Origin of the sequence: Leucothrix mucor DSM 2157 (assembly GCF_000419525.1) — a bacterium.
Lineage (GTDB): Bacteria > Pseudomonadota > Gammaproteobacteria > Thiotrichales > Thiotrichaceae > Leucothrix > Leucothrix mucor.
In genome coordinates, this window is the sequence record NZ_ATTE01000001.1 from 1,898,800 (window position 1) to 1,956,470 (window position 57,671).

The window sequence follows — 57,671 nt, forward strand, 5'->3', positions numbered from 1 at the left end:
AAAAGACGATCCATATTCGCGACCATCAGGTTGAAATTCGCCTGAATGACACCGTCAGCGAGCAGTTTGAAGTTGCCGACCCTCTGGATTGGATTGAGACCCTGCAAGCCGAATTCAAAGTCCCTGAAGTACCTGAGCTGCCTCGCTTTACTGGCGGCTTAGTGGGTTACTTTGGCTATGAAACTATTGGCTATATCGAGCCTAAACTTGCAGATCTGAAAAAAGCCGACACAATTGACACACCCGATATCCTACTTATGGTATCTGAAGAAGTGGTGGTATTTGATAACCTTGGCGGCAAACTCTATCTGGTTGTACATGCGGATGCCGATGGCTATGACACTGCCCAAGCACGCCTACAAGCGCTGCATGAAAAATTACGTGAGCCACTAAGCTATCCACTGGATCATATTCCGGATGAAGTGGCGACCAAAGAGTCTGACTTTATTTCTTCATTCCCGGAAGAGGACTTTAAACAAGCAGTGAGCGATGCACGCGAATACATTTGCGAAGGCGATGTCATGCAGGTGGTCATTTCTCAACGCCTGACGATTCCGTTTACCGCATCACCACTCGACTTATATCGTACGCTACGTAGCCTGAATCCTTCCCCATACATGTACTTCCTGCAACTGGGCGATTTCCAGATTGTTGGCTCGTCACCGGAAATTCTGGTTCGACTGGAAGATGAAGAAGTCACCGTGCGTCCAATTGCCGGAACTCGCCGCCGTGGCGCTGATGAAGCACACGACAAGCGCCTTGAAGAAGAGCTACTAAGCGATCCAAAGGAGCTTGCCGAACACTTGATGCTCATTGACTTAGGCCGCAATGATGCTGGTCGCGTCAGTCAAATTGGTACGGTTGAGCTCACTGAAAACATGTGCGTAGAGCGTTACTCTCACGTTATGCACATCGTTTCCAATGTCTGCGGCAAACTGAACCCTGAAATGAGCGCGATGGATGTACTGCGTGCGACCTTCCCTGCCGGTACCGTAAGTGGTGCACCTAAAGTACGCGCGATGCAAATCATCAATGAGTTAGAGCCCATTAAGCGCGGCATCTATTCTGGTGCAGTTGGCTATCTCTCTTGGAATGGCAATATGGATACTGCGATCGCTATTCGCACCGCAGTAATCAAAGATAAGCAGCTACACATTCAGGCGGGTGCCGGTATCGTTTATGACTCCGTACCGCAGTCTGAATGGGATGAAACCATGAACAAAGCGCGAGCCATTATCAGCGCAGTCGCCGAGTTAAATAAAGGCTTGGACAAGGGAGTACATTAAAATGATTCTAATGCTAGATAACTATGATTCATTCACCTACAACCTGGTTCAGTACTTAGGCGAACTGGGCGCGGATGTTGTGGTACGCCGTAACGATCAAGTGACATTGCAGGAAATTCATGACATGCAGCCGGAGCGCATTATGCTATCACCCGGCCCTTGCACGCCATCTGAAGCCGGTATTCTGCTGGATACCATTGATGAGTTTGCTGGCAAGCTGCCGTTATTTGGCGTGTGCCTTGGTCATCAAGCCATTGGCCAAGCGTTCGGCGGCAAGGTGATTCGTGCGAAACAAATCATGCATGGTAAAGCTTCGCCTATTCACCATACCGGTGTGGGTGTATTTTCTGGCCTGAGCAACCCGTTCGTTGCTACCCGCTACCACTCACTGGTTGTTGAGCATGAAAGCTTTCCGGATTGCCTGGAAATCACCGCATGGACTGAAAACGAAGATGGCTCGATTGACGAGATCATGGGACTTCGTCATAAAACGCTGGATATCGAAGGCGTACAATTTCATCCGGAGTCCATCCTCAGCGAACACGGTCACGATATGTTACGCAACTTTTTAGAGGGCAAGCCACGCACATGAGTACTACAGGCTATTTGCCAGCGAGCTTTTTAAGACGCATCGGCGCGATTTTTTACGACTCCATGTTGGTGGTATCGTTTTTGTTTGTTGCTGGCATGCTCAGCATGAAAGGCATGATGTTAGCAATGGGCCTTGAAAATGTGCCCGCCGGCAGCATTGCCGCTAAAGTGTTTTTTGTTTATCTGGTGCTACTGGCTTATCTATTCTTTGCTTGGTTTTGGATTCATGGCGGCCAAACATTGGGTATGCGTGCTTGGAAAGTCAAACTGATTCGCCAAGATGGTATGACTATTTCTTGGGGACAGGCTTTTTTACGTTTCTGCTACTCGATCGTCAGCTGGGTGCCACTCGGCGCAGGATACCTGTGGTCATTAATCGACAAAGACAAGCAGGCTTGGCATGACAAAGCCTCTCACTCTTACCTGATTGATATAAGATAATGGAACCGCAAACTTCTCCAAAGACGATTGGTGTGGCACAGACGCTATGGCTATCATTTTTGGTCGTGCTGGTCTTGGGCTTTATACAGTACTCCGTACTGGTTAACTTTGCTGAAGCACAAATGCTCAAGCAGCCGGATGCTGACCGTACCGAGCTCCTAATTGGCTTGCAGTATGATGCCATGGTGGTCAGTCTATCTGAGATTTTTGGTGGACTGATTGCTGGCGCGATGCTGGTTTTGCTTGTCTTTCTGCGAGGGATTCCAGTTAAGCCCTATTTTGGGCTGGAGCCATTTTTAAAGCGCGATCTATTCAACTGGTTTTTAGTCGTCGTGGCAATTACGCTGGCCTTTACCTTGATGACTTGGTTGATTTCGCACGAGCAATCAGACTTTATGCTACAAGTCTGGCAGTCCTGCGATAATGTGCTTTTACTGGTTTTTGCAATTGCAGTAGTCGCGCCCATTTTTGAAGAGCTACTATTTCGTGGGTTTATCTTTACCGGCCTGCGTAACAGCACATTGGGAACCGGTGGCGCTATAGTCATGAGCTCGGCACTGTGGGCTATTATCCACCAGCAATATGGCTCGTTTGAACTGATCTTTGTGTTCTTACTCGGCACTGTGCTCGCTATCTCCCGCGTCGCCAGCAAGTCGCTCTATGTCCCTATTATTTTACATATGCTCAATAATCTATTCGCCATCGTACAAATAGCAATGACGGCGGAAAGCGTGGCAAAATAACGCCCACGCACAACAACACAACAGGAAGCCCAATGAACAACTCTTTTAAAAGCAACCTTCCCGTCAATCAGGCTGAGGGAGACTGCTTACTATTAGCCGTATATGCCGACAACACGCTTTCTGCAGCCGCAGAAGTGGCGAATAAAGCAAGCAACGGCGCAATCAAAGCCTTTCTGGAATATGGTGACTTCACGGGTAAAACTGATGAATCACTGATGCTGTATGACGTGGCAGGCCTTCAGTGCAAGCGCACTTTACTGGTCGGCTGTGGCGATAAAGCTGAGTTTGATGTGTTTAAACTGGGTGATGCAGTTAAAGCGGCCATGAGCAAACTGGCTAACAAAAACATTGAAGTCATTGTGTCGTACTTAGGCGATGAGTTTGCTGATCAGGCGGATGCCGTTGTCATGCAAAGCATTCTGAGTGCGGCAGATGCACGCTACCAGTTCACTGTACACAAAACTGAAAATAATGAAGCACCATTAAAGCAAGGCTTGGTTATTGCATTCACGGCCGCGGTTGCAGATGCTAGCGGGACTCTGGTACAAGCCGAAGGGATTGCAGCAGGTAGTGCATTCGCTCGTGACCTATCGAATCAGCCAGGCAACATTTGCCACCCAACCTACTTGGCAGAAGCGGCCAAAGATCTGGGAACTCAATTTGAAAACTTAAGCGTTGAGATCTTAGAAGAAGCCGATATGGAAACGCTGGGCATGGGCTCTTTATTGTCCGTTAGCCTAGGTAGCGACCAGCCAGCTAAACTAATCGTCTTGAAGTACAATGGCGCAGCAGATGATCAAGCACCTATCGCTCTAGTGGGTAAAGGCGTGACCTTTGATACGGGCGGTATTTCATTAAAGCCTGGCTTGAACATGGACGAGATGAAGTTCGACATGGGCGGCGCGGCGAGTGTGTTTGGCTCAGTAAAAGCTTGTGCTGAAATGAAGCTGGCAATCAACGTCGTCGGTGTCATCGGTGCAGTTGAGAATATGCCAAGCGCTCGTGCTACTCGCCCTGGCGACATCGTTAAATCTATGTCTGGCACCACCATCGAAGTCTTAAATACTGATGCGGAAGGTCGCTTGGTGTTGTGTGATGCACTGACTTATGTTGGCAAATACAAGCCGAAGCTCGTGATTGATATCGCGACACTGACCGGCGCTTGCATCGTAGCACTAGGCCGTGACATCTGCGCCCTGCTTGCCAATGATCAGGAACTGGCAGACGATATCCTTAAATCCGGCAGAACGATTGGTGATACGGCATGGCAGTTACCGCTACACGCGTCTTATAAGAAGCTACTGAAAAGTGCACATGCTGATCTTGGTAATATCGGTGGTCCGGCAGCAGGTACTATTACTGCGGCCTGTTTCCTGAGTCACTTCACTAAAGACTATCGCTGGGCGCACTTGGATGTTGCCGGTACCGCTTGGACTGGCAAAGATGCAACGGGCCGTCCGGTTCCATTGCTGACACAATTTCTGATTGATCAGGCTTAATGACAGAAATTAGTTTTTACGTCAGTAAGCAAGAAGGATTGCGCGACAGGCTGTTGGTAGCCTGTCGACTGATCCAAAAAGCTCACGACAAGGGTCTGCATGTGCACGTGCATACAGACTCTTTAGCTACGTCACGCCAGCTGGATGATCTACTCTGGACCTGGCACCCTTCCAGCTTTATTCCTCACGCATTGATCGAAAATGTGAAGCAGGAGAAGGTCACGATCGCCCACGATTATGAACCTTTAGAGCACTGCGACTACTTAATAAATATCTCTAATGACCAGCCCGGATTTTTTTCGAGATTTGCGAAAATGGGCGAAATTATTGATCAGTCCCCCGAGATATTGACCGATGGTCGCAAAAGATATGCCTATTATCGAGATCGGGGGTATACTCTCAAGTACTACCAACTGTAAGGAAGTTGTTAAGATGTCGAATCCCCCGTCGAAAGCATCTGCTCATATTCCTGTGATTTCTGATCTGGTTGTGCCCGGAAACCCCCGACTCCGGCAACAAGCCAATGATCGTGCAAATTCACAAGCTAATAATTATGTAGATGCGCTCAATTTGCGTATTGATGAACTAGAATCTGCCATTGGACAAGATACCATGGGCTCGCAAAGTCGTGCCTATGCCATTCGTGCCGAAGCCAATCGTGGTAAAACACCCCAGGCGCAGCGCATTAAAGGCAGCCCCAGAAAACCACCGACTGACGATAAAGGCTTGTCATAATCGCTGGTAACCAGGCAATCAATCTAATCTCTAAAAACAAAGCCATTCAATAAAATTGTCATCCTCAATTTGAAGTGAGAATAAGCACTGACGTCTGGCCTTGATTCGGGCTATAATTTCTCCCTTTCAAGACCAGACTACATAATATTCGCATGGATAAAACGTATAACCCGCAAGCAATTGAGCAACGTTGGTATAAGCACTGGGAAGCACAGGGCTATTTCAAACCAACGGGTGACGGTAACCCCTACTGCATTATGATTCCGCCACCGAATGTGACCGGAACTTTGCACATGGGTCACGCATTCCAAGATACCATTATGGATTCGCTGATTCGTTATCACCGCATGAAAGGTGATCAAACGCTTTGGCAGCCAGGTACCGACCATGCGGGTATCGCCACTCAAATGGTAGTCGAGCGTCAACTAAATGCCGCAGGCCAAACACGCCATGACTTGGGTCGTGAAGCCTTTGTTGAGAAGGTGTGGGAGTGGAAAGAAGAATCTGGTGGCACGATTACCAATCAGCTACGTCGCTTAGGTGCCTCACCTGACTGGTCGCGTGAGCGCTTCACCATGGATGAAGGGCTTTCAGAAGCCGTTGGTGATGTATTCGAGCGCCTGTACGATGAAGGCTTAATCTATCGCGGTAAGCGTTTGGTTAACTGGGATACCGTATTACACACAGCCCTCTCTGACCTTGAAGTGCTAAATGAAGAAGAAGCTGGCCACATGTGGCACTTCCGCTATCCTTTAGCTGATGATCAAGGCAATGCTACTGAAGAATACCTAATTGTTGCCACGACACGTCCGGAGACGATGCTCGGCGATACGGCCGTAGCTGTCCACCCAGAGGATCCTCGTTATCAGCACCTGATTGGCAAGCATGTAAAACTGCCATTAGTGGGTCGATTGATTCCGATTGTAGGCGATGATTATGCCGACCCTGAAAAAGGTACAGGTTGCGTAAAGATCACCCCTGCTCACGACTTCAATGACTATGAAGTGGGTAAACGTCACTCACTGGAAATGATCAATATTTTCAATGACAGTGCACAGATTAATGAAAAGGCACCTGAAGCCTATCAAGGTTTAGATCGCTTTGATGCACGTAAAGTCATTGTTGCTGATTTAGATAAGCTGGGCTTACTGGAAGAAATCAAAGATCATACGTTGATGGTTCCGCGTGGTGATCGTTCCGGCACAGTTGTTGAGCCTTATATGACTGATCAGTGGTATGTGAAAATTGCACCACTGGCTAAGCCTGCGATTGAAGCAGTTGAGTCCGGCCGCATTCGCTTTGTACCCGACAGCTACAAGAATATGTACTACAGCTGGATGAATGACATTCAGGACTGGTGTATTTCTCGTCAACTGTGGTGGGGACACCGCATCCCGGCGTGGTATGCCGATGATGGCAAAGTTTATGTCGGTAAAACTGCTGAGATCGTTCGCAGCAAATACAATCTGGCCGCTGACATTGCGTTACGTCAGGATGATGACGTACTGGACACGTGGTTCTCCTCTGCCCTATGGCCATTCTCTACTTTAGGCTGGCCGTCACAAACTGAAGCGCTGAAAACTTGGTACCCAACCAATGTATTGGTGACTGGCTTTGACATCATTTTCTTCTGGGTTGCCCGGATGATTATGTTTGGTCTGAAGTTTATGGATGGCGAAGTGCCCTTCCATGAAGTGTATATCCACGGATTGGTACGTGATGCCGAAGGACAGAAAATGTCCAAATCCAAAGGTAATGTAATCGATCCATTGGATGTTATCGATGGCATCTCGCTACCTGATCTACTGGAAAAGCGCACCAGCAACCTGATGCAGGATCACAAAAAGCAAAGCATCGCCAAAGCCACTGAACGCCAATTCCCTGATGGAATTCCAGCGTTCGGAACGGATGCTCTGCGCTTTTCGTTTGCCGCACTGGCGACGACGGGCCGCGATGTTCGTTTTGATTTACAGCGCATCGAAGGTTACCGCAACTTCTGTAACAAGCTGTGGAATGCCGCTCGCTATGTGCAAATGCAAACTGATGAAAAAGATATCGGACTGCATAATCCTGCACGCGAACTTTCTCAGGCTGATCGCTGGATTGTTTCTCGTTTACAGCACACTGCGACCGAAGTTGCCGGGCACTTTGATACCTACCGCTTCGATTTAGCAGCCAAAGCACTTTACGAGTTCACCTGGCATGAGTATTGCGATTGGTATCTGGAGCTTTCAAAGCCAGTGCTGTTTGCGGATGATGTAGGTGAAGCGGCTAAGCATGGCACACGTCATACCTTAGTTAGCGTGTTTGAATCCTTACTGCGCCTGCTGCACCCAATCATGCCGTATATTACGGAAGAGATTTGGCAGTCTATTAAACCACTACTGGAAATCGATAAAGACACTATCATGCTACAGGGCTACCCTGTTGCTGATCCGGCGCTAATCGACTTGCAAGCACAGCACGATCTGGAATGGGCTCAAGAATTCATTGTCGGCATTCGCAAGATTCGCTCTGAAATGGATATTAAGCCGGGCAAAGCGCTACCCGTATTGATTAGCAACTGGACCGAGCAGGACCAGAAGCAATACACACAATGCGAGCGTGAAATTCTGTCTCTGGCAAAAGTAGAGTCAGTGCAATGGTTAGCCACTGATGAAGCAGCACCAGAATCTGCAACGGCCCTTGTTGGTGAAATGCAAATTCTGATTCCATTGGCAGGCTTGATCGATAAAGCGGCTGAAACAGCTCGCCTGACCCGTGAAATCGAGAAGATCAATAAAGCACTGCAAGGTGTTTTAGGCCGTCTGAATAATCCTGCCTTTACGGATAAGGCTCCGGAAAATGTGGTTGCTCAGGTTCGCCAGCAAGCAGAAACCCAGCAAGCAGCACTGGACCAACTTCAGCAGCAGCTGGTTAAGATCGAAACGATGTAACAAGTATCTGCAAGGTATTTGAAGCAATAAAAAAGCCCGGCCTGATCACTCAGAAACCGGGCTTTTTTATACTTGTGATTTAGCTAAATTAAGTATCAGCAATTGGTACTATTAAGCTCCCCGCCACGTTAGCAGTTAGCTAATCTTTCAATAGTTTAACTCAAATACCAAATTTAGCAGTCCAGGATCTAATTAATTGGAGCGTACACCGCCACGGGAAAGAATAAATCTTTCTAAACTAGGATGTCTGGCAGCAATAGCCATATCCAGAGGCGTACTACCATCAGCCGCTTTTGCATTCACTTGAGCGCCTTGGGCCACTAATAGTTTAGCCATGTTTAGGTATCCACTTCGAGCAGCAATGTGTAACACAGTCCAACGGTTGCTTTGCGTAATATCAGGGCTTACACCAACTGACATACAGTTTTTCACATACGCTAAATTACCCACAGCTGCTTCTCGATGCATTTTCCCACCAATCACACAGTCATCGGTAATGGCTTTTATGCGAGCCAACTCCCGAGCCTTGATGGCACGGATTCGCTCGCGCTCGGTTTGTGGTGAACTTTGAGCTGATGCATTCGTGTTTGATGTAGATTGTGCCGTAGTGACAGCCTGATTGGAAACCGACGACTGTGCGGTATTTCTTGAACGAGACTGCGACTGAGTGGTCGCCCCTACTGGCGATGGAGTCACAGCAGGAGCCACTGGTGTTGTGCTTTGGGTATTTTGAGGCGATGTATTAGCACCATTACTCTCTGCACTGCCAGTAACTGCCGGAGCACTTACCTCATTAATTAAAGCCTGCGCTGCTGCAATTTCGGAAGCTAATAACTGCTCTTCCCACTCAGGCCTTGCTGCATTAACACGGGTATCGACCACCGTTGGCTCTTGCGAAGCTTCATTATCAACCGCCTGATCATTCTCTGCGGTAACCACTTCATTAGCCTCCGAGCCTGAAGCAACCTGAGCCTCTAGGCCTGAGCTATCAGGGCTAGAATCCGCCACTTGATCAGGGTCAGCTGATTCTGATAAAAAGGCTTCGGTGCTGCTTTGAGTTGACCCACTCTCTTGACTAGCTTCTGACTCAAGTGAATTAACGGAAAGTTGCTCCGGATCAGCAACGGGATCTTCGGATTGCAGTACAGCATTACTATTTAAATCTGATGTTTCTGTGGCTTCACTGGTATCCGAAGCAGTACCCACTGACGCAGACGCTGAATCAATAGCTTGATCTGCAGACTCCTCGCTAGCATCTACTACAGAATCAGCAACAACATCACCCGGCGCTGAGTCAACTGAAGCAGAATCAGAGCTAGATGAAGTAGCACCTACCTCAGTAACTTCTGCAATAGAGCCAGTTGAAACACTCTGTTCCGCAACACCTACTGACCCAACTTCTCCTGACTGAGATTCCACAGCAGCAGGTTCGGCATTACGCGTACTATTAGCAGTAATCTGATCCGCATCATGTGAATTAAGCATTGTATACGCCGTACCAGCAACACCAACTAACACAACCAGCCACCATAAGAGATGCTTCTTGCCCGTCTTCTCTGCAGGCTCTTGATAAGCTCGCTCAGCAATAATGGCTTCATCACTCAACGCTGCTGCTTTCGATGGATTCGCTTTGGGCCTTTCAGATACCGTCTCAATAGCCACCGCCTTCATACCAACTAACGGTGACTTAGCTTGTTTTGGCTGAGCAGGCTGTTCAGAAGCAACAGCTTTCTGGCCGACAGGTTCTGGTTCTACCGATGGCTCAGCTTGCAAAGCAGTCTGCAAACTATTCACAAACTCACGGCAATGGGCAAAGCGCTTTGTTGGGTTTCTTTCCAATGCCTGATCTAAAACATCAACAAACAATTGCGAATAAGCCTGAGTGACCGGCAACGACGGAACACGCGTGGTTGCCACCCGCATCCGGTAATCTTCACCCAAATCTGAAGCAAAAGGTGCTTTACCGGATAAAGCCCAATAAATAAGCGTCGCCAAAAGATATTGGTCATAACTACCCGAGTAATTACTTTTAATAAATTCAGGCGATAAATAATCCGAGGCATTAAGCGTTGTTAATGCGTCCTTAAACTTTCCTAAACGCTGCAAAGCAAATTCAGTAATAAAATCACCGATAATAATTTGCTGCTGAGAGCCTATTTGTACTGAGTCAGGACGTATATGGCTATGCACATAATCCGCTTGATGCAATTCATCAAGGATAACCGCCAACGGCGTTGCCCAATTCAAAACGGTTTCCGGGGGCTGCTCACCACCCGCTTCTTTAACTAATTGCAGCAGTGTTGGGTGATTAGTGTGTTGTAATATTGCATACGGATGTGACTCATATATACCACCCCCAATTATTTTAACCATTCCATTTAAACGAGCGCGGGATAAATGCTCCCAAGCATCTTTAAATGCGGCATTAAATCCGGGAATAATCAACAATTCAGTTTTAGGAAACGATAAAACTACCGAGCGATCGTCCTGCGTGGTATCTAATGCAAGATAGCAATAATTACAAAGATTATCGGCCAGCTGCTTTTGTATGTTAAACCGTTTGTCTATAAAAATGCCGTTAGCTAATGGTTGTTGCATGAGTCGTCCTTGATATGCACATTATTTTGTGGGCGAGATTAACATATATTAATCAAATTTTTACGTACCGTAACGGAAAAAACCATTAATTATTGGTAGCATCAACTCGCTATTAACAGAGACGTTTAATAAATATCACCAAACAAAAGGTATGTATCTGTTTCTTAAGGCAACATACAAACCTTAATCTAAGTTTAATGGCCAATAATTATCAATGGTTTTTGGTCGTCATAGATTTGTTTGATCAGCACTTGTTAAATAGTGAATTAGTAACGCAACGCAAATTTATCTATATTCCACGTGAACCAAATGAAAATGTTATTGTCACAACCTGCAATAACTAAAATAATGCGAGTATTAGTATAATGGGGAAGCTAGGACCTATCAGAGCCCGCCACCTGGTCTCAAGAACCGGTATTGGCGCAGAATGGGACATGATTCAGCGGTATAAAAATTTAAGCTTACAAGAAGCTGTTATTCATGTTTTAAGATACGTAAATTACAACTTACCACCAGCACCACGCACTACACCTTGGGCAAAAACGATTGCTAACCGCAACTCGATGAGTCGCCAGCGTAATATGCAGCGCATGTCCAAAAAAGAAGGTGCCGTGATTCAGACTTGGTGGGTTAATCACATGCTAACGACCAAAACACCATTCTTAGAGCGAATGACGCTGTTTTGGCACAATCACTTTCCATCATCTATCGACCAGACCAAACAACCAAGCGTGCTTTACGAGCAGAATGTCATGCTACGTCGCCACGCACTGGGTAACTACGGGCAAATGCTATTCGCGGTCGCTAAAGACCCCGCCATGCTGGTCTACTTAGATGGTTATAAGAACGTTAAAGAAGATCCAAACGAAAATTTTGCTCGTGAAGTACTGGAGTTATTCACCCTAGGTGGAACGCAGTACTACACCGAGCGCGATATCAAAGAAGCCGCCAGAGCCTTTACTGGCTGGGGCATCGATGATCGCACCGGAAAATTCATCAACCGCCCTGAGCGCCATGATAACGGTATTAAAACCTTTATGGGTAAGCGCGGCGCATTTACCGGCGATGATATCTTAAAGATTTTGTTACAACACCCACGCACAGCAGAAACCATTGCTGAAAAAATGTGGAGTGAGTTCATTAGTGTTACCCGCCCTAACCAAGGCTATACTCGCAAGTGGGCTCAAATATTTCGTCAGTCTAACTACGACATTAGCGCACTATTAATGGCCGTACTCAGTAGTGACCCGTTTTGGCACCCAAGTAATATGGGTGGCTTAATTAAATCACCCATTGAGCTAACTGTCGGCACGATGCGAACGCTACCTTATCGCCTGCAACGCAGCGATTTGTCGCACAACTTGGCACTAATGGGGCAATCGTTATTTGCACACCCTAGCGTTAAAGGCTGGAAAGGTGGAGAAAACTGGATCAGTACCCAGTCACTCATGCGCCGTAACGGTATTCTAACCAACCTGACTCGTGGCAACCTTCGCCAAAGTCATGATGGCCGCTTAATCGACAAAATGCCTGACTGTAGCGATGAAGAACTGGTGCAATGGCTGCTACCGGTTAACCCGCTCAACCCATTACCAACCCAACCCGGACGTCAGCGTCTGGTGCGTGCTTTGGTTCTGGATCCAGCATTTCAAGTAAACTAACGGCCGGGGTAAACACAATGGATCGTAGAGAGTTTTTACAATATTCCAGCTTAATTTCTGCAGCAGGCATCATGCCGGAAATGGCTTTTGCACAACGTCCTGCACGACAAAGAATCGTGGTATTCGTTGAGCTTAAAGGGGGTAACGATGGGTTTAATACCTTAGTACCGTATACCGACCCAGCATACCGGGAGCAACGTCCAACCATTCGCTTGGATGAGCGCAAGGTACTCAAGCTGGAAAAAGAGATGGGCTTACACCCTCACTTAAAAGATTTAATGCCATATTGGAATCGTGGTCAGATGGCGTGGATACAGGGTGTCGGTTACCCCTCTCCAGTCCTGTCACACTTCCGCTCAATGGATATCTGGGACACTGGCTCCAATGCCAATCAAATCCTGGAAGACGGCTGGTTATCACAAATACTACCACGTTATAAAGATGGACTGCACGGCATTTGCGTGAGCCCCGATGGCTCTAGCTTAGGCCCATTAGGCAGCAGCAAGCTCAACAGTGTGAGCATGCAAAGCCCGCGGATGTTTGTGAATCAGTCTAGTCAAATAGAAGATATAATCCCCGTAAATTCCACCGCAGCACTGGCGCATTTAACCAGAACACAGCACCAGCTGTATGACGTTGGTTATCAGTTACGCAGCAAGATGATGCGTAACTTGCGTCAAAAACCCAATCGCCGAGCTAAAGGTGTACTTGGACATAGCTTGGAGTCAGTTGCCCAGATGATTATCGCGGGCATCGACTCTCCGGTTTATAAAGTTACCCAAGATGGCTTTGATACACACTCCGGACAGGTTGGTCGTCATAACAATGTGATGCATCATGTCGGCAAAGGCTTAGCGGCGTTTGCTAACACCATGAAAGCCAAAGGCTTGTGGGATGATGTATTAGTCGTAACCTATTCCGAATTTGGCCGTCGTATCGGCGAGAATCGTGGTGGTGGTACCGATCACGGCACCGCCTCCTCTCAGCTAATTATGGGTGGACGCGTACGTGGCGGCTTATATGGCCGACACCCTGACCTTGGAAAGCTGGATGCCAATGGGAACGTTGCGCACACGACTGACTTCCGACAGGTTTACGCAACAATTTGTCAACGCTGGTGGCAGCAAAATCACCACCCTTGGCAGGGCCATAAAACGATCCCATTCGTTTAAACCCAACGCTCAACAAAGTGCCGCTGCTTGCGGCACTTTTTTTGGGTAAATCAGCAGACAGATACGGTATACTTTTCTTTTTATCAACTGCCTACTGCTATGAACTCAGATCTTCAACGGCTTCAGCCATACCCCTTTGAAAAAATCGCCCTACTCAAGCAGCAGGTTCAGCCGAATCCAGCGCTAACACCACTGTCTTTATCGATTGGTGAGCCTAAACACCCAACGCCAGAAATTATCTTGAACGGTGTTCGTGACCATGCGGATAAGCTAGCTGTTTACCCAAGTACTAAAGGTGTTCCTGAATTACGCCAGGCAATCGCTGACTGGCTCGTTAAGCGCTTTAAGCTGCCTACCAATGGAGTAAACCCAGAAACTCAGGTGCTACCGGTCAATGGCACCCGTGAGGCTTTATTTGCCTTCACCCAATGCATTGTTGAGCGCAAACCCAATGCTAAAGTGCTAATGCCTAACCCCTTCTATCAGATCTATGAAGGCGCGACCTTATTAGCCGGCGCAGAGCCTGTTTACCTGCCCTGCCTTGAGGAAAACAACTTTCTGCCAGATTTAGATGCGATTAGTGAACAGACTTGGCAAGACTGCCAGATCTTTTTCCTTTGCACCCCTGGCAACCCAACTGGCGCCCTAACTCCAGCTAGTGAAATCAAAAAGCTGCTAGAACTAGCTGAAAAATATGATTTTATCATTGCCTCAGACGAGTGCTACTCTGAAATTTATCTGGATGAAGCCAATCCACCAACTGGCTTATTAGAAGTTGCCGCCAGCGTGGGTAATACCGATTATAAGCGCTGCGTTGTCTTCCACAGCTTATCAAAGCGTTCCAATGCTCCCGGCTTACGCTCAGGCTTTGTGGCTGGCGATGCAGAGATCCTAAAAGCATTTTTGCTGTACCGCACTTACCATGGCTGCGCGATGCCACTGACGGCTCAGCTAACGAGTGTGGTGGCTTGGCAAGATGAAAGTCATGTATTGGAAAATCGTAATTTGTACCGCGATAAATTTGATGCCGTACTCAAGATTTTATCGCCGGTAATGGATATTCCGACGCCGCAAGCCAGTTTTTACCTGTGGGCGAAAACACCGATTGATGACGTCACTTTTACCCGTGATATTTATGAGCAGCAGCATTTGAATGTGGTTCCCGGCAGCTACCTATCACGAGAAGTGAATGGCGTTAACCCAGGCCAAAACCGCATTCGACTGGCATTGGTTGCTACGCCTGCGGAATGTATTGAGGCAGCTCAACGTATTAGGCAATTTATTGAAGCACTCTGATTATTACTAGTGTTGCGCGGCGCACAAGCCAGCGACCTCTGCCACACCACCTTATGAAATTTAATATTTCCTAAAGTAAAGTAAGTCTCTAAACGGCCGCAAAGCACTTAAGACAATAACCAACAAGCAAAAAAAAAGGGATAATTCAGCACTATGAATTATCCCTTTTTGGTTTCTAGCGTTGCCAAACCAGCAAATTATTTATTATTCTTTGCCTTAGCGAAAGCGTCCGCAAACGCATTATTAATCGGCGCAGATTCCTTCACTATTTTCGGCTTAGCAGGCTGACGGCTTTTGCCACGATTATCAGGCTTTTGCCCACCACGATTGGCAGCAGGTTTACCGCCTTCCGGCTTTTCCATCGGATCATCAAGGCGCATGGTTAACGCAATTCGCTTACGTGCCTCATCCACTTCCATGACTTTAACCTTAACGATTTGCCCAGCATTAACCACCTGATGCGGATCTTTAACAAAAGTATCGGACAACGCTGAAATATGCACCAAACCATCCTGATGCACGCCAATATCCACGAAAGCACCAAAGTGCGTTACGTTGCTTACCGTGCCTTCCAGAACCATTCCCAGCTTAAGGTCTGATAACTTCTCAACACCCTCTTTAAAGGTCGCCGCCTTAAACTCAGGGCGCGGATCACGACCCGGTTTATCCAGCTCGGCAATAATGTCATTCACCGTCGGTAAACCAAAACGCTCATCAATATAACGCTCAGGTTGAATGGATTTCAGTTGTGCGGTGTTGCCAATCAACTGACGAATATCCGTATTAGTATCTTTCAGCATGCGCTCAACCACACTATAAGACTCCGGATGCACTGCCGAGGAATCCAACGGGTTATCAGAGTTGCGAATGCGGATAAAACCAGCGGCCTGCTCAAAGGATTTCTCACCCAAGCGTGGTACTTTCATGAGCTGTTTACGATTCGTGAATACGCCATGCTCATCACGGTAATTCACAATATTCTGCGCAATGGTCTGATTCAAACCAGCAACCCGACTTAACAACGCCGCTGATGCGGTATTCGCCTCGACACCAACAAGGTTTACACAATCCTCAACCACTGAGTCCAGATTGCGAGCCAATTGCGCCTGATTAACATCATGCTGATACTGACCCACACCGATCGACTTAGGATCGATTTTAACTAACTCTGCCAGTGGGTCCTGTAAACGACGAGCAATGGAGATTGCTCCCCGAATCGTCACATCCAGCTCAGGGAATTCTTTGGAAGCCAACTCAGACGCCGAATAAACCGATGCACCCGCCTCACTAACAATAATCTTTTGCAAACCGAGCTCAGGATGCTTCTTCATCAGATCAGCACACAAGCGATCTGTTTCTCTGGACGCGGTACCATTTCCAATCGCCACTAAATGCACATCATGCTTAGCCGCCATTTTCGCTAGCTCTGCAATCGATGCATCCCACTGATTACGCGGCTGGTGCGGAAAAATTGCGGTAGAGTCCAGATACTTTCCAGTATGATCGACCACAGCCACTTTCACACCGGTACGCAAACCAGGATCTAATCCCATAGTTGCTTTCTGGCCAGCCGGAGCCGCCAATAACAAGTCTTTCAAGTTCTTCCCGAATACTTGAATGGCTTCTTCTTCGGCTTTTTGACGAAGCTCAGTCAGTAGCTCAGTTTCAAGCTTCATTTGTAGTTTAATTTTCCAAGTCCAACGCACGACTTCAGATAACCAGCTATCCGCCTTACGTCCTTGCTGACTAATATCAAAGCGCTTTGCAATGCGATATTCGCAAGGGTGCATATCTGAGCCATCTTCCGGTGCATCAACTTTTAACTGCAGAAAGCCTTCATTACGTCCGCGCAGCATGGCTAAAATACGGTGCGATGGTACTTTGCTTAAATTATCCGTGTTATCAAAATAATCCGTAAACTTGGCGGCTTCCTGCTCTTTACCCGTAACCACCACCGACTTTAGTTCGCCGCGTTGGCCCATGAAGTCACGTAACTCACCGACCAGATTTGGCTCTTCAGCAAAGCGTTCCATCAATACATATTTGGCACCTTCCAGCACGCCTTTTTCATCTTCAAAAGCCTGCTTATAGTCGGCACCGGTATTAAAGTATTTGGCTGCTTCCTGCACCGGGTCTAAGCTAGGGTTCGCCAGCAAGATATCCGCTAATGGCTCAATGCCCGCTTCAATGGCAATCTGCCCTTTGGTACGGCGCTTTTGCTTATACGGCAGGTATAAATCTTCCAGACGGGTTTTACTATCAGCCCCCATGATCTCTTGCTTTAGCGTAGGAGAAAGCTTGCCCTGCTCATCAATCAGCTTAAGAATGCTATCGCGACGGGAGTCCAGCTCTCTCAAGTAAGTCAGGCGTTCTTGTAATGCCCGCATCTGACTGTCATCCAAGCCACCGGTAACCTCTTTGCGGTAACGGGAAATAAAGGGTACGGTAGCGCCCTCATCCAGCAAAGTAACCGCCGCAGTAACCTGCTGGCTTCGGACATTCAGTTCATTAGCAATACGATCCGCTATAGCAATCATCGGCATTATCTGTGATTATTTTAAAGCATCGCATTATGATGAATTCTCCGCGACGATTAAAGGCCTTTTATGCAAGCTCTGGAAAACCTCCCCTTATCAGTATTAGATTGGGTCGCCTTAGTATGGTTTTTATTCTGCTGGCTAGGCTATAGCCGCTACGCCAACACCCACGAAAAATCACTGATGACCGTCATGGCCAGATGGCGGGACCGCTGGGCAATGGCAATGCTAAAACGCGATAACCGCATTATGGACTCACAAGTCATTATGGGATTATCTGCCGTGGTGACGTTCTTTTGCTCGACCTCTCTATTTATTACAGCCGGCTTGTTTGCAGCCATCGCGGCATCAGAAGAAATCGTCGCCCTGCTCAATCAGCTGTCGTTTGTTATCAAAACCGAAGTCAGTGTGGTCGAGCTGAAATTAGCTTTGATGATCGTAATCTTTATCTACGCGTTTTTTAAATTCGCTTGGTCGATGATGCAGCACTCCTACAGTGCCGTTATTCTGGCATCAGTCAGCAATGATGAGGCCGAGAAAAGTGAGCAGGATGAAGCCGTTGCCAAACTGATGAGCCGCCTAAGCACACTCGGCGCTCAGCACTTTAATGATGGAGTACGCTCTTATTACTATGCACTGTCAGTGATTAGCTGGTTTATTCATCCATTAGTTTTTATCTTGGTTATTAGCTGGGTGATTCTGGTGCTGTATCGGCGGGACTTTTACTCAAAGATGGTTAAGCACTTACGTAAAACAATTGGTGAATAACTACTGCTAGCTGCCAACCGTCATTGCTACGGGTATTTGGCAGCCAAGCTACTTAAATTGTGTTACCTGAATTAGTCGTTGCTAGATGACTTCCCTGCAGATTTCGGCTTTGGCTCTGGAGCACTATCGTCAGGCGCTTCATGGTCAGCTGACTCGCCAAAACGATACAAGCCGGTCATATCAGCATCTGGTGGGATTTCATCATTTCCAAGTTCCTGACCACCATTATGCTTCTTGGGATTCATTTCACGTTGCAGGCTTTTAGTCAGGTCTTTAATACCGGTACCAGTGAGGCCGATTTCGTTCAACAGCGACTCAACCATTGGCGCTTGAGCACGATAACGCAAAGCACTATCCACCACCTGATCAGCTAAACTACCACCGCCACCATTGCCACCACCAGACCCCGGTGGTAAAGCACCACCCGCACCGCCTCCACGACTGACAACATTCGAGAAGCCATCAACCTGCATAATCTTAATGCCTTCGATATTCTCCAGTGGTCGTACACTTTCGCGAATAATTTCAGGCAGCTGCGAAACAATCTTAGTTTTAACCTGCATCGCAATCTGCTTATCAGAGAGCTGATTGGCCGCCAAGTTAAGTGCTGTCTTACCCTGAGCTTCCACTTCAAAACGCACTTTCGCAGCACCGGCTTCACGCACTTCCGCATCCGCATGCGCAATGGCAAAGATGCGTTGACGGTCCGCTTCTTTCTCAGCACTAATCACTTCTACCAAGCGGTTCCGATCGGCCTGTGCTTTCTCTTGAGCTGTGGTGATTTCTTCTTTCTTAGTCGCAGCCTTGGCTTTAACTTCATCCGTTTCAATCCATGCCTCAGCGATGGAGCGCTCTGCCTCAGCTTTTGCCCGACTTTCCTTACGGCGCGCTTCCTGCAACTCAATAGAGGTTTGAATTCTGGCTTCTTCGATCTGCCGATCAACAATGATCTTCGCTTCTTCAATCGCTTTTTGCTGTTGTTGGTCCGCAAAAGCTTCCTGCTTTTCAATGTCAAGCTGCTTGTTATGCGCCTCTAAATCGCCTTGCTTAATGGCGATCAGCTTGTTGTTTTCAACTTCATTCTGACGCTTTAAGTTATCTGCAATTTGCTGCTTGATATACGTCAGACCCTGTACATCAAAGGCATTGTCCGTATTGAAGAATTTGAGATCAGTCTGATTTAACTGTGTCAGTGCCACCGACTCCAGCATCAAACCCATTTTAGCCAAATCCGTCTTAACACCTTCTTCGACGTTGCGACCAAACTCACTGCGCTTATCGTGCATGTCCTGCATATCCATCACGGATGCAGCGCGGCGCAAGGCATCAACGCAACGACCTTCAACCTGCTCTTTCAATTGATCGGGATACAAAGTTCGCTGACCCAAGGCCTGAGCCGCTCTGGCAATGGATTCGTGATTCGGTTCGACACGCAGAAAGAATTCAGAGTTAACATTAATTCGGGTACGGTCCTTGGTAATCAGGGACTGCTCATCACCCCGTGAAATGATGATTTTCAGGGTACTCATGTTCACATTGATCTTGTCATGCAGAACGGGGAATACGAAACCTCCATTATCGGAGAATACTTTTTCACCACCCAAGCCGGTACGAACAAAGGCCAATTCTTTAGTGGATCGCTTAAAAAACATGACAAACGCAACGGTAGCGACTGCCACCACAATAACCAGCAAAATCCCAATCGTTAATAGCATGCTCAAATTATTCCCTGCCCAAAATATCCTTCAGAATACTGCCAGCCATCGCTTGTCGCTCAATGATTAAGTCTTGACTATCAGTTATTTAAGCAGTTTAGCATAGTCATTAGATTAAACTAGCTGGATTTTTTGCGGGCAATCTTATCTTTTTCGCGAAGCGCTTTTAACTTGTCGCCGATCTTGATTTCAAGGCCACGGGCAACCGGCTGATAGTAGACGCGATCTTGCAAGGCATCGGGTAAATAGGTTTCACCCGCAGCATAGGCATCGTCTTCATTGTGCGCATAACGATAACCCTCATTAAAGCCCATTTGCTTCATCAAACGTGTGGGCGCATTACGTAAATGCATGGGGACTTCGAGGCTGCCAGATTTAGCCGCATCATCTTTCGCATGATTGTAAGCCATGTAAGCGGCATTACTTTTAGGTGCAACTGCAAGATAAAGTACCGCCTGAGCCAATGCCAACTCTCCTTCAGGACTCCCTAAGCGATCAAATGTCTGCCAGGCATCCAATGCCAGCGATAGAGCACGCGGATCGGCATTACCGACCTCTTCGCTCGCCATACGCACAATGCGGCGTGCAACATAATGAGGATCACAACCACCATCCAACATGCGGCAAAACCAATACAAAGCCCCATCAGGATTACTACCACGCACCGACTTGTGCAGAGCCGAGATCTGTTCGTAAAAGACATCACCCTTATTATCAAAGCGGTTATGCCGCTCAGTGGCTAATTCAGCAATGACGGATTCTGAAATAATAACGCCATCATCGTCGGGATTCGGCTCGGCTAAATCGACCGCAATTTCTAACCAGTTAAGCGCCCTTCTGGCATCACCATCTGCGGCAACTGAAATATTATCAACCACCTTTTCAGGCACTTGCAGGCCTAACTTACCAAAGCCAACCACTTCATCGTTAATGGCACGGCTTAAAACCTGACGGATATCGTCCGGCGTTAGCGCCCGCAGCACATAGGTACGCAAGCGTGATAACAAGGCATTATTTAATTCAAAAGACGGGTTTTCAGTGGTCGCACCAATGAAAATAAAGGTGCCATTCTCAATATGCGGCAAGAAAGCATCTTGCTGAGACTTATTAAAGCGATGGACTTCATCAACAAATAACACGGAAGCCCGCTGAGTATCCGCATAATGTTGTCGGGCTTTATCAACCGCCAAACGAATATCTTTAACGCCAGACAATACGGCAGAGAGTGTTTGAAAGGCCGCACCACTGTAGTTTGCAATCAGACGAGCCAGTGTTGTTTTGCCGGTGCCCGGTGGCCCCCAAAACAACATGGAGTGCAAATGATCCTGATCAATCGCCGCTCGCAAAGGTTTGCCAGCCGCTAATAAATGAGACTGGCCGGCATAGTCTTCTAGCCGTTCAGGCCGCATGCGATCGGCCAGAGGCTGGAACGCATTACTCATTCTTCTAAGCTAGGTACGTATTGACGCCATTTATTCATTACATGGCAAAATAAGTCGGCCGTTTTTTCAGCATCATACATGGCAGAATGCGCCTGTGTACCATCCCAATCAAAGCCTGCTTTTTTCACTGAACGCGCTAAAACCGTTTGCTCAAAAGCCATGGCTGCTAAAGTCACGGTATCAAAGGTGCTAAATGGGTGAAACGGGTTGCGCTTTTGCTTAAGACGTTCTACTGTTGCATTAAGAAAGTTCAGGTCAAATGCTGCATTATGTCCCACTAGTACCGCACGGTTACACTCATTTAACTTGATTTCTTCGCGGGTAGCTTTGAACATCTGATTAATAGCAATACTTTCATCAACGGCTATTTGTTGACGGAAGGGCTGAAACGGATCAATACCGTTTACCTCCAGAGATTTGGGGTCCATATTAGCCCCCTCAAACGGTTCTATGTGCCAGTTCAGCGTTTTCCAACGGTAAAGGTCGCCATTAGCGTCTCGACGGATAAATACCGCCGCCATTTCTAATAGCGCATCTGTTTTGTGGTTAAAACCTCCGGTTTCAAGGTCAATCACTACCGGCAAAAAGCCTCTGAAACGCCCTGCGAGAGGGTAAATTTGGGATTCTTCAGTCATACTATCAAGCTTACAGTAATGCTAAATAAAATAACACAGGATTCATTTTCTCTGGGTTAATTTAACAATTGTTAAAACGGCCTTGAATTTATTCTTCCCTCGTAAGTTACTGTTTTTAAAATTGATATTTTTTAAGATTTTTTTTCTAGGATAAATTAAAAATCACTGCTATGCTAGATTCGCAACCTAACATGAGGAGAGACCTTATTATGACGATCAATAACCCAGGAATGGATATTGACCCGCAGGAAACGGCTGACTGGACAGAATCGATCAATGCGATCATCGAAGCAGAAGGCGTTCAACGTGCTCATTTTATTATAGAAAAATTGATCGCTACCGCGCGAGTCAATGGTGCCAACCTCCCGTATTCTTCAAATACTGCTTATATCAATACGATTCCTACCCACCTTGAAGAGCCTATTCCGGGCGATCAGGCAATCGAAAGCCGTATTCGTACTTACATCCGCTGGAACGCTGCCGCGATGGTTGTTCGCGCAAACCGTAAGAGCTCAGAGCTCGGCGGACACATTGCGTCGTTTGCCTCATCCGCAACCCTGTATGATGTAGGATTTAACCACTTCTGGAATGCACCATCTCCAGAACACGGTGGTGACTTAGTATTCTACCAAGGCCATATCACGCCAGGTATCTACGCGCGTTCATTTATGGAAGGACGCTTAAGCGAAGAGCAGCTGGATAACTTCCGTCAAGAAACTGGCGGCAATGGTCTCTCCTCTTACCCTCACCCATGGCTGATGCCTGACTATTGGCAGTTCCCGACCGTATCAATGGGTCTGGGTCCAATCAAGTCTATCTACCAAGCGCGCTTCATGAAGTATCTGCAGCTGCGTCATCTGGCAGACACTAAAGACCGTCGCGTCTGGGGCTTCCTCGGTGATGGTGAAGTCGATGAGCCAGAATCACTAGGTGCTATTTCTCTAGCCGGTCGTGAGCAGCTGGACAACCTGACCTGGGTTATCAACTGTAACTTACAGCGTCTGGATGGTCCGGTTCGTGGTAATGGCAAGATCGTACAAGAGCTTGAAGCTATTTTCCGTGGCGCAGGCTGGAACGTGATTAAAGTCATGTGGGGTTCTTACTGGGATCCGCTATTGGCTAAAGACAAAGACGGCATTCTGCAAAAACGCATGCTGGAAGTAGTTGATGGAGAATTCCAGAACTACAAAGCTAAAGATGGCGCGTATGTACGTGAGAATTTCTTTGGTAAATACCCTGAGCTGAAAGCCATGGTATCTAAAATGTCGGATGATGATATCTGGCGTTTGAACCGTGGTGGTCACGATCCTCACAAGGTATATGCGGCATATCATGCGGCAGTTAACCACAAAGGTCAGCCTACCGTTATTTTGGCACACACTGTAAAAGGTTACGGTATGGGCGCTGCGGGTCAGGGTCAAAACCGCACACACAGCCAGAAGAAGCTAAACGAAGAAGAGATGATGGACTTCGCAAAGCGCTTCAACATCCCAATCAGTGATGAAGATGCAGCTGCAGCAAACTACTATCTGCCTCCGATTGACAGTGAAGAACGTCAGTACATGCTGGCTCGTCGTAAAGAATTGGGTGGTTCGATTCCGGTTCGTAACACGACTGCGGCACCACTGAGCATTCCTGAGCTGGATGTATTAGCACCAATCTTACAAGGTTCCGGCGATCGTGAAATGTCTACAACAATGGCATTTGTACGTATTCTGACGATCCTGACGCGTGATAAGAAACTGGGCAAACACATCGTTCCAATCGTCCCTGACGAAGCCCGCACCTTTGGTATGGAAGGTATGTTCCGTCAGTTAGGTATTCACTCTTCTGTAGGCCAGTTATACGAGCCACAGGATAAAGATCAGGTTATGTTCTATAAAGAGGACAAATCCGGTCAGATTCTGGAAGAAGGTATCAACGAAGCAGGCGCATTCTCCTCATGGATTGCGGCGGCAACGTCATACAGCGCGCACGGCGTAAATATGGTTCCATTCTATATTTACTACTCCATGTTTGGTTTCCAGCGTATTGGTGACTTGGCTTGGGCAGCAGGTGACTGTCGTTCACGTGGATTCTTGATTGGTGCAACCGCAGGTCGTACGACGCTGGCGGGTGAAGGCCTGCAACATCAGGATGGACACGGCATGGTTCAGGCTGCGCTGATTCCTAACTGTATTAGTTATGACCCAACCTTCTCTTATGAGATGGCGGTGATCATTCATGACGGTATGCGCCGCATGTATGTGAATCAGGAAGATATCTACTACTACATCACTGCAATGAACGAGAACTACCAGCAGCCTGCGCTGCCTGAAGGTGCCAACGAAGGCATTCTTAAAGGTATGTACTTGTTCCAAGGTGGCGGCAAGAAGAAGAAGAAGGTTCAGTTACTAGGTTCCGGTACGATTCTGCGCGAAGCCATTGCTGCAGCCGAGATTCTGAGCGAAGAATGGGGCGTGGACTCCGATATCTGGAGCTGCACAAGCTTCAATGAATTGGCTCGTGAAGCGAATGATGTTGAGCGTTGGAACCGTCTGCACCCACTGGAAAATCCAAAAGTGCCATACGTTTCTCAACTGCTGAAAGGCCATCGCGGCCCTGTGATTGCGGCAACGGATTATATCCGCCAATATCCAGAGCAAATTCGCCAATGGGTTCCAGCGCGTTACTCAGTACTGGGTACAGATGGTTACGGCCGCAGTGACACTCGTGTTGAATTGCGTCGTCACTTCGAAGTTAACGCAACCCACATCGTGGTTGCTGCACTGAAAGCCTTGGCAGACGAAGGCACATTGCCAGCCGCTAAGGTTGCTGAAGCGATTGAGAAGTACGGCATCGACGTTGATAAAACCAACCCACTACACGCCTGAGGAGATAATTATGTCGATTAAAAACATTGTTGTACCCGATATTGGTGATTTTGATGAAGTTGAAATCATCGAAGTGCTGGTGGCGGTCGGTGATCGCGTTGAAGTTGAGGACTCGCTGATTACGGTTGAGTCTGATAAAGCTTCGATGGAAATCCCAAGCTCAGATGCGGGAATCGTTAAAGAAGTAAAGGTGAGTGTCGGCGATAAAATCGCAGAAGGTAGCCTGGTTATTACTTTGGAAGTGGATGCAGCAGCTGACGCTGCGCCTGCGGAGGCTCCGGTGGAAACACCAGCCCCTGCGGCGGCACCTGCTCCGGCTCCAGCCGCCCCTGCACCAGCAGCTCCGGTTGCTGCGGCAGCGCCAGCTGGCCCGGTTGAAGTGTTAGTACCAGACATTGGTGATTTTGACTCAGTTGAAATCATTGAAGTACTGGTCGCTGTTGGCGATCGCGTTGAAGTTGAGGACTCGCTGATTACAGTTGAGTCTGATAAAGCTTCGATGGAAATCCCAAGTTCACACGCCGGTACCGTCAAAGAGCTAAAAGTTAGCGTTGGCGATAATGTAGCCAAAGGTAGCTTGGTATTGATTTTGGATGCTGACGCAGATGCTGCGGCACCTGCTCCAGCGGCGAGTGAACCTGCAGCGGCTCCGGCTCCTGCGGCAACACCAGCGCCAGCTCCGGCAGCAGCCCCTGCTCCAGTGGCAGAAGCACCAAAGCAATCACCCACCGCTAATATTGATGAGGTTAGTTTTAAGCGTGCTTACGCCAGCCCTTCTGTTCGCCGCTTAGCGCGTGAGCTGGGTGTTGACTTAGGCAAGGTAAACGGTAGCGGCCGCAAAAAACGCATTGTTAAGGATGATATCTTTAGCCATGTGAAAGCCGTCATGACAGCCCCTGCTCCAAAAGCGGCTCCGGCTGCGGGTGGTTCAGGATTTGGCATTGCGCCAATGCCAGCCATTGATTTCAGCAAATGGGGCGACATTGAAACGCAGCCTCTGAGCAAAATCAACAAGCTGACTGGTGAATACCTACATCGAAGCTGGGTGAGCATCCCTCACGTCACGCAATTTGACGAAGCGGATATCACCGAGATGGAAGCATTCCGCAAGCAAGTGGCTAAGGAAATGGAGAAAGAAGGCGTGAAAATTACGCCGCTGGCTTTCATTATCAAAGCCGTAGTTGCCAGCATGAAGGCCTTCCCTCGCTTTAACAGCTCGCTGGATTCAACCGGTGAAAATCTGGTGATGAAGCAATACTTCAACATTGGTATTGCGGTGAATACGCCAGATGGCTTGGTGGTTCCGGTTATCACGGATGCCGACAAGAAGACTTTGGTTGAATTGTCGAATGAAATTCGTGAGTTTGCTGGTAAAGCGCGCAACAAGAAACTGAAGCCTGCTGAAATGCAAGGCGGTTGTTTCACTATCTCTAGTCTGGGTGGTATTGGTGGAACGGCTTACACGCCAATCATCAATGGCGCTGAAGTGGCAATTCTGGGTGTTTCTAACACTCGTACTTCACCAGTCTGGGATGGCAGCAGCTTCCAGCCACGTCAAATCCTGCCATTGTCATTATCGTATGACCATCGCGTGATTGATGGTGTTGCTGGTGCGCAGTTCACGACTTACTTATGCCGCATGTTGAGCGACGTGCGCCGTTTACTGGTTTAGGAGAATCTCATGAGTCAGCAAATTGAAATTAAAGTCCCGAATATCGGCGATTTTGACGGCGTAGAAGTAATCGAAGTACTGGTTGGCGTCGGTGACGTGGTTGCAGCAGAAGATTCACTGATTACCGTGGAGTCTGATAAAGCCTCCATGGAAATCCCTTGCTCGGATAGCGGAACAATTACCGAAGTATTGGTAAACGTTGGCGATACCGTGGCAGAAGGCAGTGTGATTTTCAAACTGGAATCTGGCGCTGCAGCGGCTAGTGAGCCTGCTCCGGCAGCCGCTGCTGAGCCAGCACCTGCCCCAAAAGCTGAACCTGCTGCGGCGCCAGCGCCAACGGCAGCCACATTCTCAGGTGAATCAGATCAGCATGCACAGTTAGTCGTTCTGGGCTCCGGCCCGGGCGGCTACACCGCAGCATTCCGCGCGGCCGATTTGGGCCAGAATGTCATCATGATCGAGCGCTACGAGAGTATCGGTGGTGTGTGTCTGAATGTGGGTTGTATTCCATCCAAGGCCTTACTGCACACCGCTGAAATCATCAATGAAGCCGCAGAATTTGGGCATCAGGGTGTGACGTTCTCCGAACCAGAGATTGACTTGGACAAGCTGCGCGCGCACAAAGATGATGTGGTGGGTAAATTAACCGGTGGTTTGAAAGGTCTGGCTAAGCAACGCAAAGTCACGATCGTTAAAGGCTACGGTAAATTTACTTCAGCCAATACCATTAACGTGGTCGATGAAGATGGCGCTTCTCAAGTAATCAGCTTTGATAATTGCATTATCGCTGCGGGTTCTCGAGTCACTAAGTTGCCATTTATTCCTTGGGATGACCCACGCGTAATCGACTCCACTGGCGCGCTGGAATTGGCAGAAGTGCCTGAGCGTATGCTGGTGGTTGGTGGCGGTATCATTGGTCTGGAAATGGCCACGGTATACGATGCACTGGGCTCCAAGATCACCGTTGTTGAATTATCGCCGGGCTTAATTCCGGGACCGGATCGTGACTTGATTCGCCCACTGGAAAAGCGCATTAAGGCTAAATATGAAAATATTTACCTGAACACTAAAGTGACCGCCATTGAGCCAACAGAAGCAGGTTTAGTCTGTCATTTTGAAGGTGATAAAGCGCCAGCAACTGAAACCTTTGACCGGGTTCTAGTGGCAATTGGTCGTAGCCCGAATGGCTTGGCAATTGATGCAGACAAAGCCGGCGTACAGGTTGATGAGCGTGGCTTTATCAGCGTGGACAAGCAGATGCGTACCAATGTCGATCACATCTTTGCGATCGGTGACATTGTTGGTCAGCCTATGCTGGCACACAAAGCCACTCACGAAGGTAAGGTTGCGGCAGAAGTTATTGCAGGCCATAAGGCTTACTTTGATGCTCGCACTATTCCTTCTGTTGCTTATACCGATCCTGAAATTGCATGGATGGGTGAAAGTGAAGAGTCGTGCAAAGCCAACGGGATTGCCTATACTAAGGGTGTATTCCCTTGGGCAGCCAGCGGACGCTCATTGAGCCGTGGCCGTAACGAAGGTATGACCAAGGTATTGTTTGATAAGGAAACCGGTCACTTAATCGGCGCCGGTATCGTGGGCAACAATGCCGGCGAACTGATTGCTGAGGCAGTACTGGCGCTTGAGATGAATGCAGATGCTCACGATATCGGGCTAACCATTCACCCTCACCCAACCTTATCCGAGACCTTAAACTTCGCAGCGGAAGTTGCTGAAGGGACTTGTACGGATATTTACGCACCGAAGAAAAAAGGTTGATCCCATGCAGACGCCAGAGAGTATTCTGACATTTTGGTATAGCGAACCGATGAAATCTCATTGGTTCTCATCAACGCCCGAGATCGACGCGTTGATTACCCAAAATTATGAATCACTCTGGCGCGCTGCCGCTGATGGTCAGCTGGATACTTGGCAAGACAGCCCTGAGGGTTGTCTTGCTTTGTGTATCGTGCTGGATCAATTTCCACTCAATATGTTTCGTGGAGAGCCTGCCAGTTTCAGTACTGAGCAAGCCGCAGTTCAAGTGACCAAAGTCGCAATAGAAAAAGGCTTTGATCAGCAACTACCCAAAGAACAACTCAGTTTTTTATATATGCCGCTAATGCATAGCGAGCATATGCAAGATCAGGACCTATCTGTCGAGCGCTTCGAAGCGTCCGAATTAGAAGGCAATATTCGCTTTGCCAAACACCATCGTGAGATTGTAGAGCGCTATGGTCGCTTCCCACATCGTAACGCCATTCTTGGGCGTGACAGTAGCGATGCCGAAATCGAATACCTGAACTCCAAATCAGCCTTTACGGGATAAGTGATATCAAGCGGTTTTATGCTATTCTAAGCGACCTGATTCACAGAGCCTTACCAACAAGGCGCCCTTCAACTATGCCTGTACCTTTATTTAAATATTTTCCGGAAAATCATGCCGGCCGTGACTTTGTTATCGGTGACTTACATGGCATGTTTGAAACACTGGAACAATTAATGGCTCAGGTCGGTTTTAATACAGAGCAAGATCGCCTTTTCTCTGTGGGTGACTTAGTTGACCGTGGCCCGCAATCAGAGCGCGTGCTCGAGTTTTTAGGCCAACCTTGGTTTCATGCCCTGCAAGGGAATCACGAAAAGCTATTACTGCAATCGCAAGACTCAGAAGCTGTGTTTAAAGCATGGACTGAGCGCGCAGGTGGTGCTTGGTGGCTGATGGTTAAGGATGACAAACGTAAAGCCATTATTAGTGCGCTAAGCGAATTACCAATGGCTTTTGAAATCACGACCGCAACCGGTCAAATTGGTATTGTACACGCCGATATTCCAATCGGACTTGACTGGAAGGCGTTTGTGAAAGGCTTACAGGATGATGAGGAACTACAGCAGCATGCACAGTGGTCAAGGCTTCGTCATCACTATATCAGTGCTAAAGAAACGGTACCCAAGGTGCCGGGAATTGATTTGCTAGTGGTGGGGCACTCGATTGTCGATAAGCCATTGCTGGCTGCCAATCTTTACTACATAGATACCGGAGCGGCGTACATTGCTCACGGCATTGATTCAAGGCTTACGATGTTACAAATTCACCCTAAGCGGGAAGTTCATGACATCAAAACAGGCTCGGAGTGAGTCCACACGACTCCCTTGTCCGGCCTGCTTAGCAAACCCGCATCAACTTGCACGCGCAACCGGCTGGAACATCCGGTTGATGTGACTAGATGTGGTATTTTGTTGTACCGCTATGCGTCTTACTTCCGGGCGCTTAATAAAGTCAGCCAGCGTAATTCCGTTTAGGAATTCATACAGGCGATGACTTAAATCTTCCCACAACTTGTGCGTCATACAACGATCACCAGCATGGCAGTCTTCATTACCTTGGCATTGTGTACTGTCGATTGACTCATCGACGGCCAAAATAATATCCGCCACGCTAATCGCATTGGCAGGCTTACCTAAGCGGTATCCACCGCCTGGGCCACGCACACCTTCTACCAGCTTCGCTTTACGCAGCTTGGCAAACAGTTGCTCAAGGTATGACAACGAAATTCCCTGACAACTTGAAATATCTGCCAACGTAACCGGACCACTCCGATCATTAATGGCGAGATCCATCATCGCAGTTACCGCATACCGACCTTTTGTTGAAAGCTTCATCTTTACGAGTCTCCAATCAGCTAAAAATTAACAGTCTTCATTTTGGTATAGGTGCAGAGGAAAACAATTACCTAGTGAATTGGTAGGTATTATAAATAACCTAGTAGTCTAGTCAATCTTTATGACAGAGATTTAATCTATGAGTCGATTAGTGGGTATTAAAGTTGATGGCCTTGCCTAAGTAAGTACTTGACCCACTTGAATAAAAACCGATTAGTGCGCCAATGACATAATAATTGAGTATCTGACCGTAATTTACCGCTTGACACTTGTTCGCCTGAAAAATTGCAACGGCGGCTCAATACATTGGCTTGACGGGAGTCATGGTAAATCTGTATGTGCAGGTCAGGACGCGGGTCATCGCCATTTTCAAAGTCGTAGGTCAGCAGCAACATGGTTGTATGTCGGCATTGCTCCAACACCGTGATGCGAAGCGGTATCCCCGACTCAACAAAAGAAACCGTATCACCTTCTAATTTACGGATATCACCGCACAGTAGACGCAGCTGCATGTAATTAATTTCATACATTTCCATGAGCGCGGCGAATGAACGAGGGATCGGTGGAAAAATCGCCTTTTCGATATTGCTCATTATCATGAGCTCTGATTGGGACAGTGGTTGTTTGATCAGGCTTGTCGTCATAAGAAAAAGTCTACGGGAAAAGGAGGTACTGCATTGGAGTATGCGGGTTTTTAATGGAAACAACCCTGCTTTCATTCTATCATCAGAGTAAGCATAGCGTTAGATACTGCGAAACCCACCATAATATTCAAAAGGATCAGTATGAACTTTGACACGACAGCTTTTGCAGACCAGAAACCGGGAACCTCAGGACTACGTAAACAAGTCAGTCGTTTTCAAACCCCACACTATCTGCCTAACTTCATTCAATCAATTTTTAATTGCTTGCCGAGCATTGCAGGGTCGACCTTAGTAGTTGGGGGCGATGGACGATATTTCAACCGTGAAGCCATTCAGATCATCATTAGCATGGCGGCCGCGAACAAGGTTGGAAAGCTACTGATCGGACAATCCGGAATTCTATCAACACCAGCCGTTTCACATTTAATCCGCAAGCATAAAGCACTGGGCGGCATTATTTTATCCGCCAGTCATAACCCTGGTGGCCCGGATGGTGACTTCGGCATCAAGTTTAATGCAGCCAATGGCGGCCCTGCTCCGGAATCATTCACCGACCAGCTATTCGAAGTCACCAAAAATATCACGCAATACCAAAGAGCCGATAACGAGGCATTGGCTTTAGATGTACTTGGCGAGTTTAAAGTATTGGATATGCAAGTTGAGATCATTGACTCCGTTGCTGACTATGCTGACTTGATGGAAGAATTATTTGATTTTGATGCCATTCGCAGCCTGATTAAACAGGATGACTTCAAACTGTGCTTTGATGCAATGAGCGCGGTAACTGGCCCTTATGCCACGGAAATTCTACAGAATCGCCTAGGTGCGGCGGCAGATAATATTATTCGCGAAATCCCACTTGAAGATTTTGGTGGCGGCCACCCTGATCCAAACCTTGCCCATGCCGAAGCATTAGTTGAGCGCATGTTCTCCGAAGATGCACCGGCCTTTGGTGCGGCCTCCGATGGTGATGGCGACCGCAATATGATTCTGGGTGCTAATTGCTATGTCACACCGAGCGATAGCCTTGCCATTATGGCAGCCAATGCGGCGCTCATTCCGGCTTATAAAAAAGGACTGGCTGGTGTTGCGCGCTCTATGCCAACAAGCCAAGCGGTTGATCGTGTAGCTGAAGCTTTAGGCTTGGATTGCTTTGAAACGCCTACGGGCTGGAAATTCTTCGGTAATTTGCTGGATGACGGGCGCATTACCTTATGCGGTGAAGAAAGCTTCGGTACCGGCTCTGATCACGTTCGTGAAAAAGATGGCTTGTGGGCAGTACTCTACTGGCTAAACATTTTGGCCGTGAAGCAGCAGAGCGTTGCTGATTTGGTGATGGAGCACTGGCAGCAGTATGGCCGCAACTTCTATACCCGCCACGACTATGAAGCGGTTGAAACTGAGCGCGTCGATGCAGTATTTACACATCTGGAAGCGAGCTTAAGCGCATTGACGGGTAAGCAGTTTGGCTCACGAACAGTGAAACTCGCCGATAACTTCTCTTACACCGACCCAGTAGATGCTTCAGTTAGTGGTAATCAAGGTATTCGCGTTTTATTCGAAGATGGCGCGCGTATCATTTACCGCCGCTCGGGTACTGGCACCAGTGGTGCAACATTGCGTTTATATGTAGAGCACTTCGAAGCGAACGCTGAGCGATTTAATGAAGAAACCCAGTCGGTACTTAAAGAACTGCTGGACCTTGCTGATAACATCGCGAACTTGACCAAACTGACCGGTCGAAATGCAGCAGACGTTGTCACCTAAAACCACTACCTCCTAAAATATGACCCTTTACCAACCCGCAAACTGTCGCCAGAATGCGGGTTTTTACTTTACGGGTGATTTTTATACGGTAAAGAGCACCGCTCAGCCAGAATAATAATATCGATTCAGCCTAATCCCCTTATGATGGGCACAGATTACATAATACTCGCATCGAAATAGCACCCAGAATAAGGGGACTCCAATTACTATGAATACAACGATTAAACTCTCGGTATCAAGCGTACTACTCGCTGGATTAATGACCGGATGTGGTCAACAACAATTTAAAGCCGGTGGTCAAATCACTGGTGGTCAGCAGGTCGCCGGCGGACAACAAGTCTCTGGTGGCGCACAGGTAGCTGGAGGTCAACAGGTTGCTGGTGGACAGCAAGTCGCAGGAGGCCAACAGGTTTCTGGCGGTCAGCAGTATGCTGCAGATCATCAAATGCAGACTCGCGTTGTTACCGATACACACTCACATAATATGCTGGTTGAGGCTGCGCGCATTTATGTGCCACTGCCAGCTGAGCACGCTGCTAAGCCACCAGCAGTTGTTATGTACAAAAAGCCGGTTGCAGCAGCGCCTGCCCGAGTTGTACACCAGCCTAAACGCCATGTGCAAAAGCCGAAACCAGTTGTTCAGCATCGCGGTATTGGTATGCCACCTGCACAACCTGGCCAGTGTTTTGCTAAGGTTAAAACACCCGCCAAGTTCCAAAACCGTGTTAAACGCGTTCAGGTATCACCGGCTGTTAATAAGCGCGTACTAGTACGTGGCCCACAGTACACATGGATCAACCAGAAAGTTGTTGCTCGTGCTGCCACTCACCGCATGCAGTATGTCCCAGCGACATACCGCAATGTGACTAAGCGTATCTTAGTGAAGCCAGCCCATTACAAATGGCAGCGCGGTAAAACCGGCCCTATTACTCGTATTGATAACATGACGGGTGAGATTCTGTGTCGCGTTAAAGTAGAAGCTGTTTACAAAACCATTACTCAAAAAGTAGTGGCGACACCTGCTCGCAAAATTCGCAAGCATGTACCAGCTGTCTACCAGACAAAGAAGATCAAGAAACTGGTTTCACCAGCGCTTTACCGCACGATAAACACACCTGCTCGTTTCGTGAATAAAAACTACCGTACCAAGGTGAGTGAAGAACGCTATTCATGGAAGCCAATTGCTTGTAAAACTCCGGGTGCACAAGCTGCTCCACGCCATGCAGCTAAAGCAACACCTAGACACTCAACCAACCCTAAAGTGGTTGCAGAGCAGCGTCGCTTAGCGAAAGAGTTTGATCAGCAGCAAAAAGTATTACGCCAGGAATGGTTGGTACAGGAAGCACAGCGCCAACGTGTCGCACAGGCAAAACAACGTCAGGCTGCAGCACAAAGAAAACATGCCCAGCAAGTAAGACAGCATCAAGCGCAACAACGTCAAGCTGCGGCACAAAGAAAGCATGCCCAACAAGCAAGGCAGCAGCAGGCACAACAGCGCCAAGCTCAATTGCAGAGACAACGCGCAGCGCAGCATCAGGCAGATTTAGCTCAGCAACGTCGAGCGGCTCAGATTCTGTTGGCACAACAGCACAAGCAGCAAGCCTATGCTAAGCCAAAGCAGCCAACGACTTACGTGAAGCCAGTGGCACATGCTCCGAAGCCAACCATGGTGTCGCATAGCCGTACAGTACAGCCGGTTGCTCCAAAACCTGCCGTACAACGCGCAGCCCCAGTCGGAGATTCTGCAGTAACTCCGTTGACGCGTGCAAATGCTGTCTACCGGATTCAGAAATCCCTGCAGCAGCGTGGTTACAACCCAGGTGAGATAGATGGTCGCTTAGGACCCAGCACTGTAAAGGCACTAACAGCATTCCAGGAAAGTAAAGGCCTAAAAACCGGCACTTTGGATCGCGATACACTACGCGCACTTAACTTAGTTCAGTAATACCGGTTAATCGCTAGTTGATCATAAAAAGGCTTACCCTCGGGTAGGCCTTTTTTAATTGCTACTTTCCATTAGTCGGTATAAACCTTATGATTAATCTCAAATTTTAGGGCAGCGATAGCTGGCACTGTTTTCTTGAGAGGCATAAAAATAATGACAGTCAATAAGGGTATTTTGCTAGGTAAAGGCGATCATCAGGTATTTTTGGATCCCCGCTTTGCCAACCGACACGGTTTAATCGCAGGCGCAACCGGTACCGGCAAGACAATTTCACTACAAGTTTTGACCGAAGGCTTCTCCCGCATGGGCGTTCCGGTCTTTCTCTCAGATATTAAAGGCGACCTAAGCGGCATCACGCAAGCAGGTAAACCACACGCGAAAGTTGATGAACGTATTGAGAAAATCGGCATCACGGATTATCTGGCTGAAGATTTTCCCGTTGTATTCTGGGATCTATTTGGTAAAAAAGGCCACCCAGTACGTACGACCATCACCGACATGGGGCCACTGCTGCTAGCCAGACTACTAGGGCTTAATGACACTCAGGAAGGCATTCTCAATATTGCTTTTAAGTTTGCTGATGAAGAAGGCCTGCTCCTGTTAGACCTTAAAGACCTTCGTTCGGTACTTAATTATGTTGGTGAGAACCGTGCCAGCTTTCAAACACTGTATGGGAATATCAGTACCGCCTCGATTGGAGCCATCTTAAGAGACCTGCTAGTACTTGAGCAACAAGGCGCGGAAGACTTTTTTGGTGAGCCGGCTCTGGATATCTGGGACTTTATGCGCACCGGCAACAAGGGCTACGGCCAGATCAATATCTTGTCTGCCGATGAGCTAATGATGAAACCTCAGCTGTATGCCACCTTCTTGCTTTGGTTACTCTCTGAACTGTTTGAAACACTTCCCGAAGTCGGCGACTTAGATAAACCACGCTTGGTGTTCTTCTTTGATGAAGCCCATTTACTGTTTGATGATGCACCTGATGCCTTAGTGAATAAGGTAGAACAAGTGGTTAAGCTAATTCGCTCAAAAGGTGTCGGCATCTACTTTGTTACTCAAAACCCACTGGATATTCCGGATGGCGTACTGAGCCAATTGGGTAATCGCATACAACATGCACTGCGCGCATTCACACCAAAAGACCAAAAAGCAGTTCGCGCTGCGGCGCAGACTTTCCGAGCCAACCCAGACCTTGATACCGAAGAGACCATTACCCAACTTGGCGTTGGTGAGGCGCTGGTATCCGTATTACAGGAACAAGGCATTCCGGGCATTGTCCAAAAGACGTTAATCTGCCCTCCTCGCTCGCTGATTGGCCCTGCTCCGGATGGCGCAGTTGAACAAACTATTCGTTCAAGCCCACTCAATGGTCGATATGAAACGATGGTTGATCGTGAGTCGGCCTATGAAATTCTTAATGTGCGCGCAGTACAGGCAGAGCGAGACAGACAAGCAGCCGCATTACAGCAAGCGCAAGTCAAGGCAGCTAAACCCAACACTCGCAGCCGAAGCTCTAACCGACAAAGTGTTGGTGAAGCCTTCGCCAAAACCGTGGCGCGCTCAGTTGCTTCAAGATTAGGAACACAAATCGTACGCGGTTTACTCGGATCATTATTTCGTAAGTAAAAGATGGCCTTAAAAATCGGTTAGAAAGCTGGCTCATTTTTATATTACAGAGTAAAATCCCACAAAATTTCTCTAACGACAGCTAACTTCCGACAAAAAACGATTTTTGTAGATTTCCTAGAAATTAACAACCATGTCAAAGTCGACATTTTGACATGGATTTGTGGTCTATTTTTATTCTAAATAGACCTTGGTCATCGAAACGCTTAGCTGTACTCACTCAAATTACCAAAGGGGATGCCTAGATGGATGTTCGAAAAATTAAAACGCTGATTGAACTCATTAACAGCAGCGACATTGCTGAGATAGAAATCATTGAAGGCGAAGAGTCGGTTAGAATCTCTCGTTATAGCTCAGCAGCACCCGTACAAATGGCCGCACCTGCACCCGTTGCTGCAGCTCCTGCGATTGGCGCACCTGCTCAGGCACCTGCCGCAGCTCTTGCACCAGAAGCTGAAAAAGGCGAACTGATTGAATCACCAATGGTTGGTACTTTCTACCGCGCATCATCACCAACAGCCAAAGCCTTTGTTGAAGTTGGCCAGACTGTTTCTGTTGGCGATCCGCTATGCATTATCGAAGCAATGAAAATGCTGAACCAGATCGAATCAGAAAAATCAGGCGTCATCACCAAGGTGTTGGTTGAAAATGAACAACCAGTTGAGTTTGGACAGCCTTTGTTTGTGATTGAATAACCCCGGGATTTCGCATGATTAAGAAACTGCTAATAGCAAACCGGGGTGAAATTGCACTCCGTATCTTACGCGCCTGTCGGGAGATGGGAATCAAAACCGTCGCAGTTCACTCAACTGCTGACCGTGATTTAAAACATGTACGCCTAGCCGATGAGTCTGTCTGTATCGGACCAGCCTCCTCCACTGACAGCTATCTGAACATTCCAGCGATCATTAGTGCCGCTGAAGTGACTGATGCCGATGCGATCCACCCAGGTTACGGCTTTCTCTCTGAGAATGCAGACTTTGCCGAGCGTGTAGAGTCCAGCGGCTTTGTGTTTGTTGGACCACGTGCCAAGACTATTCGCCTGATGGGCGATAAAATTTCTGCTAAAGAAGCCATGCTGAAGACCAATGTACCTTGCGTACCTGGCTCTGAAGGCGCGATCCCAGAAGACCCAGCTGAAGCCTTGGCGATGGGTGACAGAATTGGCTACCCAGTTATCATCAAAGCTACCGGTGGCGGTGGTGGACGTGGTATGCGCGTGGTGCATAAGCGCGAAGCTCTGATTGACTCCATCATCCTGACTAAAAGTGAAGCACGCGGTGCCTTTGGTAATGACGTGGTTTACATGGAGAAATACCTGCAAGCTCCTCGTCATATCGAGTTTCAGGTATTGGCTGACTCCTTTGGTAATGCGATTCACCTATGTGAACGTGATTGCTCAATGCAGCGTCGTCACCAAAAAGTGGTTGAAGAAGCACCAGCGCCAGGCATTACTCCTGAGCAGCGCAACCGCATGGGCGCAATTTTGACTAAAGCCTGTAGCGAAATTGGCTACCGTGGCGCGGGAACCTTTGAATTCCTGTATGAAAACGGTGAGTTTTACTTCATTGAAATGAATACACGTCTGCAGGTTGAGCATCCGGTTACTGAGATGATCACAGGTGTTGACTTGGTGAAACAGCAACTGCTGATTGCCTCTGGCGAGAAGCTGATGATCAAGCAGGAAGATATTGTTCCTAAAGGTCATGCCATTGAGTGCCGTATTAATGCGGAAGACCCAAACACCTTTATGCCATCACCGGGTAAAATTGAGCGCTTCCACCAGCCAGGCGGCTTAGGCGTTCGAGTTGATTCTCATGTGTATGGTGGCTATACGGTTCCGCCCTATTACGACTCGATGATAGGCAAACTGATCGTTCACGGTGAAGACCGCGCGGGTGCAATTGCTCGCATGGAAGGTGCTTTGGAAGAAATGGTGATTGAAGGCATTAAAACCAATATTGACCTCCAGCGTCGCATTATCACCGACCCTGCCTTTATCAAAGGTGGTGCGGATATTCATTACCTTGAAAAGAAGCTAGGAATCCAAAGCTAATGTGGTTTCAATTGATTTGTCAGACCTCCCAAAAAGGCGAAGCGCTCATCAGTGAGGCGGCCGAGAACATGGGCGCAGCCTCCGTTACACTCAGTGATGCGGGCGATGTACCAGTACTTGAGCCACTGCCCAATGAGACACCACTGTGGGACGACATCATCGTCACGATCTTATTTCGTGAAGAAGATAAGCCCTTAGCGGATGCCTTAGAGCGGCAGCTTGAAGAAAACCGAGAGGCTTGGCAGATCAGTAAGCTACACCAGGAAGTTTTGGAAGAACAAGTTTGGGAACGCATGTGGATGAAGGATTTTCATCCCATGTGTTTTGGCGAGCGCTTATGGATTTATCCTAGCTGGTCAGAAACTCCGGATGATGATACCGTTAAAATCCTACTCGATCCCGGCTTGGCTTTTGGTACAGGGACTCACCCGACGACCTCTTTATGCTTGCAATGGTTAGATCAGAATCCTCCAGTTGGTGCCAGCGTAATCGACTATGGTTGTGGTAGCGGCATTCTAGCGATTGCGGCGATTAAGCTTGGAGCGACACACGTCCAAGCGACCGATATTGATCCTCAAGCGCTGACTGCAACTCACGACAACCAAGAAAAGAACGGCATTCAAGACGAGCAAATCAGCGCCTGTCTTCCTGAAGATATGCCTGAGATGCAAGCCGACTTAATGCTGGCAAATATATTGTGTGGACCACTGATCGAACTCTCTCAAACACTTTGCCAAATGACTAAACCCGGTGGAATGGTTGTGTTATCGGGCGTGCTTGCTGAGCAAGTTCCATTATTGCAGGAAGCTTATCAAGCCCATTGTGATGATATTCAGTTTGCTGAACAGGATGGCTGGGTTAGGATGACCGCTCAAGTTCGGTAACAACGAAAAACATTATGTATACCCGCTGTACGCACTGTAAGGCCGTTTTTAGGGTCACAATGAAAGAACTCACCGCCGCGCAAGGAAAGCTGCGCTGCGGTGAGTGTGCGTCCGTGTTTAACGCAATGGAAACGCTATCCACCAAATTACCGGGGCTAGATGATAACAATGAGCAAATGCCCTTTGATTCGCTGAATAAACAGTCCAAACGCGAGCAATACCAGCGCGACCCCAGCACGACCAAAACAAATACCGCCAAAACCAAGCAGACGACCAGTAACAACTTTTCATCGAAGCGCTGGCTTCCTCTCGCCCTAATCGTATTACTCAGCGGTATTCTTGCGACTCAAGCTTGGCTGACACAAGATTTATGGTTTGGCGGCGGAAGAGCCCCTGATAAAATCAAGACCATCAGCCGCAAAGTGTTTGCCCACCCTAGCGAGCCAGATGCATTAATTATAACGGCTTCAATTCGAAACGATGCCGACACAGCTCAACCCTTTCCATACCTTGAAACCCAATTACTGGATGCTAATAACAAGATCATAGCACTCAGGCGTTTTAAGCCTCAGGAGTACTATGAACAATACACTCAAGGTAGCCTGCTAAAAAGTAATGAGACCATTTCAATACGCCTGAAAATCCAAGATCCGCCTGGAAATCGTGCCAAACGATTCGAGTTCAATTACCTTTGATAAGCACCACTGCCTCATGTTAAAAATCGCTCACTTCAAACTTACAAGCCCCGTACTACAAGCGCCGATGGCTGGTGTTACTGACCGCCTTTATCGGGACTTAGTCCGCCAACACGGCGCGGGACTAGCCACTTCTGAGATGATCACCAGTGATTTGAGCTTACTAAATACCCGCAAGACCCAACTACGCCTACCTCAGATGGACGAGGATGGCCCCAGAAGCATCCAAATCGTTGGTACCGACCCTAAAGTCATGGCTGAAGCCGCGCGCTTCTACGCCTCTCAAGGGGCACAGATAATTGACATAAATTTCGGATGTCCGGTCAAAAAAGTAGCAGGCAGTAAGAAACTGGCAGGCTCCGCCCTACTCAAGGACGAACAGCAGGTGGAACAAATTATTCGTAGTGTTGTCAATGCTATAGACATACCGGTTACGATTAAATACCGAACAGGCTGGGATATGAAGTCGCGCAATGCCATTCGTATTGGACAGATTGCGGAAGATTGCGGCGTTTCTGCCTTGGCCCTACACGGAAGAACCAGAGAGGACAAATATCGTCCATTTGCCGAGTACGAAACTATTCGACAAGTAAAAAAACATGTTAATATTCCAGTGATAGCTAATGGGGACATCTCAAGCAGTGACAAAGCGGCTTACGTTTTTGACTACACTGGGGCTGATGGAATTATGATCGGGCGAGGTTCTTTTGGACGCCCTTGGATATTTGCAGAGATCAACCAAAAGCTATTTGGAATTAACTATAGCAGTGAGCTGACCGATGAGTACAAGTGCCAAACAGCAGTTGAACACGTTGAACGCTCGTATGATATAAATTGTTACAATCCCGAGAGTAAATTGCTGATTAATACCACTAATCAACCAGTGCGTACCGCCGATCATTCTCGAATTGCTAACAAAATAATCAACTGGTATTTATTAAGCATGTCGACCCAAACGGATGCGAGGTCTAAAATACTGAGCAGTAGAACCCCCGGCGAACAGTTGTCATTATTTAAGGAAGCGATATATGCCACACTGTAACCCGTCTACAACACGCTGAGTTTACCCGATATACATCTGATTGTGTCCTGACATAATCACACACAACCCCCATAAAATAATATACAGGTCACGTGAACAATGACAAATACACCACTTAACGCAGACTCGCTGTCTGAGGCAACTGACAAGGCCGTATCGGACTATCTCGAGCTGTTAGGAGATCACGAAGCAACGAATTTATACCGTCAGGTTGTGGATGAAGTTGAACGCCCTTTATTGGAAGTCATCATGAAGCACACCCGCGGCAATCAGTCAAAAGCAGCGACCTGCTTAGGCATGAACCGTGCGACACTGAGATCAAAGCTAAAGCGTCACGGCTTGCTTTAATCAGTAAAGATAGTGCCCTATTTATGAGGCATTCATTGCTTAAACCAAAGCTTGGAATGCCTCATTAAATTATTTTTGTTTTGAGCTAAACGCTAGCCTTAGCCAGCAACAATACAGCGCTAGCGGCAATTCCCTGCTTCTTCCCTACAAAGCCCAAACCTTCAGTCGTCGTTGCTTTAATGCCAATCTGATCGACATCAACCTTCAAATCTTCAGCCACCAATGCCCGCATCGTATCAATATGTGGCGCCATTTTCGGTGCTTGCGCCATGATCACACAGTCCATATTCATCAAGCTATAGCCTTTATCCAGCACTAGCTGATACACATGACGTAGCAATATCCGACTATCAATATTTTCAAAATCAGCCGAGGTATCCGGAAAGTGTTTTCCGATATCACCCAAGGCCAATGCACCCAGCAAGGCATCACAGATTGCATGCAGCAAGACGTCGCCATCCGAGTGAGCAACAAAACCCGCCTCATAAGGAATAGTGACGCCACCCAGCACAATATGATCACCAAGACCAAAGGCATGAACATCATAGCCATTTCCGATGCGCATATTCGTCATTCCGTGAAATCCTTAGTCGTCAGTAAGTAATTAATAAAGCCAAGGTCAGAAGGCTGTGTTAGTTTGATATTATCCGCCGAACCCTCAATCAATAGCACCGACTTGGCAACTGCTTCCATTGCGGAAGCTTCATCCGTAATCACAGCATTAGCAAGTTCAGCTTGATGCAGTGCGTCACGCAGTTCAGCTAAGCGAAACAATTGCGGAGTTTGCGCATGCCATAGATTTTCACGGCTTTCTGTGTGTTTGATTTGTTTGGTGTTAGCTTCCGCGCGTTTCATCGTGTCTCTAACGAGTGTCGCAAGAATTCCACCAACCACACTGTCATCACGAATCGCCAGCAGTGACTGGATATCACCCAATCGAACACAAGGCCGAGCGGCATCATGAACCATTACCCAGCTATCAGGTGGTATTTGTTGCTCTTGAATAAGGTAACGAAGCCCATTAGCCACGGTATCGGAGCGCTCTGCACCGCCAAAACAGCTAATGATTAAAATATTAGGAAAGGTAGATTTAAGCGTCGCTTGCAAGCCTGGCCAGTACTCATCAGCCTCGCTTACAACGATCAAAACGCCCTGCAGTTGCGGCAATTGCGTAAAGCGCGAGATGGTATGTTCCAGAATGGTTTTATCATGCAGCTTGAGATACTGCTTGGGACACTCAGCGGCCATCCGCTTACCCACGCCAGAGGCTGGAATCACTAGCCAAACCGACTCATCAACTGACGATAATGATGCACTCATTATTCTGTAAGCGTGACAGTATCAACGGGGGCTTCTGCTTCCAGCGTACCCACGGGTGTGGTCGGCTGTACATCAAGAATCACTTCAAAGAAGGTTTCCCGATTTCGAATCATGCCTAGCTCACTGCGGGCGCGCTCTTCCACCGCATCATTACCAGACTGAGCATCATCCAGCTCCGCCCGAATTTGCCGATTAAGCGCAGCCTGCTTTTCATTCTGCGCTTTCATATCAGCGATTTCTTTTTCCAAACGCCATTTAGCCGGATAACTGCCATGACCGACCCACAGGCTTGACACCAGCAGCAATAGCAAAATGGCCATAACAGTTATCAGGTATTTCATGAGTTAGAGATCCTTATTAACTCAGGTAACGAAACGCAGCAGCACCTGCGAAACTTGCATTGGCTCCCAACTCTTGCTCGATTCTCAGCAGCTGGTTGTACTTGGCCACTCTGTCTGAACGAGACAGTGAGCCAGTTTTGATTTGGCCTGCATTAGTTGCAACAGCCAAGTCAGCAATCGTTACATCTTCAGTCTCACCAGAGCGATGAGAAATAACCGCAGTGTAACCTGCAGCCTGAGCCATGCGAATCGCTTCCAGTGTCTCGCTCAAAGTACCAATCTGGTTTAACTTGATCAGGATTGAGTTAGCAATGTTCTTATCAATACCCTCTTGGAAGATAGAAGGATTAGTAACAAATAGATCATCACCAACTAGTTGTACTTTGTTGCCTAAACGCTCAGTCAGCAACTTCCAGCCATCCCAGTCTGCTTCATCCAAGCCGTCTTCGATACTGATGATTGGGTACTTATCAACCCACACTTCAAGGAAGTCGACCATTTCGGCAGCACTAAAGCTCTTGCCCTCTGAGGCCAGCTCGTACTTGCCGTTTTTGTAGTACTCAGAACTTGCACAATCCAGACCCAAACAAATATCTTTTCCTGGCTCGTAACCGGCACGCTTAATCGCTTCCAGAATCACTTCAATGGCTTCTTCGTTAGAAGACAAATCCGGTGCAAAACCACCTTCATCACCAACCGCTGTATTCAGACCTTTTTCAGTCAGTACTTTTTTCAGCGTATGGAATACTTCAGCGCCGTAACGAACCGCTTCTGCCAAGCTTGTTGCGCCAACAGGCAGAATCATGAACTCCTGCATATCAACACTGTTGTCAGCGTGTGAACCACCGTTGATGATGTTCATCATTGGTACTGGCATTTTGTATTGCGTCTCACCGCCTAAGTACTGGTATAAACCAACACCCGCATCATTCGCTGCAGCATGAGCTACCGCCAGAGAAGCCGCCAACAATGCATTTGCACCTAAACGGGCTTTGTTGTCAGTACCGTCTAGCTCGATCAACTTAGCGTCTAAAGCTGCTTGATCATTTGCATCCATACCAACAATCGCCTGAGCGATTTCGCCGTTTACATTAGCAACGGCTGTTTGTACGCCTTTACCCAAGTAGCGCGCTGCACCATCACGTAATTCAATGGCTTCACGAGCACCCGTCGATGCTCCAGACGGCACAGCTGCCCGTCCGACAACGCCATTACTCAACGTAACATCCGCTTCTACCGTTGGGTTTCCACGTGAATCAACAATCTCACGAGCAATAATTTTTGCAATATCAGTCATTTGCTATACCAGTTAGTCAAAAAAATTATAGGGTTTGCTCAAGGTACGGAGCCGCTTTTACCGCACGATCAATATCCAGCAGAATCTTCAGTAACTCTTCCATACGATGTGTCGGCCAAGAGTTGGGGCCATCACTTAAGGCCTCTGCGGGGTTTGGATGTGACTCCATAAATAAACCTGATACACCTGCAGCCACTGCCGCACGAGCCAATACCGGCACATGCTGACGCTCACCACCGGAGGCATTACCTTGTCCACCAGGCAATTGCACGGAATGCGTCGCATCAAATACCACCGGGCAACCGGTTTCACGCATGGTTGCCAGTCCGCGCATATCGGAAACCAGATTATTGTAACCGAAGGTGTAGCCACGCTCACAGACCATAATCTGTTCATTACCCGTTGCACGTGCCTTATTAACCACGTTACCCATATCCCATGGCGCGAGGAATTGGCCTTTCTTAATATTGACCGGACGACCTAATTTAGCCACATTTTGGATAAAGTTGGTCTGGCGGCACAAAAATGCCGGCGTCTGAAGCACATCAGCTACTTCAGCCACTTCATCCATTGGTGAGTCTTCATGGATGTCAGTCAGTACAGGCAAGTCGAATTCCGACTTAACCTTTGCCAAAATACGCAGGCCTTCTGAAATACCAGGGCCGCGATAAGAGTCATGCGAAGAGCGGTTAGCTTTATCGTAAGAGGCCTTAAAGATGTAAGGCACGCCTAGGCGCTCAGTAATTTCTTTAAGTTGTTCCGCAATTTTAAGCGTCAATAATTCTGACTCTACGACACAAGGCCCGGAGATCAGGAAAAAAGGCTGTTGTTCGCCAACTTCATAACCACATAACTGCATACTCTCACCTATTTCGTATTAGTTTTATTTTTCTGATGATCAAGTGCCGCACCAATGAAACCGGTAAACAGCGGATGACCTTCACGCGGACGCGACGTAAATTCAGGATGGAACTGACAAGCCATAAACCAAGGATGATCTCTCAGTTCAACCATTTCTACCAGTGAGCCATCTTGTGACAAACCTGACAATACCAATCCTTTGCTTTCTAACACTTCGCGGTATTTGTTATTAAACTCGTAACGGTGACGATGACGTTCAACAACGGAGCTGCCGCCATAAGTTTTAGCTGCGAGCGAACCCTCTTTAAGCTCACAACGCTGACCACCTAAACGCATGGTGCCGCCTAAGTCTGAATCGCTGTCGCGCTTTTCAAGCTCACCCGTCTCACTCATCCACTCAGTAATCAAACCAATCACTGGCTCTTCGGAGTCTTCAACAAACTCAGTACTGTGAGCCGCAGTCAAACCGGCGCAATCGCGAGCAAATTCAATCACAGCAACCTGCATACCCAAACAGATACCTAAGTAAGGAATCTTATTTTCACGAGCATAACGCACTGCGCTGATTTTACCTTCAACCCCACGAATACCAAAGCCACCAGGAACCAAAATGGCATCCACATTCTCAAGCTGCTCAAGTCCATCAGACTCTAGCTTCTCAGAGTCGATATACAAGATGCGAACACGGGCACTGTTTTGAATACCTGCATGGCTTAAGGCTTCATTCAATGATTTATAAGACTCGGTCAAGTCGACATACTTACCTACCATCGCCACAGTCACTTCCGCTTCCGGGAACTCCATAGCATTAATCACTTTGCGCCAGTCGCTTAAGTCAGCCTCTGGCAAGTTTTCCAAGCCAAGCTTGCGAGCCACAATCTGATCCAATTTCTGCGCATGATACCACAATGGAATTTTGTAAATATTATCCAGATCCATGGCAGAGATAACCGCTTCCTCTGGCACATTAGTGAACAAGGCAATTTTACGACGCTCATGATCCGGAATTTTACGCTCGCTACGGCATAGCAATACATCTGGTTGGATACCGATTGAACGCAGCTCTTTAACCGAGTGCTGAGTTGGCTTGGTTTTAAGCTCACCTGCAGCGGCCAAATAAGGCACTAAGGTTAGGTGCATGAACAAAGCATTACTGCCCTCTTCCACACCCATCTGGCGGAGCGCTTCAAGGAATGGCAATGACTCGATATCACCAACCGTACCACCAACTTCAACCACTGCAATATCCGCATCACCAGCGGCGGCTCTTACGCAGCGCTTGATCTCATCGGTAATGTGCGGAATAACCTGAACCGTTGCACCCAAGTATTCACCGTGACGCTCTTTACGAATAACTTCGCTATAAATGCGGCCAGTCGTAAAGTTATTTAGCTTGGATGCTTTAAAACCAACAAAACGCTCATAGTGACCCAAATCCAGATCCGTCTCTGCACCATCTTCGGTGACAAACACTTCACCGTGTTGAAACGGGCTCATCGTACCGGGGTCGACGTTAATATAAGGGTCAAGTTTCATCATTGTCACTTTAAGACCACGCGCCTCCAGAATGGAGCCCAGTGACGCACCTGCGATTCCCTTGCCAAGAGATGAAACCACACCACCGGTGACGAATATGTAACGTGCCATTGAATATACCCTAAACTGTTGCTCAAGCTTGCTTGAATGAATTAAAGTTTGATTAATATGGGCTGAACACGTGTCACCACACCACGAAGTACCAGACCAAAAAAATATTCCGCGAATGCTACCACACACCGCTTTTTGGAAACACCCCAAAGGCTTGCCACATTTTGGCTAAAATTATCCGGATGGCTTGGTCAGCGAACAAACTTATGTATAATCGCTCGCATTCTAAACCACACGATAATTGAACATGCTTAGCTTTTCAGTCGCGATAATTCTTGGGTTAATCTTACTAGTATGGAGCGCTGACCGCTTTGTTGATGGTGCCGCTAACCTTGCCAGAAACTGGGGTATCTCTCCGTTCATCATCGGTGTTTTAATTGTAGGCCTGGGCACATCAGCCCCTGAAATGCTGGTATCAGCTGTTGCAGCCTTGGAAGGCAACCCCGGTATCGGTATTGGAAATGCAATTGGCTCCAACATCACCAACATCAGCTTAGTACTGGGTGTCACCGCATTAATGACCAACCTTCCGGTACGCTCAGAAATCGTTAAACAAGAACTTCCACTGATTTTATGTGCAGGCTTGTTAAGCTGGCTGTTAATGGCTGACCATTATCATGGCTTCTGGGACGGGGTTATTTTAATCGGCTGCTTAGCTGCTGTGCTTGGCTGGCTCACTTACTCCAGCAAACAGCAACAAGCACATGCTCCTGGTGATGAGTATCTGGAAGAGTCGATGGACGACCTGCCAGATGAGTTACCAATGAACAAGGCAATTCTCTGGACGGTTGTCGGCTTGGTACTGCTATTGGCTAGCTCTAAAGCCTTAGTTTGGGGTGCTAGTGGTATTGCAGTAGCGTTTGGGGTAAGCGACTTAGTGATTGGTTTGACCATTGTCGCAATCGGTACCAGCTTACCCGAATTGGCTGCCAGTATTTCAAGTGCACGTAAGGGCGACACTGATCTGGCGATTGGTAATATTGTTGGTTCTAACCTATTCAATAACTTAGGCGTCTTAGCGATTCCGGCACTGATTGATCCGGGCTTAGTACCTGATGGCGTCTTGAGCCGTGATATGCCGATTATGATTGGCTTGACGCTATTGTTAATTATTTTGGGCTATGGCTTGTTTTCACGATCGCGATACCAAATTACTCGCAGTCGTGGTGCTTTATTTTTATCAATATTTGTCGCCTACCAAGTTCTGCTTTACTATCAACAGTAATCAGCGACGATTAATAATAAGAAAGGATACTTAAATTGACCGACTTAACTCCAGCTCTACAGCAGGACCTCATCAGCAATGCACGACAAGTTATTGTTGATGAAACAGCTGCCATACAGGCACTCCTTGAGCGCATTGATGACAATTTTGCAGAGGCCTGCCAAAGCATCTTAAAATGTGAAGGCCGCGTTATTGTAACTGGCATGGGAAAGTCTGGTCATATTGGCCATAAAATTGCTGCAACGCTAGCAAGCACTGGCACCCCTGCATTCTTTGTTCACCCGAGTGAAGCCTTGCATGGCGACTTGGGTATGATTACAGCGGCCGACGTGGTTATTCCAATTTCTAACTCAGGCACAACGGTTGAATTAGTGACATTGTGTTCGGTGGTTAAGAATCAGGGTACACAGCTAATCGCCATGACGGGAAACCCTGACTCAATACTTGCTAAGTTGTCGCACTTTCACATTAATATCAGTGTTGAAAAAGAAGCATGTCCTCACGATTTAGCACCAACTTCGAGCACTACCGCTACTTTGGTCATGGGTGATGCCATAGCGATTACCCTGTTAAAAGCTCGCGCCTTTACGCCAGAAGACTTTGCTCGCTCTCATCCCGCAGGTCGTCTCGGAAAGCGCCTGAGCATTATGGTACAAGATTTAATGCATAGCGGCGAAGAAATGCCCTCAGTCCACCCGGATGAAACACTGGAAAAAGCGATTTTGGTGATGACGGGCAAGCAGCTAGGTGCCACTTTAGTAACCGACAACAATCGACAACTGATCAGCATCTTTACCGATGGTGATTTACGCCGTGCATTTGAAGCAGGTATCGATCTTAGGCAGTCAAAGCTGTCAGATATAACGGTCAAAGGCTGCTTTCGAATCATTCCAGACGCATTGGCAATGGAAGCGCTGACGATGATGCAAAAGCACAAAATTACCGTGCTGCCCGTCGTGGATGCTCAAAACCAAGCCGTCGGCGTCATTCATATGCATGATCTGCTAAAAGCCGGTATCGTGTAATTAATGAAATTACTCGGTCGCATCTTATTCTTTATCGTATTGGCAGTTGCGGCTGTCGGTACCTGGGTGAACCTGTCCTGGAAAGAACTGTCAGAATTTACAAATACACCGAGTGAATCACGAATTGATTATTATTTAAATGACTTCACTTTGACGAATATTGGCGCTTCAGGCCAAGTCCGGTATCGCTTGAGTGGGCAACATTTAATACACAAACAAGCAAGTGGTGGCAGTGAGGTTTACCAACCCAATATTGAAGTAAGCTCTGCCCAAGGTGAAACAGTAACCTTGAATGCAGAAAATGCCTTACAACAATCTAAAGATGGTAACATTGCATTAACAGGGGCTATTCGCGTACATAAACCCGAATTTAACGGCTCACCTGAATTCACACTAACAACCAGAGATCTGACTTACGATCCCCTCCGCCAGCATATTTCATCAGATGCAGAGATTGATCTAGTAACAGCTCAGGGCACCATCCACGGGACTGGCTTTGAAACCAGTTTGAATGAACAGGAACTAAGGATCCATTCTAATGTACAAGCAGATTATCAACCCACTCCGTAGGATGCCTCTGATTCTGGCATTACTGATTGCCAGCGCCCCTTCGATGGCCCTAAAAAATGACGTCACCCAACCCGTGCGGATTAATGCTGATAATGTGGTGTTTAATAAGTCTAAAGGCTTAGCGACATACAGCGGCAACGTGGTCATTATTCAGGGAAGCCTACAGCTTAGAGCTTGGGAAATTGTGATTCAGGCACCTAATAACACCATTCGCACCATCACGGCCAAAGGCAACCCAGTGCAGTTTCAGCAAACCATGGATGACGGTAAAGTAGCCAAAGGTCAGGCTCGACTGATTCGTTATCAAGTTGAAGAAAAGCGTTTGTTTCTCGATGGCGATGCCGAGTTAGCACAAAACAATGACAAGTTTAGCAGCGAGCACATTGAATACTCGACACGCACCGGCGAATTAAAAGCAGGCTTGGCGAGAGTTGAAGGCAAACGACCTGACCCCAAAGGCCGTGTTAGCGCCATTTTCTACCCAACGAATAAAGTTAAATAAGCAGGTTATCAACTTGAGTGTACTGGCAGCAAACGGCCTGCATAAAAGCTACGGTAAGCGTAATATTCTTCAGGGGATTTCTCTGCAGGTAAACAGCGCCGAAGTAGTTGGCCTGCTGGGCCCTAATGGTGCAGGTAAAACAACCTGCTTCTATATGATTGTGGGTTTAGTGGGTATTGATCGAGGCACTATCACACTAGATGATGCCGACCTGACTCAAAAGTCGATGCATCAACGTGCTCGTCACGGAGTTGGTTATCTGGCACAAGAGGCCAGCGTATTTCGCAAGCTTTCAGTGCAAGACAACATTATGGCCATCCTGCAAACCCGCAAAGGAATGAGCCGTCGAGATCGACACGAAAAGATGGAAAGTTTGCTGGAAGAATTCCAGATTACCCACATTCGTGATAGCTTAGGCATTAGCTTGTCAGGCGGTGAACGTCGGCGCGTTGAAATTGCACGAGCACTGGCAACCGAACCTGCGTTTATTCTACTGGATGAGCCCTTTGCCGGGGTTGACCCAATTTCTGTGATTGAAATCCAGAAGATTGTCAGCCACCTTAAGCAACGAGGCATTGGCGTACTCATTACCGATCATAACGTGCGTGAAACCCTTGGCATCTGTGATCGTGCTTATATCTTAGGTAACGGCACTATTCTGACTCAAGGAACACCGCAGGACGTTCTAGCCAATCGCCAAGCGCGCGAAATCTATCTTGGCGAAGATTTCAAGCTGTAAACAGCAATAATTATTAGCCAGACTGCTCAACTCAACGACCACCAATCGGGAACCGCACTATCTTGAACGACATCATGATATGCTGATTTTAACTAAAGGAAGTTGCCTCACAAACCCACTTCGGCAGCCTGCGTCCATGTATTTTCTACTATTTGGTAAAGTAGAGGAAATTGTGCTCACGGGATTGACCGCGGTCAGCAAAAAGACAATTATAAAAATATGCTGAAACAAGGAATCCACCTCAAACTTGGACAGAGCCTGTCCATGACTCCGCAATTGCAGCAAGCAATCAAAATGCTGCAACTCTCTTCTCTCGAACTGGAACAAGAAATTCAGAACGTACTGGAGACTAATCCTCTACTGGAAAGACAAGAGGATTCGGAGAGCAATTTAAGCAACGAGACTGAACGCGAGCCAGATATTGCAGAGCATAGTTCTGAGAGCAGTTTGAGCGAAACTATTCCGGAAGAGCTCAGCACTGACTCACAGTGGGATGACACTTACGATACTGAGTGGAAAACCAGCAATACCGAAGGCGAAAGCGCCTCTGACTATATTGAGAAGTTGCACTCAGAAAGTGAAGGTTTACGTGAGCATTTAGTCTGGCAAATCGACATGAGCAACCTAAGCTCTATCGACAAGCAAATTGCACATTTAATAATCGACTACATTGGGGATGATGGCCTACTCACTGAGCCGCCTGAGCAGATTTTGGAAGCGCTTGAAGCCGAACTCCCAATTGAACTGGATGAAGTCGAAGCCGTTTTAAGATTCATTCAACACCTCGATCCTGTGGGGGTTGGTGCACGTGATTTAGGCCAAAGTTTGTGGCTACAATTTAATTTTACCTATCCAAATCATACACTTAAGAAAAAAGCCCAGCAGTTGCTAGAAAAAGATCTGGACTTACTTGCTAAACGGGACTATAAAAGTATTAAGAAACAGATTAGGTTAAATAGTGATCAGCTGGACACACTCATTGACCTAGTTAAGACTCTGGACCCTAACCCGGCAGGTCGTTTTAGTCAGGGCGATGTGGACTACATTAAGCCCGACGTTTACGTCAAAAAGGTAAAGGGCCGCTGGCTTGTCACCCATAACGCTGAAACGCTTCCCGCGATACAGGTTAATGACAGTTATGCGGAGCTGGTTTCTGATAGTCGTACCGATAAGGCGGCAGCGGACTACATTAAAAATAATCTCCAACAAGCGAGGTGGTTTATTAAGAGTCTAGAAAACAGAAATACGACCATACTCAACGTTGCCCACGCAATTGTTGAACGCCAGATGGCGTTTCTACAGTATGGTGAGGAAGCCATGAAACCCATGGTTCTGAAAGACTTGGCCGAGCAACTAGACTTGCACGAGTCCACTATTTCTCGGGTCACCACCAAAAAATACCTGCACACGCCCAGAGGTATTTATGAATTTAAATTCTTCTTTTCAAGTCACGTAAATACTGAAGCTGGCGGCGAATGCTCAGCCACCGCTATCCGCGCCATGATCAAAAAAATTATCACTGCGGAAAACCCCAGAAAACCTTACAGTGACAACAAATTGACGAACCTGCTTAATGAGCAGGGAATCAACGTAGCGCGACGTACTGTCGCCAAATATCGCGAGGCATTAGCTATTCCATCATCACACGATCGTAAAGCACTATCGTGAATATGAAATAGCCGCCCTGCGAGAGTGGGATCTTCCTTTTGACGGTTCCGCTAACTGCAACTCAAACGGAGACAATTAGTATGCAATTGAATATTACCGGTCATCACATTGAGATTACTCCTTCTCTGAGCAATTACATTCAGGAAAAGACCAAGCGTCTCACCCGTCATTATGACCAGGTGCTGAATATCCATGTGATTCTTGAGGTCCAGAAGCTCCAACATAAAGCTGAAGCATCGATTCTGGTCAGTGGTAACCATTTGTTTGCAGATGCAATCAATGATGATATGTACGCGGCAATTGACTCCTTGGCGGATAAGCTAGATCGCCAAATTCTGAAGCACAAAGAAAAAATTACCAGCAAACATCGACAGGAAGGTAGTCACCGTAATATTATTGCGGAGTAATCCCTACTGCGGAAACTCACTATGTTGAGTGAAATTAACTCCCTATTGAGCCCTGAGCGAACTTTGTTCGTTCAGGAGCTCGAAAGTAAAAAGCGTGTGTTTGACACATTAGCTGAACTCCTCTCCCACAAGCAGAGCCAACTTAGTCAAGATGATATTTTTGATCTCTTGATTGAACGGGAAAAGCTTGGATGTACTGCCATCGGCGGTGGCGTAGCACTCCCTCGTGCCAGAGCCGACATTACCCAGCCCTATGCAGCGCTACTCATCCTGAAAAATGGCATCGCCATTGAAAGCCCTGATAAAGAACCGGTCTCCGTTTTTCTGGCACTGTTATTACCGGAAAGCACCTCACAACGCTACTCTGAGATGATCTCCAGCCTCATGATGCGCATTTCCTCCCGGCCTGTCGCCGAAGAGCTTGCTGAAACATCAGAGCCAGAGATTGCCATTAATTATTTTGAAAACCTGTTAATTCAAGACAAGGCGGCCTGACCCATGCATGTAGTCATTATCAGCGGCATGTCCGGTGCCGGAAAATCCCAGGCACTGAATACTCTGGAAGATCAGGATTATTATTGTATCGATAACCTGCCGCTGAATATGCTGGAATCCTTATTCAGTAATGAATGGGTTTGCACTAAAGAAAAAGTGGCTATAGGGATTGATGTTCGAAGTGGCACCAATGAATTATCTGCACTGCCGGCCATTGTAAAAAATCTAAAGGAACGCTTCCGCACGGATCTCGTGTACTTGTACGCGTCTAAAGGCATTATTTTTAAGCGCTATGATGAAACACGGCGCAAGCACCCTCTTTCGACCCCAACCATGGGATTGAGTGCAGCGATTCATGCTGAATATGAGCTTCTAAAAGTGGTGCGCTCAATTGCTGATTTGCAACTGGAGACCAGTACTACTGACATTTATCAACTGGCGTCTATGATCAAAAAGCGCATCTGTGTATTATCAGAGAAACAGTTGTCTCTGTCTTTTCAATCATTTGGCTTCAAATACGGCGCACCGCGCGATTCTGACTTTATCTTTGACGTACGCTGCCTGCCAAACCCTTATTGGGTGCCTGAACTTCGGATTAAATCTGGACAAGAAGCCGCCGTTTCAAAATGGCTAGACTCACAACCATTAGTACAAAAGATGTACGAGGATATTCGCAAGTTTCTGGAAGACTGGATGCCTCACTTTGTGGAAAACCAACGCGCTTATCTCACGCTCTCGATTGGCTGCACGGGTGGCCACCATCGCTCGGTCTACCTGATCGATAAATTGGCCGAATATTTCAGACAAAATAATGAAGTATCAATAATTATCAATCATCGTGAGATAGAGGCTAAAAAGAAACAGCAGCCTTGATCTGATTCTTGTTAGAATGCCCTATCTAAAAATTCTGACAGCGACAAATCATGAGCAGCCCTGACAATCTCAATAAAGAAGATCGCCTAAGCTCGCTGAGTGGTGCGATAGAAAACGGCAGTTTATTCACTTTACAGCGCATGCTAAATGCTCTGCATCCTGCTGAAATTGCACACCTTTTAGAATCCTCCCCGCTATCCCAGCGTAAAGTCGCTTGGGAGCTGATTAAGCGTGAAAATGAAGGCGCGGTTCTCGTTGAACTGAATGACGAAGTGCGCTCGCAGCTTACTGAGTCTATGGACACCGAGGACTTGGTCGAGGCACTTAAAGACCTTGATGCCGATGACATGGCTGACTTCCTGCAAGGCTTGCCTGGAACTGTCATCAAGGAAACATTGGCGGGCATGGGTCGCCAAGAGCGGGAACGTGTAGAGGCAGTTCTTGGTTATGACGAGGACACTGCCGGCGGCATGATGGACACCGAAGTGGTCACCATTCGCTCAGATGTGACCGTCGAAGTAGTGCTCCGTTATTTGCGTATGAAGAAGGAATTGCCCTCTAATACCGACCATCTAGCCGTCGTCGACAGCTATGACAACTATTTTGGCGTGGTTTCTTTATCCCGCTTAGTCACCAGTAAATCGGACAGCAGCATCTTGGATATCATGAATCATGACTATCCGGTTATTCCTGCAGAAATGACTAGTCAAAAAGTTGCTACCCTGTTCGAACATCGCGACCTGATATCAGCCCCCGTTGTTAATGATAACGGCAAGCTATTGGGCCGGATTACCATCGATGACGTGGTCGATGTTATTCGTGATGAAGCTGAGCATTCGATTAAAAGCATGGCAGGCTTGAATGAAGAAGACGATCTGTTTGCGCCGATTCTTCCTAGTGTTAAACGCCGCGCGCTGTGGCTTGGTACCAACTTAGTGACCGCTTTTATGGCGGCTGCCGTAATTTCACAATTTACGGACACCATTGAGTCAGCAGTGGCCTTAGCCGTATTGATGGGCGTGGTTCCTAGCATGGGAGGAATCGCTGGCAGTCAAACGCTTACTATGGTGATTCGCGGCTTAGCGCTGGGTCAAATCGGTAAATCGAATACTCGCAGCCTGCTTAAAAAAGAACTCTTACTAGGCTTTATTAACGGCATTATTTGGGCGCTGGTGGTCTTTGTGATCTCGGCCGTTGCGCTAAAAGATATTGAAATTGGAATTCTGATCGCAATTGCGATGTTATTGAATTTGCTCGCAGCTCCTTTATCGGGTGTTTTATTGCCGCTATTGCTGCAAAAACTGAAAATTGATCCTGCACTGGCTGGGAGCGTACTGCTCACTACCATCACCGATATTGTAGGATATGCTGGCGTGCTAGGTTTAGCTGCCCTATTACTACCTTACTTAAGGAGTGTTTTCTCGTAGAAAGAACGCCGTAGCTTTGAGAACCAGAACAACCTAAAAAACGATAGATCCACAGCATTTACAGCATTTACAGCATTTACAGCATTTACAGCATTTACAGCATTTACAGCATTTACAGCATTTACAGCATTTAGATTATCAGTGAGAAAGGTGCTGTACCAGCAAATCGGTACAGCACCTCACCAAAAGCCTACTTAAGACCGCGGCTCTTCTTAATCAAATCATAAGCCGCCTGAATCTCTTTAGAGCGCTCAGTCGCCATCTTAATCATATCCTCCGGCAAGCCTTGCCCCATTAACTTATCAGGATGGAACTCGCTCATCAGCTTGCGGTAAGTCTTTTTAAGCACCGCATCGGTAACTGACTGCTCAACACCCATAGCCTGATAAGCAGATGCCAATGAATCAGCTGGATTCTGGCCACCATAAGAACCACCACCCGCTTGTCCACCGGTATGATACTGACCACCATTGAACTGGCTCTGCGCTCGAATCATCATTAACAATTGTTCGAAAGACTGCGGTGAAAAGCCCAGCTTAGTTGCGATTTCCCGTAACAGCTCCTGCTCAACTGTCGCCAACTGGCCATCAGCCATGGCTACGCCCAACAGGTACATAATCATTAACTGCTTCAGATTAGCCGCATCACCACTAACTTGTCTGAATTCGGCAATCGTGTCATCCAGCGAAAACTCAGAACGAGTTCCTTGCTTAAACCATTCAATCGCTTGCTTACGATGCTCTGGCGTCATACCCATTTGCTGCATAAACTTTTCAGCATGCGCAATTTCAGCTTCAGAAACTCGTCCGTCAGACTTGGCTATTTTACCCATCAACAAAAACAAGGTTGTGATAAAGGCATTCTGACGCTCAACGCGACGCTTAGGGTTGACTCCAAATAAACCAGCATTTGTGCGACCAAAACGATTAGCAAGCCATGCACCGGCAAAAAAGCCAATTAGCGCACCCCAAAAGCCGTAAATGCTGTAGCCAATTATGGCCGTTATATACTTGGCATAACGTATCATCGTAAATCCTGAAAATATGGTTAGCGGCGCTATGCCGTGTGAATAGCCCAAGCGACATCGGCCGCCTGACGATTTGCGAGTACATCATGCACTCGCACAATACGGACACCTGCCTGAATGGCTAGCGCTGTTGAGGTTGCCGTTGCCACCTCCAATTGAGCACTGTCTGGCTGCTGGCAAATAGTCGATAAAAAACGTTTTCGGCTAGTACCCAGTAATACAGGGAAGCCATGAGCACAAAGCTCTGGCAAGTGTTTGAGCAACAGGAGGTTATGCTCCAGTAACTTACCAAAACCAATACCGGGATCCAACACGATATTATGCTTAGCAACACCTGCCGCTTCGGCCAATTTGGCGCGCCCTAGCAGATAGCCAAACACCTCAGTGACCACATCATCATAATGCGGGTCTTGCTGCATGGTGACGGACTTACCACGGCGATGCATCAATACAATTGGTAAATCCATTGCCGCCGCAAGATTCATCATCTCGGGGGACTCTTCGGCAGCAGAAATATCATTTAACCAATTAACACCGGCCTCAACCGAGGCTTTAGCCACCTCAATATCCGTCGTATCAATACTCAGCGGAAAACTCTCCGACAGTTGCTGTCTTAAACACCTAATCACCGGAATCACACGCCGCAGCTGCTCATCCGTATCCACCGTTAATGAGCCTGGGCGAGTCGATTCGCCACCAATATCAATAATGTCCGCACCCAAGCGTACCATTTCCAAAGCATGACTAACCGCACGCTCAGGATCATTATGCTGACCACCATCCGAAAAACTATCCGGCGTGACATTCAGAATACCCATAATTAGCGGCTTATCACCGATTGGCAGTGACATCAGTATTTACTCCTGAGTGACAGAGCTAGATGCAGGCATTTTGCTCAATGCAGTCACGCAATCAGTAATCAACGCTGGCCCTTGATAAATCAAACCGGTGTAAACCTGCACCAAAGCAGCACCCGC

Annotated in this window: 52 protein-coding genes (2 of these 52 only partly in view); 36 read left to right on the plus strand and 16 right to left on the minus strand. The window is 47.5% G+C overall.

Annotated features, from left to right (window positions below; translation table 11 throughout):
* From trpE to LEUMU_RS0108470, 8 genes are all read left to right on the plus strand, one after another.
* Positions 1 to 1,286, plus strand: the 3' portion of a protein-coding gene (trpE, locus tag LEUMU_RS0108435) for an anthranilate synthase component I (RefSeq protein ID WP_022951850.1). 196 nt of this gene lie to the left of the window's left edge; the window shows 1,286 of its 1,482 coding nt (coding positions 197-1,482); its start codon lies off the left edge, out of view; its stop codon occupies positions 1,284 to 1,286.
* A gap of 1 nt (position 1,287) precedes the next feature.
* Positions 1,288 to 1,878, plus strand: coding sequence for an anthranilate synthase component II (locus LEUMU_RS0108440; RefSeq protein ID WP_022951851.1), 591 nt, complete (start codon positions 1,288 to 1,290; stop codon positions 1,876 to 1,878).
* The gene (locus tag LEUMU_RS0108445; RefSeq protein ID WP_022951852.1) at positions 1,875 to 2,318 is read left to right on the plus strand and encodes an RDD family protein; all 444 of its coding nucleotides are present in this window, start codon (positions 1,875 to 1,877) and stop codon (positions 2,316 to 2,318) included. Before LEUMU_RS0108440 ends, LEUMU_RS0108445 begins: the two co-directional genes overlap by 4 nt.
* Entirely contained in the window at positions 2,318 to 3,061 is a 744-nt protein-coding gene (locus LEUMU_RS27855; protein ID WP_022951853.1) for a CPBP family intramembrane glutamic endopeptidase, read from the plus strand. Before LEUMU_RS0108445 ends, LEUMU_RS27855 begins: the two co-directional genes overlap by 1 nt.
* 32 nt (positions 3,062 to 3,093) lie before the next feature.
* A complete protein-coding gene (locus LEUMU_RS0108455) occupies positions 3,094 to 4,560 on the plus strand; it encodes a leucyl aminopeptidase (protein ID WP_022951854.1) in 1,467 nt (488 codons plus the stop codon).
* Positions 4,560 to 4,979 (plus strand): DNA polymerase III subunit chi, encoded by a 420-nt coding sequence (locus LEUMU_RS0108460; RefSeq protein ID WP_022951855.1) that lies wholly within the window; start codon positions 4,560 to 4,562, stop codon positions 4,977 to 4,979. The genes LEUMU_RS0108455 and LEUMU_RS0108460 overlap by 1 nt, the downstream gene beginning before the upstream one ends.
* Before the next feature lie 13 nt (positions 4,980 to 4,992).
* Positions 4,993 to 5,295: a hypothetical protein gene (locus LEUMU_RS25215; protein WP_022951856.1), complete on the plus strand. Its 303-nt coding sequence runs from the start codon at positions 4,993 to 4,995 to the stop codon at positions 5,293 to 5,295.
* A 152-nt stretch (positions 5,296 to 5,447) separates the two neighbouring features.
* Complete coding sequence (locus LEUMU_RS0108470) at positions 5,448 to 8,231, plus strand: valine--tRNA ligase (protein WP_022951857.1); 2,784 nt, start codon at positions 5,448 to 5,450, stop codon at positions 8,229 to 8,231.
* Between the two features lie 192 nt (positions 8,232 to 8,423).
* Here the strand turns inward: LEUMU_RS0108470 and LEUMU_RS0108475 are convergent, their stop codons facing one another.
* Positions 8,424 to 10,829 (minus strand): ankyrin repeat domain-containing protein, encoded by a 2,406-nt coding sequence (locus LEUMU_RS0108475; RefSeq protein WP_022951858.1) that lies wholly within the window; start codon positions 10,827 to 10,829, stop codon positions 8,424 to 8,426.
* Between the two features lie 365 nt (positions 10,830 to 11,194).
* On the opposite strand from LEUMU_RS0108475, the gene LEUMU_RS0108485 reads away from it, so the two are divergent.
* The 3 genes from LEUMU_RS0108485 to dapC all read left to right on the plus strand — a co-directional run bounded on the left by LEUMU_RS0108485 (position 11,195) and on the right by dapC (position 14,958).
* On the plus strand, positions 11,195 to 12,490 hold the full coding sequence (locus LEUMU_RS0108485) for a DUF1800 domain-containing protein (protein ID WP_026744604.1): 1,296 nt from the start codon (positions 11,195 to 11,197) through the stop codon (positions 12,488 to 12,490).
* A 17-nt stretch (positions 12,491 to 12,507) separates the two neighbouring features.
* Positions 12,508 to 13,662, plus strand: coding sequence for a DUF1501 domain-containing protein (locus tag LEUMU_RS0108490; RefSeq protein WP_022951861.1), 1,155 nt, complete (start codon positions 12,508 to 12,510; stop codon positions 13,660 to 13,662).
* A gap of 99 nt (positions 13,663 to 13,761) precedes the next feature.
* Positions 13,762 to 14,958, plus strand: coding sequence for a succinyldiaminopimelate transaminase (gene dapC, locus LEUMU_RS0108495; RefSeq protein WP_022951862.1), 1,197 nt, complete (start codon positions 13,762 to 13,764; stop codon positions 14,956 to 14,958).
* Positions 14,959 to 15,155: 197 nt separating this feature from the next.
* On the opposite strand, the gene LEUMU_RS0108500 is transcribed toward dapC, so the two are convergent.
* Positions 15,156 to 17,495: a Tex family protein gene (locus LEUMU_RS0108500; protein ID WP_022951863.1), complete on the minus strand. Its 2,340-nt coding sequence runs from the start codon at positions 17,493 to 17,495 to the stop codon at positions 15,156 to 15,158.
* Between the two features lie 69 nt (positions 17,496 to 17,564).
* Here LEUMU_RS0108500 and LEUMU_RS25220 point away from each other — a divergent pair, with 69 nt between their 5' ends.
* Positions 17,565 to 18,263 carry a DUF599 domain-containing protein gene (locus tag LEUMU_RS25220; protein ID WP_022951864.1) on the plus strand — a complete coding sequence of 233 codons (699 nt, stop codon included), beginning with the start codon at positions 17,565 to 17,567 and terminating at the stop codon, positions 18,261 to 18,263.
* 71 nt (positions 18,264 to 18,334) lie between these two features.
* Here LEUMU_RS25220 and LEUMU_RS25225 read toward each other — a convergent pair whose 3' ends face one another.
* From LEUMU_RS25225 to rnt, 3 genes are all read right to left on the minus strand, one after another.
* Entirely contained in the window at positions 18,335 to 19,978 is a 1,644-nt protein-coding gene (locus LEUMU_RS25225) for a flotillin family protein (protein ID WP_051155993.1), read from the minus strand.
* A gap of 119 nt (positions 19,979 to 20,097) precedes the next feature.
* The gene (locus LEUMU_RS0108515) at positions 20,098 to 21,420 is read right to left on the minus strand and encodes a replication-associated recombination protein A (protein ID WP_022951866.1); all 1,323 of its coding nucleotides are present in this window, start codon (positions 21,418 to 21,420) and stop codon (positions 20,098 to 20,100) included.
* Entirely contained in the window at positions 21,417 to 22,055 is a 639-nt protein-coding gene (gene rnt, locus LEUMU_RS0108520; RefSeq protein WP_022951867.1) for a ribonuclease T, read from the minus strand. Before rnt ends, LEUMU_RS0108515 begins: the two co-directional genes overlap by 4 nt.
* 209 nt (positions 22,056 to 22,264) lie before the next feature.
* Here rnt and aceE point away from each other — a divergent pair, with 209 nt between their 5' ends.
* The 5 genes from aceE (at position 22,265) to LEUMU_RS0108545 (ending at position 29,735) form a co-directional block, all read left to right on the plus strand.
* A complete protein-coding gene (gene aceE / locus LEUMU_RS0108525) occupies positions 22,265 to 24,928 on the plus strand; it encodes a pyruvate dehydrogenase (acetyl-transferring), homodimeric type (RefSeq protein ID WP_022951868.1) in 2,664 nt (887 codons plus the stop codon).
* A gap of 10 nt (positions 24,929 to 24,938) precedes the next feature.
* Positions 24,939 to 26,600, plus strand: coding sequence for a dihydrolipoyllysine-residue acetyltransferase (aceF, locus tag LEUMU_RS0108530; protein ID WP_022951869.1), 1,662 nt, complete (start codon positions 24,939 to 24,941; stop codon positions 26,598 to 26,600).
* Positions 26,601 to 26,609: 9 nt separating this feature from the next.
* A complete protein-coding gene (lpdA, locus tag LEUMU_RS0108535) occupies positions 26,610 to 28,379 on the plus strand; it encodes a dihydrolipoyl dehydrogenase (protein WP_022951870.1) in 1,770 nt (589 codons plus the stop codon).
* A gap of 4 nt (positions 28,380 to 28,383) precedes the next feature.
* Positions 28,384 to 28,929 carry a DUF924 family protein gene (locus LEUMU_RS0108540; protein WP_022951871.1) on the plus strand — a complete coding sequence of 182 codons (546 nt, stop codon included), beginning with the start codon at positions 28,384 to 28,386 and terminating at the stop codon, positions 28,927 to 28,929.
* A gap of 74 nt (positions 28,930 to 29,003) precedes the next feature.
* On the plus strand, positions 29,004 to 29,735 hold the full coding sequence (locus tag LEUMU_RS0108545; protein ID WP_022951872.1) for a metallophosphoesterase: 732 nt from the start codon (positions 29,004 to 29,006) through the stop codon (positions 29,733 to 29,735).
* A gap of 42 nt (positions 29,736 to 29,777) precedes the next feature.
* Here LEUMU_RS0108545 and LEUMU_RS0108550 read toward each other — a convergent pair whose 3' ends face one another.
* Together LEUMU_RS0108550 and LEUMU_RS0108555 are read right to left on the minus strand one after the other, a co-directional pair.
* Positions 29,778 to 30,260, minus strand: a complete 483-nt coding sequence (locus tag LEUMU_RS0108550; RefSeq protein ID WP_022951873.1) for a Fe-S cluster assembly transcription factor — start codon at positions 30,258 to 30,260, stop codon at positions 29,778 to 29,780.
* Positions 30,261 to 30,418: 158 nt separating this feature from the next.
* On the minus strand, positions 30,419 to 30,853 hold the full coding sequence (locus LEUMU_RS0108555) for a DUF1249 domain-containing protein (protein ID WP_022951874.1): 435 nt from the start codon (positions 30,851 to 30,853) through the stop codon (positions 30,419 to 30,421).
* Positions 30,854 to 31,045: 192 nt separating this feature from the next.
* Between LEUMU_RS0108555 and LEUMU_RS0108560 the strand changes: the two genes are divergently transcribed.
* The 9 genes from LEUMU_RS0108560 to LEUMU_RS0108600 all read left to right on the plus strand — a co-directional run bounded on the left by LEUMU_RS0108560 (position 31,046) and on the right by LEUMU_RS0108600 (position 41,270).
* Positions 31,046 to 32,671, plus strand: coding sequence for an alpha-D-glucose phosphate-specific phosphoglucomutase (locus tag LEUMU_RS0108560; RefSeq protein WP_022951875.1), 1,626 nt, complete (start codon positions 31,046 to 31,048; stop codon positions 32,669 to 32,671).
* A gap of 208 nt (positions 32,672 to 32,879) precedes the next feature.
* Complete coding sequence (locus LEUMU_RS27860; protein WP_022951876.1) at positions 32,880 to 34,616, plus strand: peptidoglycan-binding domain-containing protein; 1,737 nt, start codon at positions 32,880 to 32,882, stop codon at positions 34,614 to 34,616.
* Positions 34,617 to 34,769: 153 nt separating this feature from the next.
* Positions 34,770 to 36,245 (plus strand): helicase HerA-like domain-containing protein, encoded by a 1,476-nt coding sequence (locus LEUMU_RS0108570; protein WP_022951877.1) that lies wholly within the window; start codon positions 34,770 to 34,772, stop codon positions 36,243 to 36,245.
* Between the two features lie 245 nt (positions 36,246 to 36,490).
* Positions 36,491 to 36,940 carry an acetyl-CoA carboxylase biotin carboxyl carrier protein gene (gene accB, locus LEUMU_RS0108575; RefSeq protein ID WP_022951878.1) on the plus strand — a complete coding sequence of 150 codons (450 nt, stop codon included), beginning with the start codon at positions 36,491 to 36,493 and terminating at the stop codon, positions 36,938 to 36,940.
* A gap of 14 nt (positions 36,941 to 36,954) precedes the next feature.
* Positions 36,955 to 38,301, plus strand: a complete 1,347-nt coding sequence (accC, locus tag LEUMU_RS0108580) for an acetyl-CoA carboxylase biotin carboxylase subunit (protein WP_022951879.1) — start codon at positions 36,955 to 36,957, stop codon at positions 38,299 to 38,301.
* On the plus strand, positions 38,301 to 39,185 hold the full coding sequence (prmA, locus tag LEUMU_RS25235; protein ID WP_022951880.1) for a 50S ribosomal protein L11 methyltransferase: 885 nt from the start codon (positions 38,301 to 38,303) through the stop codon (positions 39,183 to 39,185). The genes accC and prmA overlap by 1 nt, the downstream gene beginning before the upstream one ends.
* Before the next feature lie 14 nt (positions 39,186 to 39,199).
* A complete protein-coding gene (locus LEUMU_RS28965; RefSeq protein WP_084708196.1) occupies positions 39,200 to 39,880 on the plus strand; it encodes a zinc-ribbon and DUF3426 domain-containing protein in 681 nt (226 codons plus the stop codon).
* A 16-nt stretch (positions 39,881 to 39,896) separates the two neighbouring features.
* Positions 39,897 to 40,922, plus strand: a complete 1,026-nt coding sequence (gene dusB / locus LEUMU_RS0108595; RefSeq protein ID WP_022951882.1) for a tRNA dihydrouridine synthase DusB — start codon at positions 39,897 to 39,899, stop codon at positions 40,920 to 40,922.
* A gap of 99 nt (positions 40,923 to 41,021) precedes the next feature.
* A complete protein-coding gene (locus tag LEUMU_RS0108600) occupies positions 41,022 to 41,270 on the plus strand; it encodes a helix-turn-helix domain-containing protein (RefSeq protein ID WP_022951883.1) in 249 nt (82 codons plus the stop codon).
* A gap of 85 nt (positions 41,271 to 41,355) precedes the next feature.
* Here LEUMU_RS0108600 and ispF read toward each other — a convergent pair whose 3' ends face one another.
* Genes ispF through LEUMU_RS0108630 form a run of 6 tightly spaced genes read right to left on the minus strand, consistent with a single transcriptional unit; the run spans position 41,356 to position 46,736 of the window.
* Positions 41,356 to 41,844, minus strand: coding sequence for a 2-C-methyl-D-erythritol 2,4-cyclodiphosphate synthase (gene ispF / locus LEUMU_RS0108605; RefSeq protein ID WP_022951884.1), 489 nt, complete (start codon positions 41,842 to 41,844; stop codon positions 41,356 to 41,358).
* Positions 41,841 to 42,590, minus strand: coding sequence for a 2-C-methyl-D-erythritol 4-phosphate cytidylyltransferase (gene ispD, locus LEUMU_RS25240; RefSeq protein ID WP_022951885.1), 750 nt, complete (start codon positions 42,588 to 42,590; stop codon positions 41,841 to 41,843). The genes ispF and ispD overlap by 4 nt, the downstream gene beginning before the upstream one ends.
* Positions 42,590 to 42,931, minus strand: a complete 342-nt coding sequence (locus LEUMU_RS0108615) for a septum formation initiator family protein (protein WP_022951886.1) — start codon at positions 42,929 to 42,931, stop codon at positions 42,590 to 42,592. The genes ispD and LEUMU_RS0108615 overlap by 1 nt, the downstream gene beginning before the upstream one ends.
* 16 nt (positions 42,932 to 42,947) lie before the next feature.
* Positions 42,948 to 44,228: a phosphopyruvate hydratase gene (gene eno / locus LEUMU_RS0108620; RefSeq protein ID WP_022951887.1), complete on the minus strand. Its 1,281-nt coding sequence runs from the start codon at positions 44,226 to 44,228 to the stop codon at positions 42,948 to 42,950.
* 25 nt (positions 44,229 to 44,253) lie between these two features.
* Positions 44,254 to 45,087: a 3-deoxy-8-phosphooctulonate synthase gene (gene kdsA, locus LEUMU_RS0108625; RefSeq protein WP_022951888.1), complete on the minus strand. Its 834-nt coding sequence runs from the start codon at positions 45,085 to 45,087 to the stop codon at positions 44,254 to 44,256.
* An 8-nt stretch (positions 45,088 to 45,095) separates the two neighbouring features.
* A complete protein-coding gene (locus LEUMU_RS0108630; RefSeq protein ID WP_022951889.1) occupies positions 45,096 to 46,736 on the minus strand; it encodes a CTP synthase in 1,641 nt (546 codons plus the stop codon).
* Between the two features lie 247 nt (positions 46,737 to 46,983).
* Here LEUMU_RS0108630 and LEUMU_RS0108635 point away from each other — a divergent pair, with 247 nt between their 5' ends.
* The 10 genes from LEUMU_RS0108635 (at position 46,984) to mgtE (ending at position 55,667) form a co-directional block, all read left to right on the plus strand.
* Positions 46,984 to 47,961 (plus strand): calcium/sodium antiporter, encoded by a 978-nt coding sequence (locus LEUMU_RS0108635; protein ID WP_022951890.1) that lies wholly within the window; start codon positions 46,984 to 46,986, stop codon positions 47,959 to 47,961.
* A gap of 35 nt (positions 47,962 to 47,996) precedes the next feature.
* Positions 47,997 to 48,986, plus strand: a complete 990-nt coding sequence (locus LEUMU_RS0108640; RefSeq protein WP_022951891.1) for a KpsF/GutQ family sugar-phosphate isomerase — start codon at positions 47,997 to 47,999, stop codon at positions 48,984 to 48,986.
* A gap of 3 nt (positions 48,987 to 48,989) precedes the next feature.
* Positions 48,990 to 49,556 (plus strand): LPS export ABC transporter periplasmic protein LptC, encoded by a 567-nt coding sequence (lptC, locus tag LEUMU_RS0108645; protein WP_022951892.1) that lies wholly within the window; start codon positions 48,990 to 48,992, stop codon positions 49,554 to 49,556.
* The gene (lptA, locus tag LEUMU_RS0108650; protein ID WP_022951893.1) at positions 49,525 to 50,058 is read left to right on the plus strand and encodes a lipopolysaccharide transport periplasmic protein LptA; all 534 of its coding nucleotides are present in this window, start codon (positions 49,525 to 49,527) and stop codon (positions 50,056 to 50,058) included. The genes lptC and lptA overlap by 32 nt, the downstream gene beginning before the upstream one ends.
* A 7-nt stretch (positions 50,059 to 50,065) precedes the next feature.
* A complete protein-coding gene (lptB, locus tag LEUMU_RS0108655; protein ID WP_425411606.1) occupies positions 50,066 to 50,797 on the plus strand; it encodes an LPS export ABC transporter ATP-binding protein in 732 nt (243 codons plus the stop codon).
* A 219-nt stretch (positions 50,798 to 51,016) separates the two neighbouring features.
* Positions 51,017 to 52,465: an RNA polymerase factor sigma-54 gene (locus LEUMU_RS0108660; protein ID WP_084708067.1), complete on the plus strand. Its 1,449-nt coding sequence runs from the start codon at positions 51,017 to 51,019 to the stop codon at positions 52,463 to 52,465.
* Between the two features lie 80 nt (positions 52,466 to 52,545).
* On the plus strand, positions 52,546 to 52,872 hold the full coding sequence (gene hpf, locus LEUMU_RS0108665) for a ribosome hibernation-promoting factor, HPF/YfiA family (RefSeq protein WP_022951896.1): 327 nt from the start codon (positions 52,546 to 52,548) through the stop codon (positions 52,870 to 52,872).
* A gap of 21 nt (positions 52,873 to 52,893) precedes the next feature.
* Entirely contained in the window at positions 52,894 to 53,367 is a 474-nt protein-coding gene (locus LEUMU_RS25245; RefSeq protein ID WP_022951897.1) for a PTS sugar transporter subunit IIA, read from the plus strand.
* A gap of 3 nt (positions 53,368 to 53,370) precedes the next feature.
* Complete coding sequence (rapZ, locus tag LEUMU_RS0108675; protein ID WP_022951898.1) at positions 53,371 to 54,240, plus strand: RNase adapter RapZ; 870 nt, start codon at positions 53,371 to 53,373, stop codon at positions 54,238 to 54,240.
* A 50-nt stretch (positions 54,241 to 54,290) separates the two neighbouring features.
* Complete coding sequence (gene mgtE / locus LEUMU_RS0108680) at positions 54,291 to 55,667, plus strand: magnesium transporter (RefSeq protein ID WP_022951899.1); 1,377 nt, start codon at positions 54,291 to 54,293, stop codon at positions 55,665 to 55,667.
* A 190-nt stretch (positions 55,668 to 55,857) separates the two neighbouring features.
* Here mgtE and djlA read toward each other — a convergent pair whose 3' ends face one another.
* The 3 genes in view from djlA to LEUMU_RS0108695 are tightly spaced (at most 29 nt apart) and all read right to left on the minus strand, a layout consistent with a single transcriptional unit that may run on beyond the window.
* The gene (gene djlA / locus LEUMU_RS0108685; RefSeq protein ID WP_022951900.1) at positions 55,858 to 56,694 is read right to left on the minus strand and encodes a co-chaperone DjlA; all 837 of its coding nucleotides are present in this window, start codon (positions 56,692 to 56,694) and stop codon (positions 55,858 to 55,860) included.
* Positions 56,695 to 56,723: 29 nt separating this feature from the next.
* A complete protein-coding gene (gene folP / locus LEUMU_RS0108690; RefSeq protein WP_022951901.1) occupies positions 56,724 to 57,545 on the minus strand; it encodes a dihydropteroate synthase in 822 nt (273 codons plus the stop codon).
* 6 nt (positions 57,546 to 57,551) lie between these two features.
* Positions 57,552 to 57,671, minus strand: partial view of a quinone-dependent dihydroorotate dehydrogenase gene (locus LEUMU_RS0108695; protein ID WP_022951902.1) — the final stretch only. The gene runs 933 nt beyond the window's last position; 120 of the gene's 1,053 nt are visible here — the last part of the coding sequence; its start codon lies off the right edge, out of view — the gene reads right to left on this strand; it ends in the stop codon at positions 57,552 to 57,554.

What these genes read in the sequence shown, in the direction of transcription:
- LEUMU_RS0108550 (WP_022951873.1), bottom strand. Translation starts at nt 30,260, where the DNA reads ATGAAGCTTTCAACAAAAGGTCGGTATGCGGTAACTGCGATGATGGAT.
- LEUMU_RS0108545 (WP_022951872.1), top strand. Translation starts at nt 29,004, where the DNA reads ATGCCTGTACCTTTATTTAAATATTTTCCGGAAAATCATGCCGGCCGT.
- dusB (WP_022951882.1), top strand. Translation starts at nt 39,897, where the DNA reads ATGTTAAAAATCGCTCACTTCAAACTTACAAGCCCCGTACTACAAGCG.
- LEUMU_RS0108440 (WP_022951851.1), top strand. Translation starts at nt 1,288, where the DNA reads ATGATTCTAATGCTAGATAACTATGATTCATTCACCTACAACCTGGTT.
- LEUMU_RS25225 (WP_051155993.1), bottom strand. Translation starts at nt 19,978, where the DNA reads ATGCTATTAACGATTGGGATTTTGCTGGTTATTGTGGTGGCAGTCGCT.
- aceE (WP_022951868.1), top strand. Translation starts at nt 22,265, where the DNA reads ATGACGATCAATAACCCAGGAATGGATATTGACCCGCAGGAAACGGCT.
- LEUMU_RS0108660 (WP_084708067.1), top strand. Translation starts at nt 51,017, where the DNA reads ATGCTGAAACAAGGAATCCACCTCAAACTTGGACAGAGCCTGTCCATG.
- eno (WP_022951887.1), bottom strand. Translation starts at nt 44,228, where the DNA reads ATGACTGATATTGCAAAAATTATTGCTCGTGAGATTGTTGATTCACGT.
- LEUMU_RS25245 (WP_022951897.1), top strand. Translation starts at nt 52,894, where the DNA reads ATGTTGAGTGAAATTAACTCCCTATTGAGCCCTGAGCGAACTTTGTTC.
- LEUMU_RS27860 (WP_022951876.1), top strand. Translation starts at nt 32,880, where the DNA reads ATGAATACAACGATTAAACTCTCGGTATCAAGCGTACTACTCGCTGGA.
- mgtE (WP_022951899.1), top strand. Translation starts at nt 54,291, where the DNA reads ATGAGCAGCCCTGACAATCTCAATAAAGAAGATCGCCTAAGCTCGCTG.
- LEUMU_RS0108445 (WP_022951852.1), top strand. Translation starts at nt 1,875, where the DNA reads ATGAGTACTACAGGCTATTTGCCAGCGAGCTTTTTAAGACGCATCGGC.
- LEUMU_RS0108560 (WP_022951875.1), top strand. Translation starts at nt 31,046, where the DNA reads ATGAACTTTGACACGACAGCTTTTGCAGACCAGAAACCGGGAACCTCA.
- LEUMU_RS0108455 (WP_022951854.1), top strand. Translation starts at nt 3,094, where the DNA reads ATGAACAACTCTTTTAAAAGCAACCTTCCCGTCAATCAGGCTGAGGGA.
- ispD (WP_022951885.1), bottom strand. Translation starts at nt 42,590, where the DNA reads ATGAGTGCATCATTATCGTCAGTTGATGAGTCGGTTTGGCTAGTGATT.
- ispF (WP_022951884.1), bottom strand. Translation starts at nt 41,844, where the DNA reads ATGACGAATATGCGCATCGGAAATGGCTATGATGTTCATGCCTTTGGT.
- LEUMU_RS25215 (WP_022951856.1), top strand. Translation starts at nt 4,993, where the DNA reads ATGTCGAATCCCCCGTCGAAAGCATCTGCTCATATTCCTGTGATTTCT.
- LEUMU_RS0108515 (WP_022951866.1), bottom strand. Translation starts at nt 21,420, where the DNA reads ATGAGTAATGCGTTCCAGCCTCTGGCCGATCGCATGCGGCCTGAACGG.
- LEUMU_RS0108460 (WP_022951855.1), top strand. Translation starts at nt 4,560, where the DNA reads ATGACAGAAATTAGTTTTTACGTCAGTAAGCAAGAAGGATTGCGCGAC.
- prmA (WP_022951880.1), top strand. Translation starts at nt 38,301, where the DNA reads ATGTGGTTTCAATTGATTTGTCAGACCTCCCAAAAAGGCGAAGCGCTC.
- LEUMU_RS0108485 (WP_026744604.1), top strand. Translation starts at nt 11,195, where the DNA reads ATGGGGAAGCTAGGACCTATCAGAGCCCGCCACCTGGTCTCAAGAACC.
- LEUMU_RS0108555 (WP_022951874.1), bottom strand. Translation starts at nt 30,853, where the DNA reads ATGAGCAATATCGAAAAGGCGATTTTTCCACCGATCCCTCGTTCATTC.
- accC (WP_022951879.1), top strand. Translation starts at nt 36,955, where the DNA reads ATGATTAAGAAACTGCTAATAGCAAACCGGGGTGAAATTGCACTCCGT.
- lpdA (WP_022951870.1), top strand. Translation starts at nt 26,610, where the DNA reads ATGAGTCAGCAAATTGAAATTAAAGTCCCGAATATCGGCGATTTTGAC.
- LEUMU_RS0108600 (WP_022951883.1), top strand. Translation starts at nt 41,022, where the DNA reads ATGACAAATACACCACTTAACGCAGACTCGCTGTCTGAGGCAACTGAC.
- LEUMU_RS0108500 (WP_022951863.1), bottom strand. Translation starts at nt 17,495, where the DNA reads ATGATTGCTATAGCGGATCGTATTGCTAATGAACTGAATGTCCGAAGC.
- LEUMU_RS0108540 (WP_022951871.1), top strand. Translation starts at nt 28,384, where the DNA reads ATGCAGACGCCAGAGAGTATTCTGACATTTTGGTATAGCGAACCGATG.
- LEUMU_RS25220 (WP_022951864.1), top strand. Translation starts at nt 17,565, where the DNA reads ATGCAAGCTCTGGAAAACCTCCCCTTATCAGTATTAGATTGGGTCGCC.
- lptA (WP_022951893.1), top strand. Translation starts at nt 49,525, where the DNA reads ATGTACAAGCAGATTATCAACCCACTCCGTAGGATGCCTCTGATTCTG.
- LEUMU_RS0108570 (WP_022951877.1), top strand. Translation starts at nt 34,770, where the DNA reads ATGACAGTCAATAAGGGTATTTTGCTAGGTAAAGGCGATCATCAGGTA.
- aceF (WP_022951869.1), top strand. Translation starts at nt 24,939, where the DNA reads ATGTCGATTAAAAACATTGTTGTACCCGATATTGGTGATTTTGATGAA.
- LEUMU_RS0108490 (WP_022951861.1), top strand. Translation starts at nt 12,508, where the DNA reads ATGGATCGTAGAGAGTTTTTACAATATTCCAGCTTAATTTCTGCAGCA.
- LEUMU_RS0108470 (WP_022951857.1), top strand. Translation starts at nt 5,448, where the DNA reads ATGGATAAAACGTATAACCCGCAAGCAATTGAGCAACGTTGGTATAAG.
- accB (WP_022951878.1), top strand. Translation starts at nt 36,491, where the DNA reads ATGGATGTTCGAAAAATTAAAACGCTGATTGAACTCATTAACAGCAGC.
- folP (WP_022951901.1), bottom strand. Translation starts at nt 57,545, where the DNA reads ATGTCACTGCCAATCGGTGATAAGCCGCTAATTATGGGTATTCTGAAT.
- LEUMU_RS0108475 (WP_022951858.1), bottom strand. Translation starts at nt 10,829, where the DNA reads ATGCAACAACCATTAGCTAACGGCATTTTTATAGACAAACGGTTTAAC.
- dapC (WP_022951862.1), top strand. Translation starts at nt 13,762, where the DNA reads ATGAACTCAGATCTTCAACGGCTTCAGCCATACCCCTTTGAAAAAATC.
- LEUMU_RS0108630 (WP_022951889.1), bottom strand. Translation starts at nt 46,736, where the DNA reads ATGGCACGTTACATATTCGTCACCGGTGGTGTGGTTTCATCTCTTGGC.
- LEUMU_RS28965 (WP_084708196.1), top strand. Translation starts at nt 39,200, where the DNA reads ATGTATACCCGCTGTACGCACTGTAAGGCCGTTTTTAGGGTCACAATG.
- kdsA (WP_022951888.1), bottom strand. Translation starts at nt 45,087, where the DNA reads ATGCAGTTATGTGGTTATGAAGTTGGCGAACAACAGCCTTTTTTCCTG.
- lptC (WP_022951892.1), top strand. Translation starts at nt 48,990, where the DNA reads ATGAAATTACTCGGTCGCATCTTATTCTTTATCGTATTGGCAGTTGCG.
- djlA (WP_022951900.1), bottom strand. Translation starts at nt 56,694, where the DNA reads ATGATACGTTATGCCAAGTATATAACGGCCATAATTGGCTACAGCATT.
- hpf (WP_022951896.1), top strand. Translation starts at nt 52,546, where the DNA reads ATGCAATTGAATATTACCGGTCATCACATTGAGATTACTCCTTCTCTG.
- LEUMU_RS0108615 (WP_022951886.1), bottom strand. Translation starts at nt 42,931, where the DNA reads ATGAAATACCTGATAACTGTTATGGCCATTTTGCTATTGCTGCTGGTG.
- rnt (WP_022951867.1), bottom strand. Translation starts at nt 22,055, where the DNA reads ATGACTGAAGAATCCCAAATTTACCCTCTCGCAGGGCGTTTCAGAGGC.
- LEUMU_RS27855 (WP_022951853.1), top strand. Translation starts at nt 2,318, where the DNA reads ATGGAACCGCAAACTTCTCCAAAGACGATTGGTGTGGCACAGACGCTA.
- LEUMU_RS0108635 (WP_022951890.1), top strand. Translation starts at nt 46,984, where the DNA reads ATGCTTAGCTTTTCAGTCGCGATAATTCTTGGGTTAATCTTACTAGTA.
- rapZ (WP_022951898.1), top strand. Translation starts at nt 53,371, where the DNA reads ATGCATGTAGTCATTATCAGCGGCATGTCCGGTGCCGGAAAATCCCAG.